This window comes from Streptosporangium sp. NPDC049046, assembly GCF_040649155.1.
GTDB lineage: Bacteria > Actinomycetota > Actinomycetes > Streptosporangiales > Streptosporangiaceae > Streptosporangium.
In genome coordinates this window covers 170748-228418 of record NZ_JBEZEZ010000007.1, presented here as the reverse complement: position 1 = coordinate 228418, position 57671 = coordinate 170748, and the positions used below count along the sequence as shown (strand labels likewise).

General features: G+C 68.5%; 49 protein-coding genes, 1 tRNA gene and 1 pseudogene (2 of these 51 cut by a window edge). 27 read left to right on the top strand and 24 right to left on the bottom strand.

Going from position 1 to position 57671, the window contains the following annotated elements; translation table 11 throughout:
• Positions 1 to 761, top strand: the final stretch of a protein-coding gene (locus AB0B96_RS12345) for a chaplin family protein (protein ID WP_362898106.1). The gene continues 1501 nt to the left of window position 1, outside the view; only the last 761 of its 2262 coding nucleotides appear in the window; its start codon lies beyond the left edge, outside the window; the stop codon is at positions 759 to 761.
• Positions 762 to 979: 218 nt separating this feature from the next.
• Here AB0B96_RS12345 and AB0B96_RS12340 read toward each other — a convergent pair whose 3' ends face one another.
• A complete protein-coding gene (locus AB0B96_RS12340; protein WP_084195129.1) occupies positions 980 to 1165 on the bottom strand; it encodes a DUF5703 family protein in 186 nt (61 codons plus the stop codon).
• A gap of 157 nt (positions 1166 to 1322) precedes the next feature.
• Here AB0B96_RS12340 and topA point away from each other — a divergent pair, with 157 nt between their 5' ends.
• The 12 genes from topA (at position 1323) to AB0B96_RS12280 (ending at position 16899) form a co-directional block, all read left to right on the top strand.
• Entirely contained in the window at positions 1323 to 3977 is a 2655-nt protein-coding gene (topA, locus tag AB0B96_RS12335; RefSeq protein ID WP_362898104.1) for a type I DNA topoisomerase, read from the top strand.
• A 328-nt stretch (positions 3978 to 4305) separates the two neighbouring features.
• Positions 4306 to 5775 (top strand): metallophosphoesterase, encoded by a 1470-nt coding sequence (locus AB0B96_RS12330; RefSeq protein ID WP_362898102.1) that lies wholly within the window; start codon positions 4306 to 4308, stop codon positions 5773 to 5775.
• A gap of 248 nt (positions 5776 to 6023) precedes the next feature.
• Positions 6024 to 8084 (top strand): dTMP kinase, encoded by a 2061-nt coding sequence (tmk, locus tag AB0B96_RS12325; RefSeq protein WP_362898100.1) that lies wholly within the window; start codon positions 6024 to 6026, stop codon positions 8082 to 8084.
• 29 nt (positions 8085 to 8113) lie between these two features.
• Positions 8114 to 9295: a DNA polymerase III subunit delta' gene (locus AB0B96_RS12320; RefSeq protein ID WP_362898098.1), complete on the top strand. Its 1182-nt coding sequence runs from the start codon at positions 8114 to 8116 to the stop codon at positions 9293 to 9295.
• A 594-nt stretch (positions 9296 to 9889) separates the two neighbouring features.
• On the top strand, positions 9890 to 10660 hold the full coding sequence (locus tag AB0B96_RS12315; protein ID WP_362898096.1) for a hypothetical protein: 771 nt from the start codon (positions 9890 to 9892) through the stop codon (positions 10658 to 10660).
• Entirely contained in the window at positions 10657 to 11811 is a 1155-nt protein-coding gene (locus tag AB0B96_RS12310) for a glycosyltransferase family 4 protein (RefSeq protein WP_350941614.1), read from the top strand. Before AB0B96_RS12315 ends, AB0B96_RS12310 begins: the two co-directional genes overlap by 4 nt.
• A gap of 125 nt (positions 11812 to 11936) precedes the next feature.
• Positions 11937 to 12464, top strand: coding sequence for a SigE family RNA polymerase sigma factor (locus AB0B96_RS12305; RefSeq protein WP_362898093.1), 528 nt, complete (start codon positions 11937 to 11939; stop codon positions 12462 to 12464).
• Positions 12461 to 13129, top strand: a complete 669-nt coding sequence (locus AB0B96_RS12300; RefSeq protein WP_362898091.1) for a permease-like cell division protein FtsX — start codon at positions 12461 to 12463, stop codon at positions 13127 to 13129. Before AB0B96_RS12305 ends, AB0B96_RS12300 begins: the two co-directional genes overlap by 4 nt.
• Positions 13130 to 13321: 192 nt before the next feature.
• Positions 13322 to 14173 carry a regulatory iron-sulfur-containing complex subunit RicT gene (ricT, locus tag AB0B96_RS12295; RefSeq protein ID WP_362898299.1) on the top strand — a complete coding sequence of 284 codons (852 nt, stop codon included), beginning with the start codon at positions 13322 to 13324 and terminating at the stop codon, positions 14171 to 14173.
• Between the two features lie 300 nt (positions 14174 to 14473).
• Positions 14474 to 15976, top strand: coding sequence for an alpha/beta hydrolase (locus tag AB0B96_RS12290; RefSeq protein ID WP_362898089.1), 1503 nt, complete (start codon positions 14474 to 14476; stop codon positions 15974 to 15976).
• A 63-nt stretch (positions 15977 to 16039) separates the two neighbouring features.
• Positions 16040 to 16113: transfer RNA gene (locus tag AB0B96_RS12285), tRNA-Thr, on the top strand.
• A gap of 144 nt (positions 16114 to 16257) precedes the next feature.
• Positions 16258 to 16899, top strand: a complete 642-nt coding sequence (locus AB0B96_RS12280) for a hypothetical protein (RefSeq protein ID WP_362898087.1) — start codon at positions 16258 to 16260, stop codon at positions 16897 to 16899.
• Between the two features lie 59 nt (positions 16900 to 16958).
• On the opposite strand, the gene AB0B96_RS12275 is transcribed toward AB0B96_RS12280, so the two are convergent.
• The 4 genes from AB0B96_RS12275 to AB0B96_RS12260 all read right to left on the bottom strand — a co-directional run bounded on the left by AB0B96_RS12275 (position 16959) and on the right by AB0B96_RS12260 (position 20935).
• Entirely contained in the window at positions 16959 to 17555 is a 597-nt protein-coding gene (locus AB0B96_RS12275; RefSeq protein ID WP_362898085.1) for a hypothetical protein, read from the bottom strand.
• 184 nt (positions 17556 to 17739) lie between these two features.
• Positions 17740 to 17994 carry a hypothetical protein gene (locus tag AB0B96_RS12270; RefSeq protein ID WP_362898083.1) on the bottom strand — a complete coding sequence of 85 codons (255 nt, stop codon included), beginning with the start codon at positions 17992 to 17994 and terminating at the stop codon, positions 17740 to 17742.
• 292 nt (positions 17995 to 18286) lie between these two features.
• Entirely contained in the window at positions 18287 to 19549 is a 1263-nt protein-coding gene (locus AB0B96_RS12265) for a hypothetical protein (protein ID WP_362898081.1), read from the bottom strand.
• Positions 19550 to 19708: 159 nt separating this feature from the next.
• Positions 19709 to 20935, bottom strand: coding sequence for a hypothetical protein (locus AB0B96_RS12260; RefSeq protein WP_362898079.1), 1227 nt, complete (start codon positions 20933 to 20935; stop codon positions 19709 to 19711).
• Positions 20936 to 21656: 721 nt separating this feature from the next.
• On the opposite strand from AB0B96_RS12260, the pseudogene AB0B96_RS12255 reads away from it, so the two are divergent.
• Positions 21657 to 21803: pseudogene (locus AB0B96_RS12255) on the top strand (IS5/IS1182 family transposase); the annotation flags it as partial.
• A gap of 402 nt (positions 21804 to 22205) precedes the next feature.
• Here the strand turns inward: AB0B96_RS12255 and fmdA are convergent.
• Both fmdA and AB0B96_RS12245 read right to left on the bottom strand, forming a co-directional pair.
• Positions 22206 to 23462: a formamidase gene (fmdA, locus tag AB0B96_RS12250; protein WP_362898077.1), complete on the bottom strand. Its 1257-nt coding sequence runs from the start codon at positions 23460 to 23462 to the stop codon at positions 22206 to 22208.
• A gap of 37 nt (positions 23463 to 23499) precedes the next feature.
• Positions 23500 to 23781, bottom strand: coding sequence for a zinc ribbon domain-containing protein (locus tag AB0B96_RS12245; protein ID WP_362898075.1), 282 nt, complete (start codon positions 23779 to 23781; stop codon positions 23500 to 23502).
• Between the two features lie 1057 nt (positions 23782 to 24838).
• On the opposite strand from AB0B96_RS12245, the gene AB0B96_RS12240 reads away from it, so the two are divergent.
• Positions 24839 to 25051, top strand: a complete 213-nt coding sequence (locus tag AB0B96_RS12240; RefSeq protein WP_350941601.1) for a hypothetical protein — start codon at positions 24839 to 24841, stop codon at positions 25049 to 25051.
• A 189-nt stretch (positions 25052 to 25240) separates the two neighbouring features.
• Here the strand turns inward: AB0B96_RS12240 and AB0B96_RS12235 are convergent, their stop codons facing one another.
• The gene (locus AB0B96_RS12235; protein WP_362898072.1) at positions 25241 to 28633 is read right to left on the bottom strand and encodes a BTAD domain-containing putative transcriptional regulator; all 3393 of its coding nucleotides are present in this window, start codon (positions 28631 to 28633) and stop codon (positions 25241 to 25243) included.
• Between the two features lie 316 nt (positions 28634 to 28949).
• On the opposite strand from AB0B96_RS12235, the gene AB0B96_RS12230 reads away from it, so the two are divergent.
• Positions 28950 to 31142 (top strand): transglycosylase domain-containing protein, encoded by a 2193-nt coding sequence (locus AB0B96_RS12230; RefSeq protein WP_362898070.1) that lies wholly within the window; start codon positions 28950 to 28952, stop codon positions 31140 to 31142.
• A gap of 143 nt (positions 31143 to 31285) precedes the next feature.
• Here the strand turns inward: AB0B96_RS12230 and AB0B96_RS12225 are convergent, their stop codons facing one another.
• A complete protein-coding gene (locus AB0B96_RS12225; RefSeq protein WP_362898068.1) occupies positions 31286 to 32911 on the bottom strand; it encodes a helix-turn-helix domain-containing protein in 1626 nt (541 codons plus the stop codon).
• A 167-nt stretch (positions 32912 to 33078) separates the two neighbouring features.
• On the opposite strand from AB0B96_RS12225, the gene AB0B96_RS12220 reads away from it, so the two are divergent.
• From AB0B96_RS12220 to AB0B96_RS12195, 6 genes are all read left to right on the top strand, one after another.
• On the top strand, positions 33079 to 33945 hold the full coding sequence (locus AB0B96_RS12220) for a transporter substrate-binding domain-containing protein (RefSeq protein ID WP_362898066.1): 867 nt from the start codon (positions 33079 to 33081) through the stop codon (positions 33943 to 33945).
• Entirely contained in the window at positions 33942 to 34871 is a 930-nt protein-coding gene (locus AB0B96_RS12215) for an amino acid ABC transporter permease (protein ID WP_362898064.1), read from the top strand. Before AB0B96_RS12220 ends, AB0B96_RS12215 begins: the two co-directional genes overlap by 4 nt.
• A gap of 6 nt (positions 34872 to 34877) precedes the next feature.
• Positions 34878 to 35660 carry an amino acid ABC transporter ATP-binding protein gene (locus tag AB0B96_RS12210; RefSeq protein WP_350941593.1) on the top strand — a complete coding sequence of 261 codons (783 nt, stop codon included), beginning with the start codon at positions 34878 to 34880 and terminating at the stop codon, positions 35658 to 35660.
• Between the two features lie 126 nt (positions 35661 to 35786).
• Entirely contained in the window at positions 35787 to 37298 is a 1512-nt protein-coding gene (locus AB0B96_RS12205; RefSeq protein ID WP_362898062.1) for an NAD(P)/FAD-dependent oxidoreductase, read from the top strand.
• 368 nt (positions 37299 to 37666) lie between these two features.
• Positions 37667 to 38239, top strand: coding sequence for an RNA polymerase sigma factor (locus AB0B96_RS12200; RefSeq protein WP_362898060.1), 573 nt, complete (start codon positions 37667 to 37669; stop codon positions 38237 to 38239).
• Between the two features lie 2 nt (positions 38240 to 38241).
• Positions 38242 to 38859 carry a hypothetical protein gene (locus tag AB0B96_RS12195; RefSeq protein ID WP_362898058.1) on the top strand — a complete coding sequence of 206 codons (618 nt, stop codon included), beginning with the start codon at positions 38242 to 38244 and terminating at the stop codon, positions 38857 to 38859.
• On the opposite strand, the gene AB0B96_RS12190 is transcribed toward AB0B96_RS12195, so the two are convergent.
• A complete protein-coding gene (locus AB0B96_RS12190) occupies positions 38843 to 39313 on the bottom strand; it encodes a Rid family hydrolase (RefSeq protein WP_362898056.1) in 471 nt (156 codons plus the stop codon). The genes AB0B96_RS12195 and AB0B96_RS12190 overlap by 17 nt on opposite strands.
• Before the next feature lie 67 nt (positions 39314 to 39380).
• On the opposite strand from AB0B96_RS12190, the gene AB0B96_RS12185 reads away from it, so the two are divergent.
• Positions 39381 to 39881, top strand: a complete 501-nt coding sequence (locus tag AB0B96_RS12185) for a MarR family transcriptional regulator (protein WP_362898054.1) — start codon at positions 39381 to 39383, stop codon at positions 39879 to 39881.
• Positions 39882 to 40158: 277 nt separating this feature from the next.
• Here the strand turns inward: AB0B96_RS12185 and AB0B96_RS12180 are convergent, their stop codons facing one another.
• The 4 genes from AB0B96_RS12180 to AB0B96_RS12165 all read right to left on the bottom strand — a co-directional run bounded on the left by AB0B96_RS12180 (position 40159) and on the right by AB0B96_RS12165 (position 42224).
• The gene (locus AB0B96_RS12180) at positions 40159 to 40485 is read right to left on the bottom strand and encodes a HigA family addiction module antitoxin (RefSeq protein ID WP_362898052.1); all 327 of its coding nucleotides are present in this window, start codon (positions 40483 to 40485) and stop codon (positions 40159 to 40161) included.
• A gap of 243 nt (positions 40486 to 40728) precedes the next feature.
• The gene (locus AB0B96_RS12175) at positions 40729 to 40929 is read right to left on the bottom strand and encodes a DUF397 domain-containing protein (protein ID WP_362898050.1); all 201 of its coding nucleotides are present in this window, start codon (positions 40927 to 40929) and stop codon (positions 40729 to 40731) included.
• Positions 40930 to 40940: 11 nt separating this feature from the next.
• Positions 40941 to 41783: a helix-turn-helix transcriptional regulator gene (locus AB0B96_RS12170; protein ID WP_362898048.1), complete on the bottom strand. Its 843-nt coding sequence runs from the start codon at positions 41781 to 41783 to the stop codon at positions 40941 to 40943.
• Positions 41784 to 41969: 186 nt separating this feature from the next.
• The gene (locus tag AB0B96_RS12165; protein WP_362898046.1) at positions 41970 to 42224 is read right to left on the bottom strand and encodes a winged helix-turn-helix domain-containing protein; all 255 of its coding nucleotides are present in this window, start codon (positions 42222 to 42224) and stop codon (positions 41970 to 41972) included.
• A 905-nt stretch (positions 42225 to 43129) separates the two neighbouring features.
• On the opposite strand from AB0B96_RS12165, the gene AB0B96_RS12160 reads away from it, so the two are divergent.
• Together AB0B96_RS12160 and AB0B96_RS12155 are read left to right on the top strand one after the other, a co-directional pair.
• Positions 43130 to 43417, top strand: coding sequence for a hypothetical protein (locus AB0B96_RS12160; RefSeq protein WP_362898044.1), 288 nt, complete (start codon positions 43130 to 43132; stop codon positions 43415 to 43417).
• Positions 43414 to 43731 (top strand): hypothetical protein, encoded by a 318-nt coding sequence (locus AB0B96_RS12155; protein ID WP_362898042.1) that lies wholly within the window; start codon positions 43414 to 43416, stop codon positions 43729 to 43731. Before AB0B96_RS12160 ends, AB0B96_RS12155 begins: the two co-directional genes overlap by 4 nt.
• Before the next feature lie 124 nt (positions 43732 to 43855).
• Here the strand turns inward: AB0B96_RS12155 and AB0B96_RS12150 are convergent, their stop codons facing one another.
• Positions 43856 to 44236: a helix-turn-helix domain-containing protein gene (locus AB0B96_RS12150; RefSeq protein ID WP_350941585.1), complete on the bottom strand. Its 381-nt coding sequence runs from the start codon at positions 44234 to 44236 to the stop codon at positions 43856 to 43858.
• Between the two features lie 142 nt (positions 44237 to 44378).
• On the opposite strand from AB0B96_RS12150, the gene AB0B96_RS12145 reads away from it, so the two are divergent.
• Positions 44379 to 44786 (top strand): RidA family protein, encoded by a 408-nt coding sequence (locus AB0B96_RS12145; RefSeq protein WP_350941584.1) that lies wholly within the window; start codon positions 44379 to 44381, stop codon positions 44784 to 44786.
• Between the two features lie 90 nt (positions 44787 to 44876).
• On the opposite strand, the gene AB0B96_RS12140 is transcribed toward AB0B96_RS12145, so the two are convergent.
• The 9 genes from AB0B96_RS12140 to AB0B96_RS12100 form a co-directional block, all read right to left on the bottom strand.
• Positions 44877 to 45776, bottom strand: coding sequence for a methyltransferase domain-containing protein (locus AB0B96_RS12140; RefSeq protein ID WP_362898039.1), 900 nt, complete (start codon positions 45774 to 45776; stop codon positions 44877 to 44879).
• Positions 45777 to 45899: 123 nt separating this feature from the next.
• The gene (locus AB0B96_RS12135) at positions 45900 to 46487 is read right to left on the bottom strand and encodes an XRE family transcriptional regulator (RefSeq protein ID WP_362898297.1); all 588 of its coding nucleotides are present in this window, start codon (positions 46485 to 46487) and stop codon (positions 45900 to 45902) included.
• 324 nt (positions 46488 to 46811) lie between these two features.
• A complete protein-coding gene (locus AB0B96_RS12130; protein WP_362898037.1) occupies positions 46812 to 50144 on the bottom strand; it encodes a tetratricopeptide repeat protein in 3333 nt (1110 codons plus the stop codon).
• Positions 50145 to 50701: 557 nt separating this feature from the next.
• On the bottom strand, positions 50702 to 51139 hold the full coding sequence (locus AB0B96_RS12125) for a transcriptional regulator (RefSeq protein ID WP_362898035.1): 438 nt from the start codon (positions 51137 to 51139) through the stop codon (positions 50702 to 50704).
• A 13-nt stretch (positions 51140 to 51152) separates the two neighbouring features.
• Positions 51153 to 51953 (bottom strand): alpha/beta hydrolase, encoded by an 801-nt coding sequence (locus AB0B96_RS12120; protein WP_362898033.1) that lies wholly within the window; start codon positions 51951 to 51953, stop codon positions 51153 to 51155.
• A gap of 87 nt (positions 51954 to 52040) precedes the next feature.
• Positions 52041 to 52811 (bottom strand): GNAT family N-acetyltransferase, encoded by a 771-nt coding sequence (locus AB0B96_RS12115; protein ID WP_350941576.1) that lies wholly within the window; start codon positions 52809 to 52811, stop codon positions 52041 to 52043.
• A 152-nt stretch (positions 52812 to 52963) separates the two neighbouring features.
• Positions 52964 to 54790, bottom strand: coding sequence for an ABC transporter ATP-binding protein (locus AB0B96_RS12110; protein WP_362898031.1), 1827 nt, complete (start codon positions 54788 to 54790; stop codon positions 52964 to 52966).
• A complete protein-coding gene (locus tag AB0B96_RS12105) occupies positions 54790 to 56625 on the bottom strand; it encodes an ABC transporter ATP-binding protein (protein WP_362898029.1) in 1836 nt (611 codons plus the stop codon). Before AB0B96_RS12105 ends, AB0B96_RS12110 begins: the two co-directional genes overlap by 1 nt.
• Positions 56626 to 56770: 145 nt before the next feature.
• Positions 56771 to 57232, bottom strand: a complete 462-nt coding sequence (locus AB0B96_RS12100) for a MarR family transcriptional regulator (protein ID WP_362898027.1) — start codon at positions 57230 to 57232, stop codon at positions 56771 to 56773.
• A gap of 83 nt (positions 57233 to 57315) precedes the next feature.
• On the opposite strand from AB0B96_RS12100, the gene AB0B96_RS12095 reads away from it, so the two are divergent.
• On the top strand, positions 57316 to 57671 hold the 5' portion of the coding sequence (locus AB0B96_RS12095) for a MarR family transcriptional regulator (protein ID WP_362898025.1). It continues 94 nt past the right edge of the window; only the first 356 of its 450 coding nucleotides appear in the window; its start codon is at positions 57316 to 57318; its stop codon lies beyond the right edge, outside the window.

The following is a 57671-nucleotide window of genomic DNA, read 5'->3' as shown; positions in this document are numbered from 1 at the left end:
TCTCGGGCGGTGCGGGCGCGGGTACGGGCGCGGGCGGCAATGTCACGTCCGGCCGGGGTTCGGTGCTGGGCGGTAACCAGGTGGTGGCGCCGATCACCGCGCCGATCAACATCTGCGGCAACGCCGTGGCGGTCCTGGGCGACGCCGCCGCCGGCTGCCTCGGAGGCTCCCGCGCCGGTGGCCCGTCCGGGCGTCCGGGCGGCGGCCAGTGGGGTGGCCCCGGCGGTGGTCACTGGGGCGGCCCCGGTGGCCCCGGTGGCCCTGGTGGCCCTGGTGGGCACGGTGGGCACGGCGGTTACGGCAAGGGTCACGGTGACTGGGACTCCAAGCCCGGCAAGCACAGGACGAGCGGTCTGCTGTCCGCCTTCCCGGCCGTCCCGGCTCTCGGCGGCGCCGCGGGACAGGCGTCCGCCTCCGGCATGTCGTCGACGACCGCGGACCGGTCGCGCTTCCCTGCCGCCGAGAGGCTGCCCGAGTTCCCCGCCGCCCCCGCCGTTCCCGCGGCGCCCGCGAGCGAGGTGGGCGACCGGGCCGCGAAGGCCGGAAAGGGCTCGCTGTCGGCTCCCGTCGCCGACCTGACCTCCTCGGCCCCGGCCGGAGCCCTGCCGGTCGGTGACCTGGGCCTGATGAGCGCGGCCCAGCCCGTCGGCGTGACCGGGATGAACGTCGGTTCTCTGGTCACCCTCCTGGTCGGTGCGCTGGCCGCGGGTGCCGCGACGGTCTTCGGCACCACCCGCCGGATCCGTTTCGGCAAGAAGTAGCGGAACGGGAAGCAAGGCGAGAAGTAAGACATTAGTAACCCATTGGACATGCTTTCCCAGAGCCGCTGAGGAAGGCGCCTAAACGCCTCGAAGGCGGCGAGACAGGACGACCGCGCCCTCGTGGCGCGGTGTCCGCTCGGCCTGCGAGGCACCGAAGCTTTGCCCGTTCCGGGGGCGCGGCCCGGAGCGGGCAAAGCCATGTCCGGAGTCACCCGGAGTCACATCGTCCTGGTCACACGTATTATCTTTCGGCGCAGTCGAACGTCTCGGCGGCCGTCGGGATACAGTCGCAGGCGGTCGAGCTCCCAGTCGCCGTATTCTGCATGTTCGGTCAGTATCCGCCGGGCTGCGTCCCGGGATGTGCCACGCGGAAGGTGGAGGACCAAGTAGGAGTAGTCGAGCACAGCGATTAGTCTCCGAGGGTGAGCTGGGGGACGTCGACACTCATAGGGCTTTATTCTGCGTCCTTGCGGCTTCCCTTGGGAGTGTTCCCGGTCGAGACCGGGTAACCCGAGGGGAAGAAAACGGGGAACGAATGCGAACAGCGAGGTAGGAAGCAGCGTGCCAGCCAAGAACGGCAACGCCGGTGGAACCCGCCTGGTGATCGTCGAGTCGCCTTCCAAGGCGAAGACCATCGCCGGGTACCTCGGCCGCGGCTACGTCGTGGAGTCCAGCATCGGACATATTCGCGATCTCCCTGAGAAGGCCGACGACATCCCCGAGAAGTACAAGGGGGAGTCCTGGGCACGCCTCGGTGTCAACGTGGATCACGAGTTCGAGCCGCTCTATGTCGTCAACCACGACAAGAAGGCGCAGGTGAGCAAGCTCAAGCAGCTGCTCAAGGACGCCGACGAACTCTATCTCGCCACCGACGAGGACCGCGAGGGCGAGGCGATCGCCTGGCACCTTCGTGAGGTGCTCAATCCCAAGGTGCCGGTCCACCGCATGGTGTTCCATGAGATCACTCCCCGGGCGATCCAGGAGGCGGTGGCCAACCCCCGCGCCCTGAACCTGAGGCTGGTCGACGCCCAGGAGACCCGGCGCATCCTCGACCGCCTCTACGGCTACGAGGTCAGCCCGGTCCTGTGGAAGAAGGTCAAGCCCCGCCTGTCCGCCGGGCGGGTGCAGTCCGTGGCGACCAGGCTCGTCGTGGAGCGCGAGCGCGAGCGCCTCGCGTTCACCAGCGCGAGTTACTGGGACCTGCAGGCGCTGCTCGACACCGGCCGCGACGAGATCCCGCACGAGTTCACCGCCATGCTGACCGGCGTGGACGGCAAGCGCGTCGCCCAGGGCCGTGACTTCGCGAGCAACGGCACCCTCAAGAACGCCGACGTGCTCCACCTGGACGAGCAGGCGGCCCGTGCCCTGGCCGGGCGCCTCGCCGGCGTCTCGTACAAGGTCAAGTCCGTCGAGCGCAAGCCGTACACCCGCAAGCCGTATGCGCCGTTCAGGACGACCACGCTGCAGCAGGAGGCGAGCCGCAAGCTGGGCTTCTCCGCGAAGTCGACCATGCAGGTCGCCCAGCGCCTGTACGAGAACGGCTTCATCACCTACATGCGAACCGACAGCATCACGCTGTCGGAGACCGCCGTCGCGGCGGCCCGCAGCCAGGCGATCAAGCTGTACGGCGCGGCGTACGTGCCCGACAAGCCGCGCGTGTACGCGAGCAAGGTCAAGAACGCGCAGGAGGCGCACGAGGCGATCCGTCCCTCGGGCGAGGAGTTCCGCACGCCGGGCGAGACCGGGCTGAGCGGTGACATGTTCCGCCTGTACGAGCTGATCTGGCAGCGGACCGTGGCCTCCCAGATGAAGGACGCGGTCGGCGAGTCGGTCACCGTCAAGGTGAACGGCACGTCGAGCTCGGGCGAGCTGGTCGAGTTCACCGCCTCCGGCCGGACGATCACCTTCCACGGCTTCCTGAAGGCCTACGTCGAGGGCGCCGACGACCCGTCCACCGACCGGGACGACTCCGAGAAGCGCCTGCCGAACCTCACCGAGAACGACCCGCTCACCGCGTCCGCGCTCAACGTGCTGGCGCACGCGACCAAGCCGCCCGCGCGATACACCGAGGCGTCGCTGATCAAGGAGCTGGAGGACCGGGAGATCGGCCGCCCGTCGACGTACGCGTCGATCATCGGGACGATCCTGGACCGCGGCTACGTCTTCAAGAAGGGCACGGCCCTGGTGCCGTCCTTCCTGGCGTTCGCGGTGGTGAACCTGCTGGAGCGGCACTTCGGAAACCTCGTCGACTACGACTTCACCGCCGACATGGAGAAGGTCCTCGACGACATCGCGAATGACCGGGCGGAGCGGGTGCCCGAGCTGCGCCGGTTCTACTTCGGCGCGGAGGGCGACGAGGGCCTGAAGGAGCTGGTCACCGACCTCGGCGAGATCGACGCCAAGGAGATCAGCTCGTTCCCCATCAGGGGCACCGACATCATGATCCGGGTGGGTCGCTACGGCCCGTACCTGGACCGCGACGGCGCCCGGGTGAACGTGCCGGAGGACCTCGCGCCCGACGAGCTCACCGCCGAGATGGCCGAGGAGCTGTTCTCCCGCCCGACGGGCGACAGGGAGCTGGGCAAGGACCCGGTGACCGGGCACGTGATCGTGGCCAAGGACGGTCGTTACGGCCCGTACGTCACCGAGATCCTTCCCGAGGAGGCGCCGCCGGCCGAGGGCGCCAAGAAGAAGACCAAGAAGGCCGACGCCGTCAAGCCGCGCACCGGCTCGCTGCTCAAGTCGATGTCCCTGGACACCGTCACCCTGGAAGACGCCCTGAAGCTCCTCTCGCTGCCCCGCGTGCTCGGGGTCATCGACGACCAGGAGGTCACCGCCCAGAACGGCAGATTCGGCCCGTACGTCAAGAAGGGCACCGACTCGCGCTCGCTGGCGTCCGAGGAGGAGATGTTCACGATCACCCTTGAGCGGGCCAAGGAGTTGTTCGCCCAGCCCAAGGCGAGGGGAAGGCAGGCCGCAGCGGCGCCCCCGCTGCGCGAGCTGGGCGAGGATCCGGTCTCCAAGAAGCCGATCGTGGTGAAGGAGGGGCGGTTCGGGCCGTACGTCACCGACGGTGAGACCAACGCCTCCCTGCGCAAGGGTGACGAGGTCGAGCAGATCACGACCGAGCGCGCCGCCGAGCTCCTCGCCGACCGTCGCGCCCGCGGCCCGGCGCCCAAGCGTCCCCGCACCACCAGGGCCAAGGCGAAGGCATGACGTCCCGTTTCCAGGGTTTCGGGAGCTTCCAGGCACCTGGAAGCTTCGGGTCGTTGGAGCCCTCAGGCACCTGAGCTTCCGGGTTCTCGGGAGCTTCGGGGCTCCTGAGCCTCGGGAGAATCCGGACTTCTGGATTCCCGGGCTTTTGGGAGCCTGCGGGCTCCCGGGTTTCGGGGGCTCGCGGGCTTTCAGGGGCTTCCTGGCTTTTGAGCTTCCGGGCACCGGAACCCTTCCGGGTTTCTGAACTTCCGGCTTCCGGGAACGCATTCGTCGGCCCGGGCGTTCTTCGGAGCGCACCGGGAACGTCCGGTGGGCGCGGGAGGGGCGAGTGACGGTTGTGGGTTTCGTGTCGCTGGTCATCTGCGCGATCACGCTGGTCCACTTCTACCTGTGGCGTCGCCTGATCGGCTCGACCACGAGGCCCGGCCGGACCCGCCGGGTGCTGACGTGGGCTCTCGTCGCCCTGGCCGTGCTCGCCCCGGTGACGTTGGTCGCCTCCCGCAGCGAGTGGGGCCATTTCCTGGCCTGGCCGGGGTTCTTCTGGATCGCGGTGATGTTCTACCTCTTCGTGTTCCTGGTGATCCTGGAGATTCCCAGGGGCGTGGCCCTGCTGGTCCTGAGATGGACGGAGCGGCGCGCGGAGGGCCGCCCGGTTTCGCCTGACGCGGCCGACGCTCGGGGGAAGCGGACCGCGTTCATGGCCGCCCAGCCGGTGCCCGCCGCCCGGTCGGTGCCCGCCGACCGGTCCGATGTCGACGGTCGGTCCGATGTCGACGGTCGGTCCGATGTCGACGGTCGGTCCGATGTCGACGGTCGGTCCGGGTTCGAGGCGGGGGCCGGGAGGAGGGCCGAGGCGAGTTCGAAGCCGGGGACCGAGATCGGTGGCGTGATCGTCGTCCCGGGTGCCGGGGACGCGCGGCGCGACGGAGGGTTCCCAGGAGGACCGTACGGCCCGGCAGGGATGAGCAGGAGGCTGTTCATCGCCCGTACGGCGGCGGTCGCCGCCGGGGCGGGGGCGCTGGGCACGGTCGGGTTCGGGGTGAGGACGGCTCTCGGCGACCCGGTGATTGAACCGGTCAAGGTCGTCCTGCCCAGACTGGATCCGCGCCTGAGCGGCCTGCGGTTCGCGGTGGTGAGCGACATCCACCTGGGCCCGCTCACCGGCACGGAACACGCCCGTCGCCTCGTCCGCATGATCAACTCACTGGAGGCCGACGTGGTCGCCGTCGTCGGTGACCTGGTCGACGGTACGGTGGCCGAACTCGGCTCGCTGGCCGTGCCGCTGAAGGACCTCGAATCCCGCTACGGCGCCTACTTCGTCACCGGCAACCACGAGTACTACACCGCCAACGGTCCGCAGGAGTGGATCGAGGAGTTGCGCGGGCTCGGCATCCGCCCTCTCGGCAACGAGCGCGTCGAGATCGCCCACCGGGGAGCCGTTCTCGACCTCGCCGGGGTCAACGATCTCGGCGGTGTCGTCTCGGGTGACGGCCCCGACTTCGAGCGGGCGCTGGGCGGTCGTGACCGTTCCCGGTCCACCGTCCTGCTCGCCCACCAGCCGGTCCAGGCCGTCCAGGCGGCGACGTACGGCGTGGACCTCCAGCTGTCCGGGCACACGCACGGAGGCCAGATGGTCCCGTTCAACCTGGTCATCCCGATGCAGCAACCGGTCGTCTCCGGCCTCGGCGAGGTGGACGGCACCCAGGTCTACGTGACGCGGGGCGCGGGCTTCTGGGGGCCGCCGGTCCGGGTGGGCGCACCGCCCGAGATCACTCTTCTGGAAGTCCGGAACGAGTGACCCCGGACACCCGGTCTTGGGCACACCTTCCCGGAGTCCGTGGCGAGCACCTCTGGAAATTCCACCGGAGGCACTTTTGGGGCCCCAACGGCAGCACCTCTGGAAACAGTCGTACCGAGCGCCTCTTTTCGCGGGTGTGACCTGCGGGGGGCGGTGCCGGCGTATTACCCTCGTGCGACGGGCAGCCGGGTATCTCCGCCTGGCTCGTGTTTTCCCAAGCCCAGCGAGCATCTGGATACGCTGACACTATGACCACCCCTGGCCGGAGCACCGCGCGACGCAAGACCCCCCACGTGCTGGCCAACGCCCCGTTCCGCAAGCTGTGGACGGCGATGTCGGTATGCAGCCTGGGAGACTGGCTCAACCTCCTCGCGCTGACCGCCCTGGCGGGCAATCTCACCGCGGCGTCGGGCTACCAGGTTCAGAGCCTGGCCATCGGCGGCGTCTTCGTGGCGAAGATGCTTCCGGCCATCCTGCTGGGGCCGCTCGCGGGGGCGTTCGCCGACCGGTTCGACCGGCGGCTGACGATGTTCTTCTGCGATCTCCTGCGCTTCGCGCTGGTGCTGTCGATCCCGCTGGTCGGCAGCTACCAGTGGGTGATCATCGCTACGTTCCTGGTCGAGTGCGTCAACCTCTTCTGGGTTCCGGCCAAGGACGCCACGGTGCCCAACCTGGTGCCCAAGGAGCGGCTGGAGGAGGCCAACCAGCTCAACCTCCTGGTCACGTACGGCACAGCGCCCGTCGCCGCGCTGCTGTTCGCGCTGCTTTCCGTCGCCGACGACGTCCTGGGCAGGCTGGTGCCGTTCCTCGCCCAGCGCGAGACCTACCTGGCGCTGTTCATCAACGCGCTCGCCTACCTGGTCTCCGCCGTCATCATCTTCTCGCTCAAGGACATCCCGAAGAGCGGAGCGCGGGCCACCTCCACGCCGTCGGTGCTGCGGCAGATCTTCGAGGGCTGGCGGTTCGTCGGCGGCAACCGGCTGATCCGCGGTCTGATCATCGGCATGCTGGGCGCGTTCGCCGCCGGTGGCGCGGTGGTCGGGGTGGCCAAGATCTACGTGGAGGCGCTGGGCGGCGGTGACGCGGCGTACGGTGTGGTCTTCGGCGCGGTCTTCGTCGGTATGGCCTCCGGTATGTTCTTCGGGCCCAGGCTGCTGAGGGAGCTGTCGCGGCGGAGGCTGTTCGGCCTGTCGATCGTGGTGGCGGGGCTCGTCCTCGTCGCGGTCGCCCTCGTCCACAACCTGGTGATCGTCGTCCTGCTGACCGTGCTGCTCGGCGCGTGCGCGGGAATCGCCTGGATCATCGGCTACACCATGATCGGGCTGGAGGTGGACGACAGCCTGCGGGGCCGCACGTTCTCTTTCCTGCAGTCGCTGGCCCGGGTGACCCTGCTGCTGGTCGTCGCGGTCGCGCCGACCCTGGCGGGCCTGTTCGGCGAGCGCCAGATCAGGGTCGGCCTGGAGCCGGTCTACCGGTTCGACGGCTCGAACCTGGTCCTGCTGGTCGGCGGGCTGCTCGCGGTGATCGTCGGGATCGTCGCGCTGCGGCAGATGGACGACCGCAGGGGCGTCTCGATCGTCGCCGACCTGTTCGCCGCGGTGCGCGGGGAGCGCTTCGCCCCCGAGAGCGCAGAGCAGGGGCGCGGGATGTTCATCGCGTTCGAGGGGGGTGAGGGGTCGGGGAAGACCACCCAGTCCAGGTTGCTCGCGATCTGGCTGCGCGACCAGGGCTTCGACGTCGTGCAGACCCGTGAGCCCGGCTCGACCAAGGTGGGGATGCGGCTGCGGGCGATCCTGCTCGACGCCGTGCACCAGGGACTGTCGGCGAGGTCCGAGGCGCTGCTGTACGCGGCGGACCGGGCCGAGCACGTGGAGAAGGTCATCCGCCCGGCGCTGTACCGGGGTTCGATGGTGATCTCCGATCGCTACGTCGACTCGTCGCTCGCCTACCAGGGCGCGGGCCGTGCCCTGGACACCGAGGACGTCACGATGATCAACAATTGGGCCACCGGGGGGCTTGTTCCCGATCTCACCGTGCTCATCGACACCCCGCCTTCGGTGGGACTGGCCCGGCTGGGCGGGGCCGCCGACCGCATCGAGTCGGAGCCTCTGGAGTTTCACGAGCGCGTCCGTCGTGAGTTCCGGGCACTGGCCGCCGCCGAGCCCGACCGCTACCTGGTCGTCGACGGGACCCTGCCACAGAACCAGATCTCCTCGATCGTCCACGACCGGATCCGCGAGATCCTGCCCGACCCGGTGCCGCAGGAGTCGGAGGACGTCACCGGGACGATGCCCGCGATCCGCGACTGAGCCCGCGTCCCCGGCGGTAGGTTGGGGGCGTGGGAGTCTTTGACGATCTTGTGGGGCAGGAGCGGGCCGCCGCGACGCTCCGCCGGGCGGCGGCGGCCGGGGCCGATCTGCTGGCCGGGGGGCGCGGCGCCGGGATGACCCACGCGTGGTTGTTCACCGGGCCGCCCGGATCCGGTCGTGAGGAGGCCGCGCGGGCGTTCACCGCCGCGCTGTTCTGCCCGGACCAGGGGTGCGGCCACTGCGACATGTGCCACCAGGTGGCGGTCGGCTCCCACCCCGACCTGGAGATCGTCCGCCCGCAGGGGCTCTCGTACGGCATCAAGGACACCCGGCGGCTCATCCTGCGCGCGGCCGGGGCGCCGACGCTGGGCCGCTGGCGGGTCGTGCTGTTCGAGGACGCCGACCGGGCGACCGAGGGGGCGTCCAACGCGCTGCTCAAGGCCATCGAGGAGCCGCCGCCGAGGACGGTGTGGTTGCTCTGCGCGCCCTCCCCGGACGACATGATGATCACCATCAGGTCCCGATGCCGGATCGTCACGCTCGTCACCCCGCCCGCCGCAGCGGTCGCCCACGTGCTGGCCACCCGAGAGAACGTGCCGCCGGCGATGGCGGAGTTCGCGGCCAGGGCCGCCCAGGGGCATATCGACCGTGCCCGCAGGCTCGCCCTGGACGGGGACGCGCGTGCGCGCCGCGAGGCGGTGCTGTCCATCCCCCGGTCGCTGACCGGTGTCGGGGAGTGCGTGATGGCCGCCGAGCGGCTGGTGAAGACCGCCGAGGACGAGGCCGCCGCGGTCACCGCGGTGCTGAACGAGTCGGAGATCACCGAGCTGCGCCAGGCCTACGGCGAGGGCTCCACGGGCAAGGGGCTCAACAGGGGCCTGATCCGCGGCGGCGCCGGGGCGCTCAAGGATCTTGAGGACCGCCAGAAGTCCCGGGCGACCCGCACCAAGCGCGACGTCATCGACGCCTCCCTGCTCGACCTGGTGGCGTTCTACCGCGATGTGCTGGCGGTGCAGTTCGGCGCGCACGTGGAGCTGGCGAGTGAGGACCGCCGCGCCGACCTGGACGAACTGGCCCGTGCCTCCACACCGGAAGACACCCTGCGCAGGATCGACGCGATCATGCGCTGCCGGAGGCGACTGGCGTCCAACGTCAGTCCGCAGATGGCGGTCGAGTCGATGACCATCTCGCTGCACAGGCCTGTGCTTTGAGCCGCGGCCGTCCCCGGATCGGACTGGGCGGGGTTCGCCGACCTTGAATGGGCTTAAACCGTCCTGAACCCGATTAAACCAGCCTGAACCAGCTGTGAACCGGCCCTGGCCGCCTTACCAGGCCGATTCCGGACCGGTCTTATCCGGTCGTACGGGGCCGCCGGACTCGGCTGTGAGATCACGCGGGGCTCGGGGTGCCGCTTTCAGGGAGTGCCGTCCAGGGGGCCGGTTCCACGCCGCGAGGGCCCGATTACCGCCCGCCGTCCCCGGGGCGCGGATCGACGGCGCGATGCCCGCTCGTTCGTCGCGACACCCGGGCCGGGGCCGTTCGGGGAAGGCTCTGGCCGACATCGGACATTTTCCAGTTTTCCTGGTCGGTGGCTGAATATCTGCTGGTGGGAGGGTAGTTGGTAACCCTCATCAAGTAGTCGCTATCCGTCTGTTTCCGATTAGGTGGAACCATTCATCGCTAAGTCACCTCAAAGTACGAGTACGGGTCGTTAAGATTAAACGGCAAAATAGGTTATTTCGTTATAAATCGGTGGACAGTGTCCTGCTCTATGGGGATGAGCAGCGAGGACCGGGGGACTCTTGGTGAGCATTGGGGCACGTTACGGAGGGATTCCGCCCGCGAAGGAGCGGGCCGTCACGAGCCGTGTGGGCGACGACGACACGCTGAGAATCGAGTGGCCGCAGCCGGTCCACGGGGGCGACGGGAACGATCCCGGGATCGTTCTGCGGCACGTGGAGACCGGCGAGGAGTGCGAGGCCGCGAACCTGAAGGCACTCTCCGCCGGCATCTGGACGGCGTCGCGAGGCGGTGAGCCCATCGCCACCGACGACCCGGGATTCTCGCTCGACGGCCTGTGGGCCTACGCGGAGACCCCCAGAAACCGAGAGATCAGGGCGTTTCGCACCTCTGTCGGGACGCTGGGCCTGCGGGTCCGCGAGGTCGAGCCGTACGTCGAGGTGATCCGGGTGACCGCGGAGGACGGGGTGATCGAGGTCGAGGGCGCCGTCGCGTACGGTGAACCGATCCGGGGGGCGGCGAAACTCGTGGCGGTGGCCCGCCGGGGACCCGAGCCCGTGAGCGGGCCCGCGAACTTCCAGGGGCGGTGGTTCGACGGCGGGATCGAGATCGCGCCGATGGCCGAGGCGCAGGTACGGCGCCGGGTCTTCTGGGATCTCTACGCGGAGTTCTCCGGAACCCGTCTGCCGCTCGCGACTCGCCTTGATGACATAACGGATAAGAAGACCAAAATTCGGTTCCCGGCCCAGCGCGTGGGACAGGTGAGGGTCCGGCCGTACTACACCGATACCGACAGCCTCGCCGTCGCGCTCAGCGTCGAGGAGGAGAGCACGTGAAGATCTCCTTTCTCATCCTCAACGCCTACGGCATGGGCGGAACCATCCGCGCCACCTTCGACCTGGCCACGGCGATGTCCGAGCGGCACGAGGTCGAGATCGTCAGCGTCTTCCAGCACGCCGACGTCCCCTTCCTGCCGTTGGGCTCCCAGGTTCGCCTGCGGTCACTGGTGGACCTGCGGGAGGGGGCCAGGGTCCGCTGGCCGTACACGAAGAAGGCCGAGCGGCTGAGCGCGCGGGAGAGCGCGCTGATCCACCCCGAGGAGCGCGCGTACGCCTCCTTCAGCGCCTGGAGCGACGAGGTTCTCGTTCGCGAGCTGCGCAGGCTCCGCAGCGACGTGCTGATCACCACCCGCGCGGGGCTCAACATCATGGCCGCGAGGTACGCGCGCAAACGGGTCATCACGATCGCCCAGGAGCACCTGCACTTCGAGGCACACCAGCCCGGGATCTTCGAGGAGATCCGGACGTGGTATCCGAAGCTCGACGCCGTGGTGACCCTCACCGAGGCCGACGAGCACGACTACCGGAAGATGCTCGACGGGGCGCCCACCCAGGTGTTCACCATCGGCAACGGGCTGCCCGGCGGCCCGCGTCCGCGCTCCCGGCAGGAGAACCGGATCGTGCTGGCCGCGGGCAGGCTGGTGCCGGTCAAGGGGTACGACCGCCTGCTGAAGGCGTTCGCCCGGGTGGCCAGGGAGCGCCCGGACTGGAAGCTGCGCATCTACGGCGAGGGCCGGGTCGGCGACAAGCTGATCAAGCAGTCCGTCAAGCTGCGCCTGCACAACAACGTCACGTTCATGGGGCCCACGGGAGACATCGAGGGCGAGCTCGCCAAGGCCTCGATCCACGTGGTCAGCTCTCGTTTCGAGGGCTTCGGCATGACCATCATCGAGGCGTTCGCCTCCGGGGTGCCGGTGGTCAGTTTCGACTGCCCCCGTGGACCTCGCGAGATCATCACGCCCGGGATCGACGGGCTGCTCGTTCCCGCGGACGACGTGGACGCCCTGGCCGCCGGACTGATCCAGATGATCGACGACGAGGAGGGGCGCCGCCGGATGGCCGAGAACGCCCTCCAGACGGCCAGGAGCTACGACATCTCCATGATCGCCGACCGCTGGGAGAAGTCCTTCGCCGAACTCGGCCGCTGAGCCGAGCCCGCGCGCCGGGCGGGACACGTGGGCCGGAAGGGGGCCGCAGGCGGGGAGAGCGCGGACGGGGCGGAACCCGTGGGCCGGGCGAAGCAGCAGAAGGCCCGGCATGGCGTCTCTGTGATGTGGAAGTCGAACTGCTCTCCCACGGAGAGCCCCTCGCCAGGGACCGCGTCGACATCGCGACGCTGTTCGCCGAACATCACCTCGGGCTGGTACGGCTGGCGCTGCTCATGGTGGGCGACCAGGCCACCGCCGAGGACGTCGTACAGGAGGCGTTCACCCGTACCCACGCGGGACGGCGCCGTCTGCGCGACCCGGACAGGGCGCTGACCTACATCCGTTCGGCGGTACTCAACGGGTCGCGGTCGGTGCTGCGCCGCCGTGCGGTCGTCTTCCGACGGGCCGTGCCGTACGAGCCGCCGGTCTGGTCCGCCGAGCACGCGGCGCTGCTCGGCGAGGAACGCCGCGAGGTGCTCGTGGCCCTGCGTGCGCTGCCCGGGCGGCAGCGGGAGGCGCTGACCCTCCGTTACTACCTGGACCTGTCCGACCAGGAGATCGCCGAGACCATGGGCATCGCCGCCGGCACTGCCCGTTCCACCCTCGCGCGCGGGCTCGCCGCCCTCGCCCGGATGCTCAAGGAGGAGTCATGACCGACATCGAGAACCGCCTCCGCGACGCCCTCTCCACCGCCGCCGCGACCGCCGAGAACGTCCGCCCGCTCACCGTCCCTGTCCGCCGCCGCTCCAGGACTCCCTTCAGGGTCGCCGCCGTGGCCCTCGCCGTCGCGGTGACGGCCTTCGGAGTCGTACGGCTTAAAGAGGTCTCCTCGCTGTCGAGGGAGAACATCGTCGCCATGGCGATGAGCGGCGTCGAGCAGCCCGGCGACGCCGATGTGGCGGTCTTCCTCTGCAAACAGGACGACGCCTTCCCCACGTGCGACCATGCGATAACCGAGGACGAGAAGGCGGAGATCCGACGGACACTGGAGGCCCGGCCCGAGGTGGAAAGGGTCCTTTTCGAGGATCGCCGGCAGGCGTTGGAGAAATTCCGGAGCTACAACGCGGACAACTCCACGTTGCTGAAGGCGATAGCCGTCGAGGACATGCCGGAGTCCTTCCGAGCCTGGCTCAGGCCGGAGGCGGACTCCAAGGCTGTCGCCCGCGCGATGGGCGAACTGCCGGGGGTGTCCAACGCGATCGATACGCCCTGCATGCTGAGAAACGCGTCGCTGTGGTCGCTCGTCGAGTACGTCCTTCCGTGGTCGGAGCCGGAGCAGTGCTCGTTCCCGGCGTTCGAGGTGCCGGAGCCGGGCTGAGCCGACGACGGGGGCACGGATGGGTCACGACCCACGACCGGGGCCGGACGAGCCTGGTGTGCGGCACCGTCAGGCTCGTCCGGCATTGTCGGATGGCTTGTCCATGATCGCCCTCGGATGGCACCCCACATCCGAGGGCATGACGCATAAGGTGAGCACGAGCCGTACCCCCAGGTTTGGAGCCATATGGGCATGATCATGGCGGTGAGTTTCACCCGCTACGGCAGGTTGTACTACCTCGATCCCGGTGAGCACACTCCCAAGGTCGGAGACAAGGTGCTGGTTCCCACCGACGCGGGCCCCGAGGTGGCCGAGTGCGTCTGGGCGCCACAGTGGACGAGCGAGGAGGTCGGCGGGCTGCCGGTGTGCGAGGGCATCGCGACCGAGGAGCACCTCACCCGTGACGAGGGCAACAAGCGACGCCGCGCCGAGGCCCGCAGCGTCTCCAAGCGTCTGATCAAGCGGCACACGCTGCCCATGAAGGTCGTCGGCGTCGACTACACCGACGCCGAGAACGTCTACACGGTCTATTTCTCCGCCCCACAGCGGGTCGACTTCCGCGCCCTCGTCCGCGACCTGGCCCGTAACCTGCGCGCCCGGGTGGAGCTGCGCCAGATCGGCCCCCGCGACGAGGCCCGCCTCCAGGGCGGCATCGGCCCCTGCGGCCGCGACCTGTGCTGCGCCACCTTCCTCAAGGACTTCGAGCCGGTCTCCGTCCGGATGGCCAAGGACCAGGACCTGCCGGTGAACCCGCTGCGCATCGCGGGGGCGTGTGGACGGCTGATGTGCTGCCTGAAGTACGAGCACCCCCTCTACCTCGACGCGCACAGCAGGATGCCCCGCCTCGGGCTGAAGGTCGACACCCCCGAAGGGGCGGGAACCGTCGTGGGTCGCAACGTACCCTCCGACTCCGTCGTGGTCCGCCTTGAGGAGGGCGGCCGCCGCTGCGCGTGCCCGTCCGCGTCGGTGTGCTCCCCGCGCAAGCAGCACGACGCGGCGTACGGGGACGCGGTGAAGGTCGCCGACGGCGGCCCTGAGGGGTGACCGGAGGCCGCGCGGGCGCCCGGGTTTCAGCGGCCGCCCGAGCCCGCGCGGTCGCCGACCGCTTGAGCCCGCGCGAGGGCTCGGTTTCAACGCCCGCTGAGCCTGTGTGGTCGACGGCTGCTTGAGCCCGCGCGAGGGTTCGCGTTTCGATGACCGCTGAGCTCGTGTGGCGCTCGGGTTCGACGGCCGACTGAGCCCGCGCGGGCGTAGGATGCGAGCGGTCAGCCTCTCCGCGCGCGTCGGCTCCCCCCGCCGGACCCGCGTGCGATCCCGACCCACGGACTACGGAGCGGACAAGGCGTGAGATCCCATGTGGCCGCCGTACTGGCGGCGGTGGCCCTGCTGGCGAGCGCGTGCACCGGAACCGGCGCCAACGCCGGCAGCGGCGATGGGGGCAGCGGTACGGGCGGTGGCGAGGTAGGGGGGTCGTCGCTCGCCTGGAAAGACTGCGGGGACGGATTCGAGTGCGCGAAACTCCCCGTTCCCCTCGACCACAGCAAGCCGGACGGCGAGAAGATCGAGATCAGCGTGATCCGGCTTCCCGCCTCCGGTGACCGGATCGGCTCGATCCTCATCAACCCCGGCGGCCCCGGCGCCTCCGGGGTCCAGTACGCCCGAAGTGCCCGCACGGCGGTGAGCAAGGCCGTACGAGACCGCTTCGACGTCGTGGGCTTCGACCCGCGCGGGGTCGGCGACTCCTCGCCCGTCCGGTGCCTGTCGTCGAGCGAGCTGGACACCTACGTCGGCCTCGACAGCTCGCCCGACTCGCCGGGCGAGGTCACCATGCTGGAGGAGGGCTCGCGGCGGTTCGCCTCCGGCTGCCAGGCCCGCTCGGGCAAACTCCTGCCGTACGTCGGCACGGCCAACGCCGCCAGGGACATGGACCTGCTCCGCGCCGCCGTCGGCGACGACCGCCTCACCTACCTCGGCAAGTCGTACGGCACCCAACTGGGTGCGGCCTACGCGGACCTCTTCCCCGACCGCGTCCGCGCCCTCGTCCTGGACGGCGCCGTGGACCCCTCGCTCGGCCCGCTGGAGATGAACACCGCGCAGGCACGCGGTTTCGAGGTCGCCCTCGACGCGTTCCTCGAAGACTGCCTCGCGGCCACCGACTGCCCCTTCCGCGGCTCCGTCGCCTCCGCCCGCGAGGAGATCGCCGCCCTGCTCCGCCGCGCGGACACGACCCCCCTGAGCAACGGGACGGGCGACGGCCGTACGGTGACCGAGGCCTGGACCACCCTCGGCCTGATCACCCCGCTCTACGACCGGCAGGCCTGGCCGGTGCTCAGGCAGGCGCTCGACCGGGCGCTGAAGGGCGACGGCACCACCCTGCTCCGCATGGCCGACCTGTTGATCGACCGCGAGGCGAGCGGCGAGTACACCAACCAGACCGAGTCCAACCTCGCCGTCAACTGCGTCGACGCCCCCTACCCCGCCGACTCGGCCGCCTACGCCGCGGCGGCCCGCGAGGCGGCCAAGGAGGCCCCTCTCTTCGGCGCGTACGTGATGTGGAGCTCGCTGCCCTGCGCGTACTGGCCGGTCAAGGGAGGCCCACGGGAGAAGATCGACGCCTCCGGAGCCCCGCCCATCATGGTCGTCGGCACCCTACGCGACCCGGCCACCCCCTATCAGTGGTCCGAGGCCCTCGCCTCCCAGCTCTCCTCCGGTGTCCTCGTCGGTTTCGACGGCGACGGGCACACCGCGTACCTGACCGGTTCGACGTGCGTGGACCGCCTGGTGGACGACTACCTGATCGATCTGGCCGTCCCCAAGAACGGGACCCGCTGCCCCAAGATCGGGTGATTCCAAGGCGCGAGAAGGCTCTGGGAGCCTGTAGACTGCCGTAGGCCGTGGTGAACACGGCACGCCGCCTTAGCTCAGTCGGCCAGAGCACTTCACTCGTAATGAAGGGGTCTGGGGTTCGATTCCCCAAGGCGGCTCCCAAGTCAGAGGCCCTTCCGGTTCGTCCGGGAGGGCCTCTGTCGTGTCGCGTCCCGATTGTGCGCGTGGGAAATATCGGCAACCTGCGCCGCCTCATGGCGCTCATTGATCGTTTGGGTCGAGAAACTCTAGGATGCCGTTCCATGCCCCCCGCGATCTTAGGCGGCCTCGCCGCCGCTCTTCTGCTGGCTTCCACCGCTCCCGCCATGGCCGCAGCCCCCGTCAAGCCTCTGACTTCGGCCCAGTTGCGCGCCGCCCTCATCACTCCTGAGGACCTGGGCGATGATTACACCCCCAACTCGAAGCGCAACCGCGAGGCGCTGGACTCCAAAACGGCCCGCACAAAAAAGTGCGTGAAGGTTATCAAGGCGCTGAAACCCCTCCTCGGAAGTAAGGCGGCGGTCTTCATCGACGAGGAGGGCAAGCCGTCGGGCGTCAAGCAGTTCGCCATAAGCGGCACTCCCGCCCAGATGGCTCGTTGGCAGACGGTGGGCAAGGTCATGGTTCGTGACTGCACCAGGGGCAACACGAGTGCCGATGGTGTCAGGGAGAGGATCACTAAGCTCTCCATCGGCAAACTCGGGGACTGGGTGTATGGGATCAGGTACAGCGAGACGGTCCCCGAGGCGAAAATCAGTCCGGTCCACGCGATGGACGTTGTGCTCATCAGAGTCAAGAACACCGTCACGCTGCTGGTGAGCGACGGTTTTTTTGCGACGTTCGATCCCGGCCTCAGCAAGCGGGCCGCGAGGGTGGCAGTACCAAAGCTGCGGGACGCCCAGTAAACGGTCTCGAAGTCAACGTTGAATCGACTTACGCAAACTTTCCAGGTGAAAGCCCGAGGCTAGGTTGGGGTCGTCGTGGGGAGAAGGAGGGTGGGGGAGGCTTCGGTGAATCGCAGGGGGACGGGGCCGTAGCGTTCGGGGAGTTCGGCGGTTGCCTTTTGGAGGTCGGTGGTGCCTATCTCTACGGCGGCGCCGTCGAAGCGGGCGGCCACCGTGGTGATGGGGACCCCCTTGCGGGTCCAGTAGTCGATGTCGTTGGTGATGCGCTGAGCCAGGGCCTCCAGGCGGCGAGCGGAGTGGGCAGCGTCACGAAGTTCGACGGGGGCGGCGGGGAACCTGCTACGCAGAGCGCTGTCCAGGGTGGAGGACGGGACGCGGTAGACGATCAGCTTGGAGCCGTCGACGGTTATCCCGGCGTACTGGTCGGGGTAGGTCTGGCGTAGGTACTCGCTGACGCGGTCGGCCAGGAAGGGCGCCTCGGCCTGGCCCGTGGGTGTGGAACTCGCGGCGGTGGGGTGGGGAACGGAGGGCGTGGGGCCTTCGGGGGGCGCGGCCGTGTCGCCGCCGGGAGCCGCGCATGCCGCCGTGGTGGTGGCCAGGCAGAGGGCCGCGCCCAGGACGGTGGCCGTGGTGCGGATGTGATTCCTCGCATTCATGAGGACGCCTCCGATCATATTGTCCGACAAACAGTTAGAACGAAAAGTGGACGGGATGCGTTCGAACCGGGATTGAAAAGATGACCCGCCGTTCCGGGGAACGGTCGGCTCATGGCGCGAAAAACGGGTCGGCGCTGAGCGCCGACCCCTTTCGGTCATCGCATGTCACACCCAATCTCGCCGATCATCCGGTGACGATGGTCATTCCAGGGAAGGCCGCGATCACGTTGCTCCACGGGGAGTGATACATGCGCCAGGCGCAGGTACGGCCGGCGTTCACATGACCGGTGCACGGTACGGAGGTGCCGTTGTCGTGGGCGGAGGCCACACCGGCGGCGTACACCTGGGTGTTGCCGCTGGGGTTCACGACCTCGACCGGACCGCCACTTTCGCCCTCGCTGATCGCGCTGGTGAACGCCCGCTGCTCGGCCCGGACCATGCCGAGGAGAAATCCTCCAGGGACGCTCGGAATATTGAGGGTCACACCCACCGTGATGACCCGGATGTTGCAGTTGGTCTCGGAATAGGCGCTGGAGGGGGCAGACGAGAAGGCCGACGTGGAAATTCTGAGTACCGGTCATCGGGTTGCTGTATTCGGTGAATATGTTGCGGCCGGATTGAGGTCCTCCCTGCGGGAGTCGATGAAACGAAAGCGTTCGGGGGAAACGACAAAGGGGACCGGAGCCTTGGCCCCGGTCCCGATCACTCGACTCAGAAAGGTGTCGGGTCGGTCATCCGGGGATGATGGCGATGCCGGGGAACGCCGTGGTCGCGTTGCTCCACGGGGAGTAGTAGATGCGCCAGGTGCAGACGCGGCCGGTGGGCCGGTAGCCGGTGCAGGGGACCTGGGTGCCGTAGTCGGTGGCGGCGATGGTGCCGGCGGCGTAAACCTGGTTGGTGTTGGCCGGGTTGGTGACCTCGACCGGGCCGCCGCTGTCACCGCCGCCGGCCGCGTTGGTGAACGCCTGCTGCTCGGCGCGGACGGTGCCCTGGATCAGCCAGCCCACGTTGATCGTGACGTTGACCGCAATGATCTTGATGGTGCAGTTGGTACCGGAGAAGCCGCCGGAGGTGCAGACGAACTGGCCGACGAGCGAACTGGTGGTGCCGACCACGCTGCTGCTGAACTCCGTGGCGACGCTGCCGACGGGGTTGTTGAAGACTCGACCCCCGGCGTTGGTGTCGACAAGGAGCACGTCACGGGAGGAGTTGCTGTGCGTGACGGTGCCGATGACCTGGCCGGTGGGGTCCACCGCGGTCTGGCCGACCGACGCGCAGTGCGCCGAGGTCAGCATCTTGGGGACGCCCTGGTAGGTCACCGCGAAACCGGTCGTGCAGGCGGGTGACGGAGTGCCCCACACCGAACCACCCCACCAAGGCGGGCTGTCGTTCCAGCGGCTGGCGACCTTGGGTTGCACACCGTGCTCAAGGGTGACCGGCACCGCCGCGTCGGAGATCGCCGTGCGGGTCGCGCCGACCGAGGCAGTGGTGGCCTTCAGGCCCGAGCCGTCCTGAAGGGGCTCGATGGAGGTGATCAGATCGCGGTTTGCCCGGATGAGGCGATTCGCCTCGCCCTCCAGCTCACGTGCCGAGTACCGCGCCGGCAGGACGCTGATCGCCACGTCGCGCCGCAACCGGCCCACGAGGTCGTTGATCGCCTTGGCAGGTTTGCCCTTCCAGTACACGCGCAGTTCGCGGTTCTCCGGCGCCGCGATGACGCCCGCGTAGCCGTCGCCGTCGTCCGCCAGCGCGGCGGTGATCTGGTCGGCGGCCTTGACCATCTTCTGCTGATCGAGCAGCAGGTCCTTCCACGAGGCGTAGCCACCCGGCACCGGTCCGGTGTGCTCCACGGATCCCGTGGTCCGGGGCTTGGCCGGGTCCGGTGCGCCGGCGGCCTGGGCGGTGCCCATCCCGGCGGCGGCGATCATGACGACGACCGCCGTGGCCAGGTAACGGAATCGAGTTGACCTGCGGGTTCTCAGGGGGGTGCGCACTTTGGATTCTCCTAAGCGACGACCTCGGCACTTCCGGCAAGCGACGGCCGATCAGTACTTCGTCCACGTCGGCCGGGGTCTGGCCGGCCGCGTGCGGGCGACGATCAGGGACCGGCGCCCGCGCGCCGGTCCCTGATCGCTCGAATCAGATCTCGTCGATCATCCGAGGGTGATGGCGATGCCGGGGAACGCGGCGGTCGCGTTGCTCCACGGCGAGTAGTACATCCGCCAGGCGCAGATGCGGCCGGTGGTCACGTAGCCGGTGCAGGGCACCGCGGTGCCGCCGTCGATCGCGGTGTTGACGCCCGCCGCGTACACCTGGCTGGTGTTGGCCGAATTGACGACCTCCACCGGGCCGCCGCTGTCGCCCTGGCCGACCGCGTTGAGGCGCGCCGACTGCTCGGCCCGCACCGTGCCCGTGATCAGGTAGCCCACATTGATCGTGACACCGACCTGCTGCACCTGAATGGTGCAGTTGGTGCCCGAGTACGCGCCGGAGGTGCACACCCACAGACCCACGTAGGAACTGGTGGTGCCGATGACCGAGGTGCTGAATTCCGGCGAGGTGGAGCCGACATTGTTGTTGAAGACCCGGCCCGCGGAGGTGCCGTTGATCAGCAGCACGTCAAGGCCGTTGTTGTCCGGTGAGATCGAGCCGATCACCTGGCCGGTCGGGTCGGTGGCCGTCTGACCGGCATCGCCGCAGTGGCCCGCGGACAGCATCCTGCTCGTCCCGCCGTAGGTGACGGCGAAGCCCGTCGAGCAGCCACCGCCGGTACTGGCGTTACGCCAGGCCGCGCCGCCCCACCAGGGCGGGGAGTCGTCCCAGCGGGTGGCCAGCGTCGGCTTGACACCGGCTTCCACGGTGACCGGAACCGCCGAGTCGGCGACCTTCGAGCGGGTGAGGCCGAAGTCGGCGCCCGATACCGTGAGGCCCGAGCCGTCGACGTTCGGCGCGATCGCCGTGATCACGTCGCCGGACGTGCGGATCAGGCGGTTCATTTCCCGCTCCAGCTCGCGGGCCGAGTAGGCGGCGGACAGGACGCTGACGGGCACCTCTTGGCGCACCTGGCCCAACAGGTCGCGGACGGACCTGGGAGTGTTCCCCTTCCAGTAAACGCGCAGCTCATGGTTCTCCGGCGCGGCCACGATGCCGGCGAACCCGGCGCCGCCCTGAGCCTTGACCGCGGCGGTGACGCGGTCGGCGGCCTTGACCAGTTTCTCCTGGGTGGCCAGCAGGTCCTTCCAGGAGGCGAAACCGCCCGGGACCGCGCCGGCCGGCTCGATGGGCCGGGTGGTGGTGTCCTTGACGGGGGCGGGGGCGGGGGCCGCGACGGCCTGCCCGACGCTCATCCCGACAAGGACGAGGGTGGTGCCAAGCGCCACTGCCAGACGACGGAAGGATCGTGGGGGTCTTGCGGCAGTTGGGGGGATTTCCACCGGAATACTCCTCTATGGGAGGCTTGATCGGATGCATCCGGTATTCCATGAATTAAGTAGTTAATCAATGACTTGACTCTTGTTATTTGGACTGGTAAAGCGTCGCCCGCATGCCGGTTTTCCGGCTTTGTGTCCACGGGGAAGTGATAACGCTAACAGTGACTTGACCTGCGGATATATATTTACAGGCTGTCATAATTCCAGCCAATAGCACATGTCATTAGTTGTCCGCTTTTGGACATGGCGGAAAAGTGGCGATCATCGGTTGAGGGCGCCCCTGGGAAGCCCGGCGCATAAGAAAGTTGTTACCGGCAGGTAGACCCGGCACACTGGCCTCGATGTTTCGTAGGGGTTTTGGGTCGCGTGCCGAGCGCTTTTCAGCCTGCATCATGGATCTGCGGGACGTGAATTACTTGATCGGCCGGCCTGCTCTTTGGGGCGGCAGCGTGACTTCCGTAGTATCCGCCGGCTCTTCAGCCGCGCATTGAACGATTTTCATCCCCCTGCGACGATCTGCTGATCGCGGAGTGGCCGCGGACTCGGTGTTCGCCTGACGAATGTGGAAAGCTCCTGGTAGACGGGTTGATCACCACAACCAGGCCGTCGGAACCAGGAGCTTCGAGTGCTTTTCCAGCGCGCCGCCGTGGGTTGTCGCGTTCAACGCTGAATTACGTGGGCTGGGCTGATACGCCGGCGGCGCAAAGCGATCGGGTCGCCCTGGCGCCGGCTCAACACCGGACAGCGGGCCATGCCGGTCCTGGTCCACTCGCGCAAAGGGGAGACGTTCGCCGAGGTCGCAGCCGGATTCGGCGTCATGGCGGCCTGGTCAGCGAAGGTCATCGTCGCTGTCTCGATCGTCCCGTCTCGCCCTGCTCCACATTAAAAGGAGTTATATGTCCGCGTATCGCAGAAGTCTGACAGAGGGCTGGAATAAGGGGGAGGTCCAGCCACGGCAGTGGTCTATCGCCCACCAGATCGTCGAGCCCAGAAACTTGCAGGTCACGACAGCGAACTACGGCACCACCGCCAGCCACAAAAACCCACAACAGACCACCTTTGAGCCAGATGGGAGAAAAGCCGTAAATCACTGTCGCACCCACACCAGATGTCACTATGGGTACCGGCTTCCCCGGACGTTTCATTCCCTGTGCTTTCCGCTGCTCGCAGGAACAGCACAAAACACCCTACTTATCAGCCAAATGCTCTCAGAGAGAGGTCAGCCGAAGGCGGCGTGTGGTGTGCTGGTGCCCTGGGGTACGCGGAATGGGCCGGACGCGCCGGGACGGATGTCGAAGTCGAAGATCGCGGTTGGCAGGTAGACGGTGGCGCAGGAGTTGGGAATGTCCACCACCCCCGACAGCCGGCCCTCGATCGGCGCGGCGCCGAGCAACAGGTATGCCTGTTCGGGGCTGTAGCCGAACGCCGTCAGGTAGTCGATCGCGTGCAGGCAGGCCCGCTGGTAGGCCAGCTGCGAGTCGAGATAGCGCTGCTCGCCGTCCAGGGTGACGGACACCCCGGAGAAGGCGAGCCACTCGCTGTACTGGGGGGCGGTGCGGCCCGGCATGAAGATGGCGTTCTCGTCGACACGGTACGTCCGCATGCCCTCCTTGATGACGTCGACCCGCAGATCGATGAAGCCGCCCATCTCGATGGCACCGCAAAAGGTGATCTCGCCGTCGCCCTGCGAGAAGTGCAGGTCGCCGACCGACAGGTTCGCGCCGGATACGTACACCGGATAGAACACGCGGGAGCCCTGGGTGAGGTTTTTGATGTCCTGGTTGCCGCCGTTTTCTCGCGGTGGCGCGGTGCGGGCCGCCTCGGCTGCGATTCGGTCGAATTCGGAGGAGGAGACGGAGCCGAGGACGGCGTCCCGAGGCTCGGGAGGCAGGGCCAGCGGCGGCACTCTCTCCGGGTCTGTGGCTCTCAGCGCCGACTCTCGCGCGTTCCACTTCGACAGCAGCGCCGCTGACGGCGCGGTGCCCATGAGTCCGGGGTGGGTGATGCCGGTGAACGACACTGCTGGGATATGGCGTGATGTGGCGATCTGACCGGAGAAGTCCCAGATCGCCTTGTAGGCGTCGGGGAACTGCTCGGTGAGGAACCCGCCGCCGTTCTTGGTGGGGAAGATCCCGGTGTAACCCCAGCCTTGACCGGCCAGCGGGCCGCTGTCCTCCTGGGGGATGGGCCCCAGGTCGAGGATGTCCACGACCAGCAGGTCGCCCGGCTCGGCCCCCTCGACCGCGAACGGGCCACTGAGCGCATGCACCGTCGTCAACGGGGCGTCGCGGATGTCCTCGGCGGAGTCGTCGTTGTGGATCGCACCGTCGAACCACTCCCGACAGTGGACCCGGAAGCTGTCGCCGGGCTTTACCCATGCCACGGGCGGGATCTCGGGGTGCCAGCGGTTGTGACCGATCTTGGCCTGGTCGGTGAACCTTCTGGATGAGTCGAGCGGGAAAATCAGCTCCGGCACGGTTCGGATTCCTTTCGGCGCTGTGAGACAGAGACGGTCACGGCCGCGGCAGGCGGCTGGTAGCGGGATGGGCGGTCACCGCGCGTCCGGTGCGGCGCCGCGGCAGGGACGTGACGACTTCGGGCTCGTGGGCGCTGCGCTCCGCGTGCTGCAACAGGGTGGACACGGCGTCCGGGGAGCGCGCCAGCATCGGCGCCGAGAACATCCGAGCCGAGACCGCGCCGCAGTCTGGACACCGCACCGCGGCGGATGCGGTTCCGATCGGAAAAGCGACCTCGATTTCGGAGCAGTGAGGGCACCGATAGGCATATATCGTCATAACGCGCGCCCTTCGAGCGACTTCGAACCTGTCCTCTTCGGTCGTGCATCCCGCTCTGTCGCCGTCACCTGGGAAAACAGCCTCAGAGTCGGATGTATCCGCAACTTAACGCGTGAATGGAACGCAATCCATCTCGCTTCCGTCAACTTGCCCGCACAGTAAGGTAGATACCTTGGTTTCCGGGCAAAAGTGCGAGGATATGTTCCCTTACGATAAACGCATAAATATATTTCTGTTTGCCGGCCGCCCCTCCTGGAGCGGGTGCCTCGCCGACTACCTGCGAGGTTCCCCGGGTGGTCCGGCACCGGCGCTGACCCCGGCCGCCCGACACCCGCCGTGCCGACCTTGAGTCAAGCGACAGTCGGCCCGATGTGCTCCAAGCCGCGCGCCGAACCGCCCGATCGGCTCTCGCCACACGGAGAGAAGTCCCTGGTCCCGCCGGAACGACGGGACCAGGGGCTTCTTCAAGAGTCCGAGCCGTCCATTTCTTTGTCCGCTCAGCCGATCCACCGCTTTCCCGTTCGAACCCGAAGGTACGCGGTGGATCGCAGCTGGTTCGCGGCCCCGTTGCAAACCAGACTGTCTCTCCGATGCCGGCCCGGGTCCTGCGGGAGATCCGAGCCGGCACGACGGTGGCCGGTCCGGGTCCCGCAGTGGAACCGGACCGGCACCAGGACGCCGGTCCGAGTCCTGCGGGAGATCCGAGCCGACGCCGTGGTGCTGTGAAGGATTCTGCGGTGACCCGGTATAGCGGCGGTATAACAGCCGTGCATCGCGCGTCCCCGTCGTGGACCCGCAGGTCGGAGCCGTTCTCGCCGGACTGTTTCCGGCTCCGGGTTCCGGCTTCGAGGTCCCGGCCGGAAAACGGGACCGGGGCGCCGTCGGGAAAGCCGGGTTTGTCGGGAAAAACGGGTGTGGGGAGGTCGCGCCAAGGTTCCGCTACCCAGAAAACCCTCGCTGAGCAGGTGATATACCGCCGATATACACATGCTCCGTACTCTGGCGCAGCGTTTCGCTGGCGGGGCCTGGCGGCGCGTCGAGCAAGGAGACACTCATCATGTTGCGTAAGCGCTGGGCGACGCTCGCGATGCTGACCGTATTGACCACGTCGCTGTCCACCGCGGTTGTCGGTTTGTCCGCTCACAGCGCGGTCGCCGAGATTCCTCCCCTCGAGTATCCCGACCCGTACGACTGGTTCAGGCCCGTCATCGCCGAGAACCGGTCCGGTCCGGTCTTCGACGACTGCTACCTCTACGGCATCTGTCCCTGATCCGAACCAGTGGAGAGCCTGCCGTCCTCCGGGGAAGGGCGTCGGCTGCGCGGTTTCGCCGCGTTCGCCGACGTCGAGGACGCGCACTCTCCGCTCCAGGGTGCGGAAACGGCCCAGGGCACGGGAAAGGCCCAGGGTACGGAGACGGTCCGGAGTACGGGAAAAGCCCGAGGCGCGGGAACGCCGGGATCAGCCGGTCAGCTCCCGCGAGAAGGGGGCCCCGATCTCCGCGTACAACTCCGTGGCGAGGCGTTCCTGGGTTTCCGCGGTGGGCGTGTCGCCGTTGTCACGCGAGATCGCGGAGAGTACGACCCAGGTCTGGGCCTCGCCCATCCGGTGCCCGGTCGCCCGGTGGTTGTCGAGGGCGCGACGGCCGTACTTCTCGGCTTCCGTCAGGAGTCCTCGCCGGTGGCAGGCGTAGGCGAGTACGGTGAGCGCCCGTCCTTCGACGACGCGGAAATGGGGTTCGCCGACGAGTTCCAGCGCCTGTTCGGCGAGGTCGGCGGCGGCGGTGTGGTCGCCCGCGCGGTGGTGGGTGATGCCCAGCGCGAGAAGCGCCTCGCCCACGAGGTGGCGGGCGTTGATCTCCCTGGCGATGCCCAGCGCGGTCCGGTGGAGACGCAGGGCCTCCTCGGGGTTCCCGGAGTGGTCACGGATGGAGGCGAGCGTGTTCATCGCCTGGACCTCGGTGAATCGGTCGCCGATGTCCACCGCTATCCCCAGCGCGGCCTCGGCGGTGTCGTGGGCCTGCTCCAGCCGGCCGGAGTCGCGGCGTACCAGGGCGAGCCACGCCAGCGTGTCGGCCTCCAGATATCGGTCACCGAGTTCCCGGTGACGGACCAGGGCGGCGGTGAGGTGGTCGGCGGAGGCGGCGAGGTGGCCGAGCTGGTGGTGGAGTTCGCCGATGGTGGTCATCGCGACCGCTTCGGCTCTCGGTGCCGAGGTCTCGCGGATCAGCGTCAACGCCTGGACGGCGTGGTCGAGCCCTTCGCGGAGCCGGCCGGACTCTCTGCAGGCGTTCGCGAGATTGTTCAGGATCTTGGCGCGTATCTGCTCGGAGCCGAGACGGCCGTGGAGTTCGAGCGCCCTGGACAGGGGGCGGGTGGCCTCGTCGGGGAGCCCGACGAACATGAAGGTGGTGCTCAGATTGCTCAGGGCGCTCGCCTCGCCCTGCGTCCATCCCGTCTCGTGGCTGAGGGCGATCGCCCTGTTCAGGTAGGTGATCGAACGGTTGTAGCGGGCGAGGCAGTGGTAGGCGTGGGCGAGGTTCAGGAACGCGGACGCCATCGCCCGCCGGTCCCGTTCCGCGTGGGCCGCGGCGAGTGCGGCGCGACCGGTGGCGAGCCAGTCGACCATGCGTCTGGAGAAGTTGTGATAGCCGCGGAGCCGGTCGGCCAGGAGCCAGGCCATGGGTCTGGGACCGTACCGGACCGCGTGACCGATCGCCGCGACCACGTTGTGGTGTTCGGCGCTCAACCACGCCATGGCGGCGGCGGTGTTGTCGATGACCGGCGTTCGCGCGGCGGCGGTGGTGTCGACGGTCGCCGTTCGTGGGGCGGCCGGGTCGTCGATGGCCGCCTGTGCCGCGGCCGGGTCGTCGACGGTCACGGTTCGCGTGGTGGCGGGGGTGCCGATGGTCGCGGTCCGTGCCACGATCTCGTCGGGCGCGGGCAGTTGGAGCATGTCCGGGTAGAGCACCTTCGCGGCGTCGCCGGCCATTGACAGGTACCACTCGAACAGCCTGCCCGTCGCCTTCGCCCGTTCCTCCGCGCCGTCCTCGGCGGACGAGAGGTCGTCGGCGTACCGGCGGAGCAGGTCGTGCACGGTGAAGCGGTCGGGGCCGTGCTGGTCGACCAGGTGGACGCCGGTGAGCCGCTCCAGTGCCGCCGCCGCCTCCTGCTCGGAGACGTCCGCGAGGGCCGCCGCCGCGGCCGGGGTGAAGTCGGGGACCGCGACCGGCCCGAGCCGCCGGAAGATCCGCCGTACGTGCTCGGGCAGGAGCCGGTACGACAGGTCGAAGGTGGCGCGGACGGCGGTCTCCTCGTCGCCCTCGATCGTGAGCGCGTTCACCGGGCTGCCGGTGCTCAGCTCGGTGACGTAGTCCCCGATCGGGAAGTTCGGGCGGTCCAGCAGGCGCGCCGCCGCTATGCGCAGCGCGAGGGGCAGGTGGGCGCACACCTCTCCCAGCCTGGCGACGGCCTCGGGCTCGGCCCGTACGCGGTCCGCGCCGAGAAGGTGGCCGAACAGGGCTTCGGTCTCGGCGGGCACGAGTGTGTCGAGGGTGATGCGCTGGGCGCCCTCGCGGACGACCAGCCCGGTGAGCCGGTCGCGGCTGGTGACGAGCACCGCGCAGCCGGCGTTGCCCGGCACCAGGGGCCGGACCTGTTCCGCCGAGCTCGCGTTGTCCAGCAGAATGAGGATCCGCCGTCCCGCCATGAGCGAGCGGTAGCGCGCGGCGGCCTCCGTCGCCTCGACGGGCACCTGTCCCGGCGAGACGCCCAGCGCCCGGAGGAAACCGGCGAGCGCGTCCGCGGGGTGTACCGGCGCTCCGGGCGAATACCCCCGCAGGTTGAGGTAGAGCTGCCCGTCGGGGAACCTGTCGGCCACCCGGTGTGCCCACCGCACCGCGAGTGCGGTCTTGCCGACGCCTCCCATCCCGGTGATGGCGGAGATGGTGATCGGGTCGGTGGCTCCGCCGGGCAGCATCCTGTCCAGGGCCTCGAACGCGTCCTGACGCCCGATGAAGCCGGGAATGTTCGTGGGCAGCTCTCTGGGCACCGGCGGTGTCGTACGGGCGGCGTCCGACGCCGTGACCGTCGTCGCGGGCGCGGCGCGCTCGGGTGCGGGGGGCCGGTCGTCGCCGCGGAGGATGTCCTGGTGCAGCCGCTGGAGCGCGGGGCCCGGTTCCACCCCGAGCTGCTCGTGGAGCAGGGCGCGCGTCTGCTGGAAGACCTCCAGTGCCTCGGCCTGGCGACCGCTGCGGTTCAGCGCGACCATGAGGTGGGCGCGCAACCCTTCGTGGTACGGGTGCGCGAGCGCGAGCCTGGTCAGTTCGCCGATCAGTTCGCCGTGCCTGCCCAGGGCGAGCTCCGCCTCCGCCCACCGTTCGTGGGTGACGAGCCGGAGTTGTTCCAGCTGCGCCGCCTCCTCGGCGATCGGCTCGCAGTCGCCGAACTCGGCGAACGCCGGACCTCGCCACAGGTCGATGGCGTCGCGCAGGATGCGGCCGGCCCGCGCGGGGTCGCCGTCGAGCGTCCGGCTCCCCTCCGCGGCGAGTTCACGGAAGCGGGTGGAGTCCAGTCCGTCGCCGGTGACGATCGTGTATCCGCCCGGCTGCCGGACGATGCGGTCGTTGCCGAGCACGCTCCGCAGCCGGTGCACGTACAGCTGGATGTTGCGTCGCGCGGAGGCCGGGGGGTCGTCGTTCCAGACGGTGGTGACGAGCTGGTCGACCGAGACCGTCCGCCCGGCTCCGCGGGCGAGGAGGACGGCGAGCACGAGCCGGGGCTTGTACGCGGCACCGACGAAGACCTCCTGACCGTCGCGGGTCACCTGAAGCGGTCCCAGCACCTGGAACTCCATCAACGGCCACCCCGCTTCCTGGCTTCACCTGGTGGCCGGTCTTCAGGTTCGACAGCCCCGCTCGTCTCTCGGAGGGCGTCGGTGTCCATGAGGCGTGATCATGGCATTTACCACCATCCGTGTACAGCTCATCCTGATGTGCGAAACAGCACCTCGCGCACCTCGGCACTGCGGTCGTGGTGCGAACCCGGCGGAAAACCGTGCCGTGGCGGGCGGGTATATCCCGCCACGGTGACCGGGAATCACTCCCGCGAGAGTGGTCGGATATCGCGGATCACGGCGAGGAGCACCTGGAAAATCCCATAATCTATGGCTTATGTCTGAACGGGGTGAAGGACAGTCAGGGGTCGCGTCCAGTGTCGGGCGTCTCGCCGCCATCGCGGCGGCGGCGGGTCTGCTGGTCGCGGGGATCGCACTACCGGCGGTGGGAGGCGCGGGCCTCGGCATCGTCTCGGCGACCAACGAGCTGAACCTCAGGCCCGAGGATCTCAAGGAACCTCCGCCGGCGGAGGTCTCGATCGTGCAGGACGCCAAGGGCAACGAGATCGCACGGTTCTACGAGGAGTATCGCGAGGTCGTCAAGCTCGACCAGGTCGCCGAGATCATGAAGACCGCGATCATCTCGATCGAGGACTACCGCTTCTACCAGCACGGGGCGATCGACCTTGAGGGCACGATCCGCGCGTTCGCCAAGAACCTGCACGCGGGCGGGGTGAGCCAGGGCGGCTCCAGCATCACCCAGCAGTACGTCAAGCAGGTCCTGCTCAACTCCGCGGCCACCGACGAGGAGAAGAACAAGGCGCTGGAGGCCAGCTACGCGCGCAAGCTCAACGAGCTGCGCTACGCGATGGCGGTGGAGGAGAAGTACTCCAAGGACGAGATCCTGGAGAAGTATCTGAACATCGCCTACTTCGGCGCGAGCGCCTACGGCGTGGAGGCGGCGGCGAAGCGGTTCTTCGGCGTCAAGGCCGAGAAGCTCACCCTGCCGCAGGCGGCGACGCTGGCCGGCGCCGTGCAGGATCCCAACGCCACCGACCCCAACCGGGGCAAGCAGTATCGCGAGCGGTTGCTGCACCGGCGCAACGTCGTGCTCGACCGGATGGCCGAGCTGGGCAAGATCACCCCGGAAGAGGCGCAGAAGGCGAAGAAGGCGAAGCTCGGCTACAAGGGGACGAAGCTTCCCGGCGGCTGCGAGTCCAGCGACTACCCGTACTTCTGCATCTACGCGCGCAACGAGGTCCTGAACAATCCCGACTTCGGCAAGACGGCCAAGGCCAGGGGGCAGTTCCTCAACCGCGGCGGCCTGACGATCAGGACCACGCTCGACCCGTCCATGCAGGCGGCGGCGGACAAGGCGATCAGGAAGTTGGTCTTCCCCTCCGACAACCCGGTGGCGGCCGAGGCGCTGGTCCAGCCGGGCACCGGGGCGATCAAGGCCATGGCGGCCAGCAGGAAGTACGGCCGGAGCAAGGCCAAGAACGAGATGTCCTACAACCTCGTCGCGGACGCCGCGCACGGCGGCGGCGTCGGCTTCCAGGCTGGCTCGACCTTCAAGACGTTCACGCTGCTCACCGCGCTGAAGCAGGGCATGAAGGTGAACGACGGCTTCAGCGCGGGTGCAGGTTTCCGCGCCTCCGGCTACTCGGCGTTCAAGAACTGCAAGGGCGAGAACATCGGCGACCCGAGCCACACCGTCACCAACGACGAGGGCGCCCCCGGCTGGAAGACCCTGCAGACCGGCACCTGGGGCTCGGTGAACACGTTCTTCATGGAGTTGGAGCAGCGCGTCGGGCTCTGCGAGACGATCAAGACCGCGAAGTCGCTGGGCATCCACCGCTCCGACGGCCTCAAGCTCCTTGAGTACTCGACGTTCACGCTCGGCACCAACGAGATGGACCCGGTGACCGTGGCCAACGCGTACGCCGCGATCGGCGCGCGCGGCAAGTACTGCGCGCCGATGGCGATCACCCGGATCACCGACAGGAACGGCAAGGTCACCGACTACAAGCCCAAGTGCCGCCAGGCCCTCGACCCCGAGGTCGCCGACGCGGCGGCCCACGTGCTGTCCGGCGTGTTCACCAAGGGCACGATGCGGGGCGTCGGCGGCATCGGCCGCGATGCGGCGGGCAAGACCGGCACCACCGACAGTTACGCCACCGCGTGGTTCGCCGGGTTCACCCCCGACCTGGCCGGCGCGGTCAGCATCGGTGACCCGCGCGGCTCGCAGAAGTACAAGCTGAACGGCGTCACGATCGGTGGCCGCTACTACGGCTCGGTCGTCGGCGCCAGCATCTCGGGCCCGATCTGGAAGGAGACGATGCTGGCGGCGCTGAAGAACGTCGAGCCGACGTCCTTCACCCCGCTCAACACGGAGCGGTTCGGCGGATGTGGCCAGAGCTGCCAGCCCGCGCCGCCCCCGTCGAACAACGACGGCCCCGACAACAACGCCGACGGTCCCGACGGTGGCGGCGGCGATGAGGCGCAGGTTCCCATCGGCCAGGGCGAGTAACGGCCGACGGCCGAGCGGGGTCGGGGCGGCCGTCCCGACCCCGCTCGGAGCGCGTCGATCAGACGGTGCCGGGCTCCTCGTCCCGGCCCCGCTCGAGCGTAGTGCCGGGCCCTTCGTCCCAGACCCGCCCGGGAGCGCGTCGATCAGGCGGTGCCGGACCCTTCACGGCGCCACAGACGCAGTTGCAGGTCGAGCACCACCCTGTCGTCGGGGTCGTCGAGGCGGTAGCCGCCCACCTGCTCCAGTCGTGCCACGCGATAGCGAACGGTGTTGGGGTGCACGAGCAGTGAACGCGCCGTGGCGCCCACGTCGCCGAGCGCGCCGAGGTAGGCGGCGACGGTGTCGATGAGACTGCTGCCGTGGCTCCGGTCGTATTTGACCAGGCGAAGGAACCGGTCGTCGGCCAGCAGATCCGTCTCCCCCAGTGTCGTGAGCGCCTCCGACAGCAACACCGCCGTGCGCTGGCCGTCGAGACTGATCACCGGCCGGTCGGGTGTGTGGGCGACGGTCTCGCACACGCGGTCGGCCTCCGCGCGGGCCGCGGCCACGGTCGGCACCGACAGGGACGAGGCGATCGCCGCACGGAAGGTGGCTCCCCGGTGCCGCTCGAACGCCACCAGAGTGCGGCGGGCCCACTTCAGGTAGCGGTCCACCTCGACCTGGCCGGGGAGGACGGCGTACAGGCGGAGTCCGACCGGGGCGACCATCGACTCGTCACGGACGGAGTGGGCGTGCACCGTCAGCATCGTCACCGCCTCGGTGGAGGACAGCCACTGGCGCGCGTCGGCGTCACCGACCGCCTCGAAGGCGACCACGGCGAACTCCCGGGGGGCGTCGAGGCTCAACTGCCGCACGAATCCGGTCTCGTCGCGTTGGGAGCCGGGGGCGAGCATGCGCTGGACGAACTCGGTGCCCATGGTGTGGATGAGACGGCTCTGGCCGACGAGTCGCGCGGCGAAGATCGAGGCCGCGACGAGGTGCTCCTCGGTCTGTTGGGAGAAGGGCCGGTTCGTCTCCTGCATCCAGATGGTGCCGAGGTACTCGCCGGACCGCGGATCGTGCATGCCGACCCCGAGCCTGCGCCGGAACCCGTCCTTCTCGTCCAGCGCCACCGTGGCACGAGGACGCCGTAGCCGGTCGTAGACCCGCATGGCCTGCAGTTCCGCCATGTGTTCCGCCGGGGGTTCGCGCCCGAGGATGGTGAGACGCCGGATGTCGTCGGCCTGGTCGCTGTAGGGGGAGAAGGCGAGCACCCGTCCCTGCACGTCCTCGATGGAGATCAGCGTGCCGGTCATCATGCCGAGCGCCTTGGCCAGTCCGAAGAGGTCGTTGTGCTCGCCGAGCGCGGGACCGGTCCTCCGCGCCAGTCGCTCGTATCCATCGGATTCCCGGACGAAGCGTTCGACCACGGTGACCAGGCGCCACCACGGCGTCCGGTCGGTGATCCCGATGATCGAGACCGGGAGTTCGCGCAGCGACCGCGGGTCGGCGTCCTTGAGCTTCACGACGAGCGCGGCGGGCCGGTGGCGGGCGAGATCGACGGCGGCCTCGACCGCGTCACGGCCGCGGACGCCGAGGAGCAGGACGACGGCACCGTCCATCTCGTGGTCGTCGGGCGGGGTCGTGCCGTCGGACACGTCGAGGGTGACGCAGCCGCCGATGGGGACGTCCAGGCCGCCGGGGGCGTGGACCACCGACACGAAGGGGTCGCGTACGACGTCGAGGAGCTCGGCCAGGGTGGATGACCAGCGCGGATACGCAGATTTCACAGGACCCCGCACTCTGTGACATGGGTGTTATCTACTTGGCCAACTATCTATCAAACAGGACAAAAATATATACATCCCCACAAAGCTTGTGAACAGTTCGGCGTTTTAGGGTGACAGCACCCCCAACGGTCGACCAACCGAAACCCCCAGAAACCAGGAGGACCAACATGGCGTTGGTTCGCATCCGACGCGCCCTCGGCGTTGTCGCCGTAGGCGTGCTCGGCACCACCGTCCTCTCGGCGTGCGGCGGTTCCTCGACGGAATCCGTGTCCGCCTCCGCCCCTGCCTCCGGTGCCGCCGAGTCGCAGGTCTACGTCATCCCTCAGCAGGTCGGTGTCCCGCCGTACAGCTTCCTCGACGACGGCGGCAAACTCGCCGGGCTGCTGCCCGACCTGTCCACCGCGCTCGGCGAGGAGATGGGGGTGACCGTCAAGAACGAGCAGGCGTCGTTCGAGAACTCGCTCCTGGGCCTGCAGCGCGGCGCCTACGCCTGGGTGCCCGGCGCCGACGTCACGGCCGAGCGGCTGAAGAAGTTCGACTTCGCCACCACCCTCGTCGAGAGCTACGGCTTCCGTGTCAAGGCCGACGGCATCACCATCGGCGACTCACTCGACGACCTGTGCGGCGTCTCCGTCGCGGTGACCGCGGGTTCGAGCCCGGTGTCGACACTCGAAGACCAGTCCAAGAAGTGCGAGGCCGCCGGGAAGAAGCCCGTCGACGTGCAGACCTTCGCCGACCAGGCGACCGCCGACCTCGCCGTGAAGAGCGGCAGGACCGACGCCTCCACGGCGACCTCCAGCGGCCTGGGCTACCAGACCCGCACCGAGCCCGGCGTGTGGAAGATCACCGGACCGATCTACCAGGCGATCGACATCGGGTTCGCCTCGATGAAGGGCGACGGCATGGCGGCCAAGCTGCAGCAGGCCACCGAAGCGCTGATCAAGAACGGTACCTACGCCAAGATCCTCGCCAAGTACGGTACCGAGAACATGTCGATCAAGGCTTCCGTGATCAACCCAGAGCCGCACGCATGAGTGAGGTCAGCACGGCCGGGTCCCCCTCGGAACAGGCGGGAAAGGACGGGACGCCGGAGGACTGGCGCCGGCGGATGGAATCGATCTCACGGCTTCCCCACGGACGTCCGCTCCACCTCGGTCGGCTGACCTTCGCGGTACTGATGGTGGCCGCCGTCGCCGGCCTCGCGATCAGCGTCGCCCGTAACCCCGCCTTCGAGTGGGGCACGGTGGCCGACTACTTCTTCTCCGAGCAGGTCATGAACGGCCTGGTCAACACCATCACGCTGACCGCCCTGTCGATGGGGCTCGCCCTCGTGGTGTCGGTGGTCATCGCGAACATGCGGCTCTCGGCGAACCCCGTCCTGCGCGCCGTCAGCGGGACGTACGTCTGGTTCTTCCGGTCCATCCCGCTGCTGGTCCTGCTCATCCTGTGGTTCAACGTCTCGTTGATCTATCCGACGTTCAGCCTCCCCAACCCCTTCGGCGGCGACCTGTTCGCGCTGGACACGCGCAACCTCATGACCGCCTACTGGTCGGCCGTGCTGGCCTTCGGCCTTCAGCAGGCCGCCTACACCTCGGAGATCATCCGATCGTCACTGCTCGCGGTTCCCCAGGGGCAGCGCGAGGCGGCGCTCGCCCTGGGCATGACGCCGCTGGACACGTTCCGTCGCATCGTCTTCCCCCAGGCGATGAAGATCGCGGTGCCGCCGGTGAGCAACGACCTCATCAACCTGCTGAAGGCCACCTCCCTCGTCGCCTTCATCTCGGTCTCGGACCTGCTCTACAGCGTCCAGCAGATCTACAACCGTACGTTCGAGGTCGTCCCGCTGCTCATGGTGGCGACCATCTGGTACATGATCCTCGTCAGCCTGCTGTCGGTCGCCCAGTACCACCTGGAGCGCACGCTCGGCCGCAGCACCGCCACGACGCGCCGCACCGGGTGAACCGGGATGAGTGAGAGCCAGGTCATGACGACACCGCTGATCAGCGCACTGAACGTCCGCAAGTCCTTCGGCCGGCACACGGTCCTGCACGACGTGTCGCTGGACGTCCACCAGGGGGAGACGGTCTGCCTGCTCGGCCGCTCCGGCAGCGGCAAGAGCACCTTTCTGCGCTGTCTCAACCTGCTCGAACGCACCGACTCGGGGGTGATCATGCTCGACGGTGAGCTGCTCGGCTACGAGGAACGCGGCGGCAAGATCCACCGGCTGTCGGCGCGACGGGAGGCGAGGCAGCGCCGACGCCTCGGCATGGTGTTCCAGCAGTTCAACCTGTTCTCGCACAAGACCGTGTTGGAGAACGTCATCGAAGCGCCCACCCGGGTGCTACGACGCCCGGGTGCGGACGCGCGCCGCCAGGCGCGCGAACTGCTCGCCAGGGTCGGCCTGGCCGAGAAGGCCGACGCCTATCCGGCCCAGCTCTCCGGTGGCCAGCAGCAACGCGTCGCGATCGCCCGTGCCCTCGCGATGAAGCCGCAGGTGCTGCTCTTCGACGAGCCGACCTCGGCGCTCGATCCAGAGATGGTCAACGAGGTGCTGCAGGTCATCCGCGAACTCGTGCTCGACGGGATGACCACCATCATCGTCACCCACGAGATCGGGTTCGCCCGCGAGGTCTGCGACCGGTTCGTGTTCATGGAGGACGGCCGCATCGTCGAGGAAGGCCCGTCCAGCCGGCTGTCCGGCGAGGCCGAGCATCCGAGCACCCGCGACTTCCTCAGCAAGGTCCTCTAGCCCCGGCGCCCGTGGGCGCCGCACATCGTCGTGCGCAGGCACGAGCTCGACAGCATCATCGTGCCCCGGCACGAGCCCGACAGACATCATCGTGCCCAGGCACGAGCTCGACAGAGAGAGGCAGTCATGCCATCGACGGGCGGAGCCATGCCCTCTGTGGCCGTGATCGGTGGCGGGTTCGCCGGACTCGCGGCGGCCCACCAACTGAAGCGGAACGGGTACTCGTTCACCGTGTTCGAGACCGAGGACGGGCCGGGCGGCACCTGGCGCGTCAATCGTTTCCCCGGTGCCGAGGTCGACACTCCGGCCCCGATGTACTCGTTCTCGTTCGCCCCGTACGACTGGTCACGCTCCTACCCCGGCCAGACGGAACTGCAGTCCTACCTTGAGCACGTGGCCGACCGGTTCGGGCTCAGGGCCCACTTCCGGTTCGGCACCACCGTCCGGCGGCTGGTCTGGGAGGAGGACGGCCAGCGGTGGGCCGTGCACCTCGACACCGGTGAGGTGCTGCGTTTCACGGCCGTGGTGACCGCCGTCGGGCTCCTGAACGTCCCGAACGAGCCCGCCTGGCCGGGCCGCGAGCTGTTCACCGGCGACATCTTCCACACGGCGCGGTGGCGCTCCGACGTGACGCTCGACGGACGCCGGGTGGGAGTCGTCGGCACCGGTTCGACGTCCGCCCAGATCGTCGCGGAGCTCGGCGGCCGAGCCAAGCATCTGACGGTGTTCCAGCGTCAGCCCGCATGGGTGGACCCGAAGGTCTCGCTCCCGTTCACCGAGAAGGAACGCGCTCGACGGCGTCACCCGGTGACGCGGCGACTCATCCGGTGGCGGTTGTTCCTGCAGCTGGAACGCAAGTGGCTCGGCGGCAGGATCATCCGGCCCGGCGGGACCGTCGACACCCGGGCGGTCAAGATCTGCCAGGACTATCTCGCAGAGGTCTTCGCCGACCACCCCGACCTCAGGGCGGCTCTGACACCGACCTCGGCCTACCTGGGCAAACGGGCGATCCACAGCTCCACCTTCTATCCGACCCTGCTGCGTGACGACGTCACCCTCGTTCCGCACGCCGTGGAACGAGTGACCGAGACCGGCGTGGTCGACGCCACCGGCCGGGAGCACGAACTCGACGTCGTGATCACCGCGACGGGATTCCGCGCGGCCGAGTTCCTCTGCGGCCTGGAGGTCCACGGGCGCGCGGGCCGCGACCTGAAGGAGAAGTGGGGCGACGACCCCATGGCGTTCCTCGGCATCATGGTGGACGAGATGCCGAACCTCTTCATGATGTACGGCCCCAACACCAACTACTACGCCCCGGTGTTCAACTTCGAGCAGCAGGCGAAGTTCGTGGTGCGCTCCCTGCGGGAGATGCGCCGCCGCGGTGCCAGCGCGGTCGAGGTCAGGCCGGAGGCGGTCAGACGGCTGAACCGCTGGCTGAAGCGTCGTCTGGACGCCAGCTCGTTCGCCCAGGCACCGAACTACTTCCGCTCGGCGAGCGGCCGGGTGGTCACCCAGTGGCCGGACGGCGCCTCGGTCTACTGGCTGCTCACCCGGACCCTGCACGCCCGCTCCGCGCGGTTCTTCCGCGCCCCCAGCGCGTCGGCGTCACCGGACAACCGGCACCTCTCCGTGCCGTGAGGGCCTGTCCCGGATCCTGGGAGGGCGACGTCCCGGCCGTGAGAAGAACCGAACGGCCCCCGCGGCCCATCGGGCCGTCGCGATACGCACACACGGCCCGGACGACGTTCCCCGCACACTCGTCGGGGACACTGTCCGAGCCCGTTGACCGGTTCCCCGCCCGGTTACGTCGCGAGGAACGTTTCGCCAGGTGAAGTGCTGTTTTCTGACGGGAGGGCCGCTGTGCGCGGGTCACGGATCGCCCACGCGCCCAAAAGTCTCGGATGTGGGAGAGGCGCGTGCCCGGGGCGTGGAGAGCGCCCGATGAAGGTTTCAGGCCCGGCGCGGTAAGTACAGGTGACCGCATACGCCAGGAAAGGCCAATATGTATGACAACCTTCCGCGAAGACGTCGAGGTCGATGACGCGGCCCTCATCGAGAGGTCGCTGAACGAGCCCGACGTCTTCGCCATCCTGTTCGACCGGCACGCACCACTCCTGCACCGCTATGTGACCAGGCGGCTGGGCCCCAGCGAGGCGGAAGACGTCGTGGCGGACACCTTTCTCGCCGCCTTCCAGCGCCGGAGCGATTACGACAGGGGCCGCTCCGACGCCCGCCCGTGGCTGTACGGCATCGCCTCCAATGTGATCGGCAAACGGCGACGCACCGAGAAGAACCTCTACCGCGCCTACATCCGCAGCGGCGTACATCCGGCGGAGATCCCCGGTGTCCAGGTAGAGGACGGGATCAACACCCTGGCCGTCAACCGGCCGTTGGCACAGGCCCTGCTGAAACTCAAACGGGCCGATCGCGACGTGCTGCTGCTCGTCGCCTGGGCCGAACTGAACTACCGGGAGGTCGCCGACGCGCTCGCCATCCCGGTGGGAACCGTGGCCTCGCGACTCAACCGAGCCCGCCTGCAGATCCGTCAGGCCCTGAACCAGGAAGAACGAGGAGAATGACGATGGACGCACTGAAGACCATGTGGGAGACCGTTCCCGCGGCCACCGAGAGCGAACTCGCCGGAGCGCGGCGGCGACTGCTCAGCGGTATTCACTCCCGGCGGCGCCTTGTCACCACCCCCCGGCTGCTGGTCACGGCCGGTGCCGCGGCGACGGCCGTCGCGACGGCACTGGTCCTCGGGAGCGGCGCCCCCGCCTACGCGGTGGCCGAGAGCCCGGACGGCACGTTGACGGTGACCGTCAACGAACTCCACGACCCCGACGGGCTGGAGGCGAAGCTGGCCGCTGCCGGCGTCAAGGCGGATGTGACGTTCCTGACGCCTGGCATGCTGTGCGCGCCTCCCCGGTTCACCGGTGTGGACACGACCTACGGCGGACCGCCCGCCGACGGACCGGGGGAACTGCGTTCGGCCACGAAGGCGGCGCGTTCGCCCCAGGCCGCCACGGTGACCTCCGTACGGACGATCCGGATCGCCCCTGAGCACATCAGACCGGGCGAGACGCTCGTCATGGAGTTCCGCGACAACCTGAACGCACAGGTGCCCTGGCACCTCGGCATGTGGCTCGCCAAGGCGGGCAGCCCCGTGAAACCGTGCGCGCCCATCAAGGAGATTCGCTGACCTCCTGCCGACGACCGGAGTCGACGACGGCGGTGACGCGGATCTCGACGCGCATCCCCGGGGCGCCGAGAGCCGGAACCCCGATCTCGGTCCAGATGGGGGCGCGATCCCCCATGCGCTCGCGGAACTGCTCCACCATGACGCGGTTGTGGGTCTCCCCGATGAAGCCGGGGGATTCGGGGACGTGGTACGAGTTCACGGCGATGACATCACGCCAGGTGGCGCCCGCCTGGGCGAGGGTTCGCTCGACGTTCTCGAAGGCCAGCACGATTTCGTCCTCGAGGGCCTCGGGGAAGTTCCAGTCGTCGTCCAGCCCTCCCTGACCCGAGGTCTCGACGCGGTCGCCGATGCGTACCGCCTGGTTGTAGTGCATGTTGGCCAGTTGCTTCGTGCCGTACCCCGGAGGGGCGAAAAACTCCGGCGTGCTCATGGCGATCCTCTCGATTGACTTCACGCGTGAAGTCAACGTATCAGAATTTTACTTCACGCGTGAAGTCATGGCCGCCCGGTAGGGTGTCTCCATGGCCACCACCACGACCCCGGACCCCGGCGAGGACACCGCTGACGAGCGGCTGTGGCTCACCGCGGACGAGAAGGACGGCTGGACCGGGCTGGTCTCGCTGGTGCTGCTGCTCCCGGGACGGCTGGAGTCACCGCTGCAGCGCGAGGCCGGTCTGACCCTCTTCGAATACCTGACTCTCAGCCACATCTCGGAGGCCCCGGAGCGCCGCCTGCGGATGAGCGAGCTGGCCTACCTGGCCAACGGCTCCCTCTCACGCCTGTCCAACGTCATCAAGCGGTTCGAGCAGCGGGGCTGGGTGGAGCGTTCGCCCGATCCCGATGACGGCAGATACACCCTCGCCGCTCTCACCGACGTCGGCTACGAAGTGGTCGTCGCCGCCGCGCCCATCCACGTTCGTTCGGTGCGGAAGTACGTGCTCGACCCGCTCACCGCCGCCGACCAGCGGGCGCTCGCCCGCATCGCCGCAAAGCTACGGGTACGGCCCGTCGACCTGGCCTGAGCCCGCCCTGCGGATCTCACGGTTCGGTGGCGTCGTCTTCACCGGACTCGTCAGACGTTCTGCCCTGCTGGACGGAAAGCGTCCAGGAGTGTGACTTAAAAATCGCTCGCCAACTCGACTTTCCGCTTGAGGCCGTTTCCCTGCCTGGCAGGCCAGATGCCGTCATGTTGTAGACGGCCGACAGCAATTCCCGGGGACACGCCTATGTCACCGGCGAATGCGCGAACCGAACCCAGGGACTTCAAAGAGCGAAGCTTTGTAAGATGCTTCTTTGGAATCAGTAGGTCACAGGAAAACTGATCGGCCTCCTCTTCCTTATCTCGTGCTCCATGCGCAGGCGTTGTTGGGCGGACTGGTAGTCGGCCTCCAGACGATTCCAGAGCTTCGCGGGCATGCCGGTGACCAGTTCCAGGCGTTGCGCGATCTCGTGACTTAACGGCACAAGCCCTTGAACCAACCTATTAACATGCTTCGCGCTGAGGCCCAGTCTGGTGGCGAGTTCACGCTGAGTCATCCCAAGCTCGTCGAGATACTCACGGATGGTCTCCCCGGGCGGCACGGCGTAGTCAGGGACGCCGAAAGGATGGAATTCAGGTGTCGGCATCGGCTTCTACGCTTCTTTCGTGCTTCATGGTCATCCGTGATAGCCGACGATCTCTATGACCAGTGCGGCCCTCGAAGAGGTCGCCGTCAAGGTAGTCGGCCACTACGGCGGCGCGGTCCTTCAGGTTTACGACCTGTAGGGGAAACTGCCCCAAACACGTCCAACCAAATCCATGAAAGTGCGGACTGCCGCACAGCCGGGTGGCTTTTGGCTGGTTTCGGCCGTACGGCGTTCCTGGACAGGTCAGATGTCTCCGCCGCGGATGCCCGCCAGGAAGTCGTTCCAGGCTGTCGGGGAGAAGGTGAGCATCGGACCGGACGGGTCCTTGCTGTCGCGTACGGCGACGAGGCCCGGCAGGTTGGTGGCTACCTCTACACAGTCGTCTCCATTGGGGCCGCTGTAGCTACTCTTGATCCAGGTGAGGTTGGGGCGGGTGGATTCCATGATGCTCGCCTCTACTTGAGTTGATCAATAAGTTTGGTCAGGTGTGCGGCGGAAACTTCCGCGCTGAGTGCTGACGCGCGCGCATGGTCGAATATGAGCGTATAACTATGCAACTCTTCTGTGGTCTCCAAGTACAGGTCACTTATGGCGGTCTCCACGTAGACGATCGAGCCGTCCCCCTTTTTGAAGTCGAGGATCATGAATGAGCCCTCCATGGCTGCATGTGCACCAGCAGCATCAGGGAGAACCTGGACAGTAATGCGATCTCGCGCTGACAGCTCGATCACATGCTCCAACTGCCGCACCATGATCTCTGGGCTGCCGACCACCTTGCGCAACGCCGCCTCATCGATGATGACCCACAGGTTGGGCGGATTGTCCTGGCGAAGGATCTCTTGTCGGGCAAGGCGTGCCTCGACGCGCCGGGTAATGAGCGTCTCGTCCACGACCCGGCCTCCCCGGAAGATGGCGGTCATGTAGTCGGGCACCTGCAAGAGTCCGGGGATGAACAGGGCCTGGTAGGCGCGAATGTCGGTGGCAGCCGCCTCGAATCCCGCGAGTGAACCCCTGAACACATCGCTGTACTTCGACCACCAGCCCTTTTCTCGGGCCTGGCGGGCAAGGGTGAGCACAGCATCGCGCATGGCTTTGTCAGCAACGCCATAAAGATCCAGCAAAGCACGAATGTTCGCCAGATCAGGCCTTACCCATCTATTTCCCTCCATGTAGGTCAATTTGCCTGGTGACCAGGCCAAGTGCCGAACGACCTCTTCGGCGGTGAGGCCAGCCGCTTTGCGTAGTTTGATGAGTTCGGCGCTGAGTTGTCGTCGGCGCACCGTAGGACTGCCCTTCACGCCACCCTCCCTCAATCAGGACCCCAGAGAGAAAATAGTTTGAGGTAATAAACTTTGTGGCTTGAAAGTTGGGCGGGTCAAGGTTCAATATGGACCCACCGCAACGTGACTCAGAGTGAGGACACCATGACAGGTAGAGGTCGACTCTCGCAACGGCTACGCCTGTTCGATGTGGTCGTGGTGGGCTCAGTCCTTCTTGTCAGCGGGCGTCCTTGCCGGGCTGACGAACGAGCCGATCTGCGGGACGGTGTAGACCACTCCTTGTTCGCGGAGGTAGGCGACCACTTTCCTGGCCGTGCCCCGGGCGATGCCGAACTCCTGCACCATCTGTACCTCGGAAGGGATCAGGTGGCGCGGCGGGTACTGGCCGCTCTCGATTCTCTCGGTGAGGGTCTCCGCGACCTGGATCCATATCGGCCGATCGCGTTCGAACTCGATCATGAGGAGACGATAGACGGGCATGGTCGTGGCCACTCATGTGTGTACGAGCATGAACGAGCACGATTGGAGAAAAGCCGTAGAAGTTCAGCATCCATACCAAGGCCGATAAAGCGGACTCGCCCGGAGTCGGAACACCATGACGGGTCCTCGAACAGGAAGGGACTCCCAACCCGTGAGCACCCCTAATGCCACGGTTCTCGACCGAACCACAGTGAACGACTGTGGCTGTTTCGCCGAGGTGCCGCCGATGCCGATGGGGGTGTGCCACCTGCGGGCACGCTCCCTACGCGCACGGTTGTCCAGGTCAGGTCGCCGAGCACGAGTACGCCCAGCCGTCCGCCGCGCTGATGGATGTTCGCCTGTGGGTCCGCCGCACCGGAGACCGTTCCCCGTCCTGCTTCGAGTCGCCTGTGCGCGTGGTTCCTGTCGAGGCGGTCACGGTCGTGCCCGCCCAGAGGTCTGGCGAGCGGTCCCAGGTCTCGGCGATTACGCCGGTGCCTGCTCGGCCGTCAGATGCGCGAGCCTTGGTCGAGGGGGCGGCGCCGCTCCCTGGCGAGCGGTCCCCGGTCGAAGTGGCTCCGCCGATACCGGATCGGCGTCGCCCTGAGCAAGATCCGGCCGCCCTGCCTTTCTTGCCGGCATCGTCACCGTGTCGTCTTCGCCCGGAGCTCCCGTCCAGGTTCATCCATCTTGGACCGCCCCGGTCCGCCGCCGTACGTCGCCTCGCGGCTCGTTCCCGGAGATCAGCCGCCTGTGCCCCACGCCGGGTAGCGGTCATCCCGTCTCCGTACCGGCCACCCGGCCCGTACGGCACACCCCTCCGCGTCTTCGCCCACCGTACGAAGCGGGCCCGTCCACCGCTACCAACGAACAGACGGGCCCTTGACCGGATCGAGGTCCAATCAATGAACGATGATAAATCCACCACTCCCGAGCCGAGGCGGGAATCGACCATTCCCGGTTGGCGGCTCATCCTCAGTGACGCCGGACGGTTGTGGGCCAGCCGCGAGCAGCCCTTCTCCCCGGCCGCGTTCCACGCCGGAGCCGAGCGCACCGTCGACGCCGACAGTCTGGAGGCCCTGCGGGCCGAGACCGACCGGCAGGAGATCATCGCCCAGGAGGCCGACACCCAGACCGACCCCGGCACGGAGACCCCGGTCGCGGAGAGCGCCGTCGGGCAGGTGATCTCATGATCCGGCGACGGCCCATCCGCTCTCGCGGACGCCACCGCGACGGCCAGGCCGCCCTGCCCGTGGCCCACCACACCTGGGACCACGAGGCGCGTGCCGAGGCCGCGATGCTGGAGATCACCCGGCCCGGCTGGTCCGTCCTGTACGGCACGGGCAGCCGCCTCTTCCACGCCATCGCCACCTGGCCCACCCCCGAACCGCTGATCATCTGTGACCGTACGGTCGAAGGACTGAAGGCGCAGATGCGCGAGGCCGAGACGACCGTGTTGCATCGCTGGGCGCTGACCTCCACCTCGGTCACCATCGGTCACTTCTGACGAACGACCTCGTCTTCCCCGTCCCTTCCCAGGGCCGGGGAAGACGGGGTCGTCGTGCCGGTGAAGACGTACCGCGTGCGGTGAAGCGCGGTGCGTGGCGGGGTGGGGTCGTGTCCGGTTCGGGCTACGCGTCGAAGCGGCGGCGGGAGTCCTCGATGTGGCCGAGATATCGGCTGGTCCAGTCGCACATGCCGTCAACCGTCTTGCGTAGCGCCTGGCCCGACTCCATGAGGGTGTACTCGACCCGTGGCGGCACGGTGGGGTGCACCTCCCGCTCGACCAGGCCGTTGCGCTCCAGCATGCGCAGGTTCTGGGTGAGCATCTTGTGGCTGATGCCGTCGATCTCGTTCCGCAACTCGCCGAAGCGCAGGGTGCGGTCCCCCAGGGTCTCGATGATCAGGAGTGCCCACTTGTTGGCGATGTCCGAGAAGATCTCCCGCGCCAGGGAGTCCGCGCGGGTCAGGTCCGCGTCCTGGGCCGAGCCGCTGAACTGCTTGGTCACCATAAGGTTCCCCAGTCACTGAAAAGTGCGTTCTTCCATGTCAGTGCACACTCTCCTATGGTTCCCAAGTAACCACAAGAGACCGAGAGTGTTCGGGGTCGCCGGAAGCGGGCCCGAGGACTCTCCTGAGGAGGGAGTGGGCAGCATGGCCATCACCCTGGTGAACCCCGCCGGACTGCCGGAGATCGATGTCTACCGGCAGGTGTCGATCGCGACCGGGACGAAGCTGGTCTTCGTCGCCGGACAGGTCGCCTGGGACGCCGGTGGGGTCACGGTCGGCGAAGACGACCTCGCGGCTCAGGTCGAGCGGTGTTATCTCAACATCGGCACGGCCCTGGCCGAGGTCGGCGCCTCCTTCGAGGACGTGGCGAAACTGACCGCCTACGTCGTCGACTGGACCCCCGACAAGATGCCGCTGTTCCTGGAGGGGGTCGCTCGGGCGGCCGCGAAGCTGGGGGTCACCCCGGTCGCTCCGGCCACGCTGCTGGGTGTCGCGGCGCTGGCCGTACCCGACCTTCTGGTCGAGGTCGAGGCCACCGCGATCATCGACTGAGTCCGGCGCGACAGGGTCCGGATCGCCGTGTCATCGCCCGCGGACCACATCCCCTCCCCCGCTCGGCGGGCGATCCGGGTGGGGTGAGGGTCAGGTGCGGCGTGCGGCCCAGACGGTGCGTTCGGTACGTACCGAGAGGTCGTCGCGGCGCAGGATGCTGTCGGGACCGCTCGTGTCGAGCAGCCGGTCGAGTGCGGCGAGGTCTTCGGCGGAGAGCGTGTCCGCGACGGCGCCGCGGACGCGCCGAAGGGTGCTCAGCGCGTAACGGCCGACGGCTTCGTTGTGGGTGCCGTCGATGTTCACGATGACGGTGCGCTCGCCGTCGAGGGTGAACCCGGCGGCGGTGAGCATCGGTCCCCAGTCGGCGCCCCGATGAGGCATGTGTTCGGCGTGGAAGCGGTCGGTCGCGGCGTGGCAGCGGTCCTCCAGGCCGGGCCGCTCTTCGGGGGCGTCTTCCGGCAGGAACCGGGGAAAGCCGGCCAGCTCGACGACGGCGAACAGACCGCCGGACGGGAGCATGTCGTGGACGTTGCGCAGGGCATGGCCGGGGTCGGCCATGTGATGCATCGAGGCCGAGGCCCAGACCAGGTCCGGCGTACCGAGGTCGGGCCAGTCGGCGGCGTCGAGGTCGGCCTGCACGGTGCGTACGCGGTCGTCCATGTCCCGGGCACATGCCTTCTTGCGCAGGCGCTGCAGGTGTTCGGGTGAGGCGTCGACGGCGATGACGTGCGCTTCGGGGAAACGGTCGAGGAGGGCGAAGGTGCCCGTTCCCGTGCCGCAGCCCAGGTCCACGATGTGGCGCGGGCCGGTCTTCAGCGGCAGCCATGCGGTGATGGACGCGATGTGCTCGGCGAGGACTTCCGCGTCCAGGTCGAGGATCTCCGCCTGGTCGGCGTCGTCCTGCCGGTGACGGTCGTCTTGCGTGTGGTGGTCGTGTCGGTGGTGGTCGTGCTGCGCACCGTGGGAGGCGTGCGAGTGTGCTTGGGTCATGCCGTCACCGTAAGACGGATTTGCTGCAAAAGCATGATGGCTCCCGGAACGCGCAAGTTATCGATGCGAGACGGTGCCCCATGCGCAAGGCGCATCCCCGTACACGGAGGGGGCGCGTCGCCGTCATCGGCGGAGTTCGGGGGAGTCGCCGTCGTTGTCGCGCTGGTGTCCTCGGCGGGCGTCGCGGTCGAAGATGCCCAGAAGTTCACACGGCCCGCCTTCAGCACCGATGGCGTGCGGCAACATCGTCGGGAACTCGGCGGCCTGGTTGGTCTCAAGGCGGAAGCGCCGGTGGCCCAGCATGAGGATCGCGGTGCCGGAGAGGACGACCAGCCATTCCCGGCCGGGGTGGGCGCGCATGCGCGAGGGGTTGTCGGGCGGTGGCTCGGTCATGCGCTGGCGTATGACGCTCATGTCGGGGTCGCTCTTCACCGGCCAGCGCAGCCGGCCGTGGGCGCCGTCGACGATCGGGCTGATCACGACGTCGTCGGTCGCGTTCTCGACGAGCTGGTCGAGGGTGGTGTCCAAGGCGCGGGCGAGGGTGACGAGCTGGTCCAGGGCGAGGCGTCGCTGCCCGTTCTCGATGCGGCTCAGTGAGGACTGGCTGAGGTTGGCACGGCCGGCCAGCTCTTCCAGGGACCAGCCCTGTGCGACGCGCAGGGCGCGGATGCGTTTGCGGACAAGGCTGTCCAGATCTCCGATTTCTTGCATCACGGGCAAAATGGTATGCCCATGATGCAAGGCAGGGTTAACGTCGTGCGCGGAAGACCGGCGCCGAGTTCGTCGAGAGCCGGGCAGGCAGCCACTTCATCTGCTTCGCCGACGACTACCCCGCCGTCGCCGACCGGATCCGCGACTTCCTGACCTCGAAACCGCCGCGTCACGGCTGAACCGGTCAACGCCGCCACGGCGGTCTCGCCGGGCCCGTCGCTGAGACCAACTGAGAAGCCGGGCCCGTCACTGAGACCAACTGAGAAGTGGTGTCCGGAGCACGTTTCTCAGTCGGCGCTCAATGACGGTGTTCTCTCCAGGGGGTCACGTCCTGCCGGGGGTGATCCCGTACCTCCGGAGCCGTTCGGCCTCGCCGACGCGGCCCAGCCGTCTCAGCAGGTCGATCGCCGCGCGCAGGGCGCCGGGCAGGCCCAGTTCGGCGGCGCGCAGGTGGGCGAGGACCGCTCTCTCCGGCCGGCCGGTCTCGCGCAGCAGGACGGCGATCCAGGTCAGCGCACCGGCGTCACCCGCCTCGACGCGGGCGTTCAGCCAGGTGAGCGCCTCCTCGGCCCGGCCCGACTCGTACATCAGGTCGACCGCGTGGTCCAGAGCGCGAGGGTCGCCGTCCTCGGCGCGGGTCCTGAGCCAGGCGATCGCCTCCTTGGAACGGTTCATCTGGTACAGCAGGGCGGTGAACCGACCGAGGGCGTCGGTGTCGCCGTGCTCGGCGCGGGATCGCAGCCAGGTGATCGCCTCCTCGGCCCGGCCCGCCTCCTGGAGCAGTTCGACCGCCTTCCACAGGGCGTCGGTGTCGCCGTGCTCGGCGCGGGTCCGCAGCCAGGTGATCGCCTCCTCGGTACGGCCATTCTCCTGGAGCAACTCGACCAGCCGCCAGACGGCGTCGGGGTTCCCCGCCTCGGCGGCGTTCCGGTACGCGGCCAGTGCCTCCTCGGTACGGCCTGTCTCCTCAAGGAGTTCGACCATTCCCCAGCCGTCGCCGGGGTGCCCGGTCTCGGTGGCGCGCCGGTACGCGGCCAGCGCCTCCTCCAGGCGGCCCTCCCGGTGCAGCAGGACGGCCATCGGCCAGTGTGAACCGTCGTTTCCCGCCTCGACGGCGCGCCGATAGGCGGCGATCGCCTCCTCGGTCCTGCCCACCTTCTCCAGCAGGCGGGAGAGCGGGTCGAGCGCGAAACGGTCACCGGCCTGCGCGCGGGCGTTCAGCCAGGCGATCGCCTCCCCGGCCTGGTCGGACTCCCGCAGCAGGTCGACGGCCTCTTCGAGGGCGAGGGGGTCGCCGTGCTCGGCTTGGGTCCGCAGCCAGGCGATCGCCTCCTCGATCCGTCCCGTCCGCCGCAGGAGGCCGATCGATCGCCGGTAGGAGTAGGTGTCGCCGTTCTCGGCGCGGGCGTTCAGCCAGGTGAGGGCCTCCTCGACTCGGCCCGCCTCCTGGAGCAGATCGACCGTCTTGGAGATCGCGCGACGGTCGCCCGACTCCGCGCGGGCGTACAGCCAGGCGATCGCCTCCTCGGTCCGTCCCGACTCCCGCAGCAGTTCGACCGCCTCCCAGAGGGCGTCGGCGTCGCCGTCCTCTGCGCGGGTCCGCAACCAGGTGATCGCCTCCTCGGTCCGTCCCATCTCCCGCAGCAGGGCGACGGCCTGCCTGAGGGCGTGGCCGTCACCGGTTCGCACGGCGCGGCGGCAGGCGACGAGCGCCTGCTGTCCGTGGCCCGTCCTGTACAGCAGGGACGCCAGCCACTCCGGGGCGTCGGCGTTCCCCAGCTTCGCGGCGTACCGGTAGGCGATGAGAGCCTCCTCGTAATATCCCGCCCTGTCGAGGAGGGCAGCCGTCCAGACGGGGAGGCCGACGTCGCCGAACCAGCCGTGGGCTCGCGGCCAGGCGATCGCCTCCCCGGTCCTTCCCTCGTCCACGAGCAGGGTGATCGCCCTCCTCGGGGCATCGGGGTCTCCCGCTTCCGCGGCGCGCAGGTAGGCGGTGATCGCCCTCTCGCGGTGACCGGCCCCGTCGAGGACGGCGGCGCTCCGGCCGAGTGCCCACGCGTCGTCCTGCTCGCCGTGGAACCTCAGCCAGGTGAGCGCCTCCTCGGTGCGTCCCGTCTCTCCGAGCAGGGCGATCGCCTGTCGTGGGGCGTCGAGGTCCCCGGCCGCGGCGGCGGCACCGTACAGCAGGAGGGCGTGATGGTAGAGGCCGCGAGTCCGAGCCTGGGCCGCGAGGTGGGGCAGGTCCTCGGGGGCGGCGTGGAAGGCGAGCGCGTCCCACAGGGCGGCGGGGACGGGACGCGTACGGCGCTCGGCGCGACCGAGTTGTTCCAGGTGGTTCGCGAGCCGGTAGCGGCGGGAGGCGGACGGCTCGTCGTGGTGGGGGCCGACGCGGGTGAGGGGGCCGTGGACACCGCAGGCGTAGGCGAGGGCCCGTTCGAACCAGTCCCGGGGCAGGGCGCCGTACTCGTAGCCGGTCAGGCAGTCGAACGCGGCGGTCTTCAGGAGGGCGTGGGAGAGGGCGGGGCCGGCTCCCACCCGCCTGGCGTCCATCGCGGTCTCGATCACGGCTCTGGCCGGGGCGGGCGCGTTGCGGTAGCGCTCGACCATGCCGGGCACGCCCGTCAGGTACTGGGTGATCCGGCCGTCGCGGGCCCCGACGTACGCGCGCTCCAGACGCGGATCGCCGTGCGCCGCGCCGTGCACCGCCTCCAGGTGGGAGCCGGTGAAACGGTCGGGGACGTGGATGGCGGCGCCGGTCACCAGCGCCCGTGCCTGGGCACGGGGATCGGCGCCACCCGTGGTGGGGACCTCGGTGAGGGCGGCCCAGTATTCGGGCCACAGGGTGCCCAGGACCAGCACCGGGCCGCGCTCCGGGTCGTCCACCAGGGCACGCAGCGCGGCGGCGACGCGCTCGCCCAGGTCACCCGCCGGGGTGAGCAGGTAGGACTGCGACTCGTCGAGCCATACGACGGTCCGCGGCGGGAGGGAGGCCAGGGCCACGGCGATCGCCTCCGGATGGACGGGATCGGCCGGGTGCCACAGCCGCCACCCACCGGGCAGGAGCCGCACCGCCTCCAGGCAGGCCCGGGTTTTGCCGGTCGACGAGTCGCCGACCAGCATCGCGACCGCACTGCGCCCGGCCACCGCCTGTCGTACGACGGCGGCGAGGTGGTCGTCGTGGGGGCGCGGCACGTAGACGGGCAGGACGCCCATTCCCACGGCCTCCGCGCCCGCGTCGATCGCCCGGTGCACCCCCAGCGAGAACGGGTCGGCCGACGATCTTCGGTGACCCGGCGACCCGGCCGCCGAGGCCAGGCGGGCGCTCCTCCACAGCTCGCGGCCCCGATCGGCGGCGACGGCGGGGTCCCGCCCGGCCAGACGGGCCAGCACGGTGATGACGGCCGTCAGGCCTGCCTGGTCGGAGGGGATCTCCGCCGAGGCCAGTATCCGGCGGACGGTGTCGCGTTCGGGAGCACCCGGGCCGGGGAGTTCGTGGGAGATCTCCCCGGCGATGTCGTCGAGTGCGGGGGCCCCCGCTTCCATGTACAGCTCGTACAGCAGGTCTCTGAGATCACGCAGCGGTCCGGGAGGGACCTGTGAGCGGGTGATCGGGAGCGGTCGTCGTCGTACCCGGCCGTTGTTTCCATCGCCGTTCATCATCTTTCACCGCCACTCATCGCAACTTCATCGCTCGTCATACAGGTTGAGAAAGGCGGCAGTCATCACTAATAAGGTGACAAATATACTTCTGTCGTAAGAAGTAGCTCGATTTCGTGATGTGTGAATCCGCAGCGTGAGCGCGCATCGGCGGGGCTGGCGATCGGGAAAGGCTCCTTTCTGCTGTCTGAGCCAATAAAGAGTATTTAGTCGTTTTTAATGCAAGATCAGGTGATATTTATGGGTTTGGTGTGCTACTCCCGGTCTTTCCCGCGGTGAGGGCAGACGTCCGTCACCGGATTCCTCCCCGATGAGTGCGGGCGTCCGTGACCGGATCCGTCCCCGATGAGGGCGGACGTCCGTGACCGGATCCGTCCCCGATGAGTGCGGGCGTCCGCCGCCGGATCGGTCTCCGGCGAAAGGGATGTTCGTCGCCGGGCTGATCCTCGACGATGGGGACGTCCGTCGGCGAGTCCGAATCCAGATGTTCTTCGGTGACCCCCGGTCCAGGCCAGGGCGGACGTTCCGCGGTGAGCCGAGCACCCGATCCAGCGGTGCTACCGGCGATATCTGTCGAGCAGCTCGCTCCCGACGTCGACATAGCCGGAGAACAGCCCGATCACATCCCTGAGCCGATCCTGCGCGGGACCGGGACTCACCAGGGCCTCGCCGTCGCGCAGCGCGGCGATCAGGGTCCTGGCCCGCGAATGGCTCGCCTCCAGCAGCGACTCGATCCCTCCCGTGGCCTCGACCAGGAGCCTGCGGCTGCCGGGCTGCGGGATCACCTTCGCGAGCCCCCAGGAGTCCAGCTGCCGTACCGCGGTGCTCACCGCTCCCTTGCTCAGTTCGAGCTCGGCGGCGATCGCGTCGAGGGAGATCGCCTCCTCGGTCACCAGCAGTAGTCCGTAGACGCGGCCGGTCGCGTGCGAGAGGTTCCACGAGGCCAGCAGGTCACCCACCGAGGTGATGAACGCGCGACGCCTGGTCGCGCTCACCGCCGTGCCCGCCTCATACCGAGATCCTACGCAAGAACGCCTCGATCGCCACGTTCACCGCACGAGGGGCGTCCTGGTTGGCGATATGGCCCGCGCCGGGGATGACGACCTCCTCGACGCCCTCGGCCCTGGCCCACCTGGGCATCGCCGAGGCGATGTTGCCGGTACGGTCTCGTTCGCCGCGGATCAGGCACAGAGGTACGGGCGTGCGATAGCCGGGATCCGGGTCGAGGAGTTCGACGGTCGCCCGCCACACCTGGACGAACTCCTGCTTCGACAGCTGGGAGAACGCCCGCCGCGCGTCCGCCCGCGCCTCCTCCGTCGCCGCCGAGGCGTCGGCCATCATGCCGGGAAGGCGTTTGGCGGAGATCATCGAGAGACTCGGCGCGGCCACCTTCAGCAGCAGACGCTCATTCCACGACAGTGGCGCGGTGTTCCACGTCGAGCCGATGACGATCAACGCTCGGGCGAGGCCCGGATGCCGCCTGACGACGGCCTGGCCGAGGTTGCCGCCGAGGGACTGTCCCACGAGCACGGGACGGTCGAGCGCGAGGTGCTCGACGAGCGCGCACAGGTCCGCGATCGCCCGCTCGGCGGTGAACGGAGCCCCGGCCGGGCGAGAGCGGCCGTGGCCGCGCATGTCCCAGGTGATCACCCGGTATCCCCGGGCACGCAGGTGTTCGCGCTGGGCTTCGAACATCACATGATCGGCCCCCGCGCCGTGCGAGAACACCAGCGGCACACCGTCACCACCGCTGTCGGCATAGCGGAGAGCGCAACCGTGCAGTGAGAGCACCGAGGTTAGATTCACCATTTGCTAAATATAGTGAACATTCCTGGCGGGCGCGCACCGGCCCTCGCGCCCGCGAAGGTCACGGTGACGCCGGAGCGCCCGCGAAGGTCACGGTGACGCCGGAGCACTCGCCGACGGCTCCAACTGGACCTGGGTCTCGGAGTCGGTGAAGCCCACCGAGCGGTACACGCGGATCGCGACGTAGGCCGGGTCGGCCACCATGACGAGCGTGTGCGCGTTCAGATGTTCCAGGGCGTGTCGGCCCGCCGTGTACACGAGGGTTCCGGAAAGGCCGCGGTTCCGATGCGCGGGGTGGGTGTCGACGGCCTGGTAACGCGCGAGGCCCGAGCCGTCGGTGAACAGGCCGAGCCCGGAGACCATGCGGTCGTCCACGAAGGCTCCGAACCACGCGCCGCATCCGCGTTCCTGCAGTCGGCGCATCGCCGCCAGATTGCGCCGTGCGAACACCCGGTATCCCTCGACGTCGGTGCCCGGATTGGTGGCCTCCTGCAGTGCCAGCGCGGCGGCCCAGTCCTCGTCGCCGTCCAGGACGCGGAAGTGAGCCTCACGGTTCGGTCGCGGCGGCGGGTGCACCGCACCGGCCGTCATCACGGTGCTTCGCTCGGCATCGAGGTTCGCCGCGGCGAGCTCCTCCGGCTCGCCCGCGTCGCCGGTGACGCCGTCGACGCCGATGGCGACGTGGCCGGTGTCGGGAAACTCGCGGCGGAAGGTTTCCACCCACGAGAACACCGTTCCAGGGGCCGGCGGGGCGTCCAGCAGGATGAAGTTTCCCCAGTGATAGGTCGGATTGGCGGGCGTCCTGACAACCAGGTAACCCTCGCGCCGGTCGACGGTGCCGCCCTGCAGCCTGAGCAACATCAGATCGCTCCGAAACCCCAACGACCGCACCGTCATGAGTCAGAACATACTGGCACCCCCGCGCCCTCACCAGGCCGCCGGCCCGCGGTGGCCACTCTGGCGAGATGTGATCGAGGCCGCTCGAACCGGGATCCCGATCCGAGCGGCCTCGATCACGCGGAACCGGTGACGGAGACGAAGCCGGAACCCGGCCGGTAGTCGGGGGACTGGTGCCTGAAGTAGGTGTTGTAGACCTGGCAGTAGTGGCCGCCGCGGGCCAGCAGCGTGGTGTGGTCGCCCTCCTCGACGATCCGGCCGTGATCCAGCACGATGATGCGGTCGACGTGCTCGATCGTGGAGAGCCGGTGGGCGATGACGATGGAGGTGCGCTCGGCCAGCACCCGGTCCAGGCCCTCCTGGATCTGGGCCTCGGTCAGCGGGTCGACGCTGGCGGTGGCCTCGTCCAGAACCACGATCGCCGGATCCTGGATGAGCAGGCGAGCCAGCGCGACGAGCTGGCGCTGGCCCATGGACAGGGCGCGGCCGTGCTCGCCCACATCGGTCCGCAGGCCGTCCGGCAGGGCGTCGATCCAGTCGCCCCCGCCGACCGCCGTGGCGGCGGCGAGCACCTCCTCGTCGCTCGCCTCCGGCCTCGGATAGCGGATGTTGTCGGCGACGGTGCCGCTGAACAGGAACGGAACCTGTGGCACCGCGCCGATCTGCCGCCGGTATCCGGCCAGGTCGAGCGTGCGGACGTCGCGATCGTCGATCGTCAACAGGCCGTCCTGGAACTCGTAGAACCGGGTGATGAGCTTGCTGAGCGTCGACTTGCCCGCCCCGGTGTGGCCGACCAGCGCGACGCTCTCGCCCGCCTCGATCGTGAGGTTGAAGTCCCGAAGGACGGTGCTTTCCGCTTCGTAGCCGAACCTGACGTCTCGGAACTCGATGCGGCCCGCGAGCCTGCCGACCGGCTGGGGATCGGTCTGCACCACCCGGGGTGGCGCGTCGATCAGGGCGAACACCCGCTCCGAGGCGGACAGGCCCTGCTGGAACTGCGACCAGAACGCGGCGATGGAGGTGAGCGGGAACCAGAAGAGCGCGACGCCCTGGAGGAAGAGGAACCAGTCGCCGCCGGACAGAGCGCCGCCGAGGACGGCGGTGCCGCCCAGCTGGACGAGCGCGACCGTGGCGAGCCCGGCGACGACGAAGAGAACGGGGAAGATGCCGGAGAAGACGAAACCCTGTTTGAGCGTGACCTGGTAACTCTGCCGGTTGATGGGGCGGAACTCGTCGTAGACCCGCTGCTCCTGGCGGAAGTTCTTGGCGACGGTGATCCCGCCCATGGTCTCCTGCAGGGTGGCGTTCACCCGGCTCAGCGAGCGTTGCGCCTGGCGGGTGCTGCTACGGGCGACCCGCCGGAACAGCAGGGCGATGCCCATCACGATCGGCGCCACGAGAAGGGTCAGCAGGGCGAGCTCGACGCTGCGCAGGAAGAGCATGACCGTGACGAAGCCGACCATCAGCACCTGGCTGATCAGGTCCATCGTCAGGGTGGAGACGGTGGCGAAGTCGTCGGTGTCGGAGGTGACCCGACTGACGATCTTGCCTGACGGGGTCTCGTCGTAGAACGACAGGTCACGCTTGAGCACGGCGTCGAACGCGTCCTCGCGCAGGCGCAGGACGACGTCGCCGGTGACCTTCGCGCTGTGCCACTGGCGAACGAAGTTGAACAGCCAGCCGAGCACGCCGGCGATCAGCAGACCCGCGGTGAGCTGTGGGCCCACGTCGGCGATCGTGCCGTCCTCGATCCCGTCCACACCCCAGCTGACCAGCAACGGCATCGCCGCCTGGCTCAGCGAGAACAGTACGATCATGACCGCGACCAGGATCATCGATCCGAGCTTCGGCCGGAAATAGGACAGGATCCGGCGAAGGAGCTCACGATCGCTGTAGCTGCGGTCGTAGTCCTCGGCGTCGAGGCCGTCCATGAGGAAGCCCATCAGCCCTGCCCTCCCTGCTCGCCCGCGAGGACCACGGCCGGATCGATGGTGTCGCCGGTCACGTCGGCCTCGTCGTAGTGGGAGAAGATCCGCCGGTAGAGGCGGCTCCTGGAGAGCAGCTCGTCGTGCGTGCCGTAGTCGACCAGCTCGCCTCGGCGGAGCAGCAGGACCTTGTCCGCCCACCGGATCTGGGAGAGCCTGTGGGTGATCAGCAGGGTGGTGCGCCCGTCGAGAAGGCGGCCGATGGCCCGCTGGATCCTGTCTTCCGTGGCGGAGTCGATCGCACTGGTCGAGTCGTCGAGCACGAGGATCGCCGGATCCGTCAGCAGCGCCCGTGCGATGGCGAGGCGCTGGCGCTGGCCGCCGGAGAGGGTGATGCCGCGCTCACCGATGACGGTGTCGTAGCCGTCGTCGAGCTCGCCGATGAACTCGGCGGCCTGAGCCTCCTCCGCCGCCCGGACGACGGCGTCCCGCTCCACTCGCTGGCCCAGCCCGAAGGCGATGTTCTCGGCGACCGACCGGGAGAAGAGCACGATGTCCTGCTCGATGGTGGAGATCTGGGAGCGCAGCGAGTCGAGGTCCCACTCGCGTACGTCCACGCCGTCCACCAGGATCCGGCCCGCGGTGACGTCGTAGATCCGGGGGACCAGCTTGGTCAGGGTGCTCTTGCCGGAGCCGGTCTCGCCGACGATCGCCACGGTCTCGCCCGGCCTCACGGTGAACGTCACGTCGCGCAGCACGGGATCGTCGTCCCCGTAGCCGAACGTCACGTTCTCGAAGACGATCGATCCGCTGATCGGCGCGGTGTGGCCGTCGTCGGGTTGCCGGAGCTCGGTCTCGGTGTTCATGATGCTCAGGATCCGGCGGGAGGACACGATGCCGATCTGGACCAGCGAGAAGGTGAAGATCGACATATTGGTCGGGAAGCCCAGCATGGCCACCAGACCCATGAAGGCGACCAGGTCGCCGATCGTGATGGCGCCCGCCGTGTGCAGGTGGAGGCCGTGCCAGAGCGAGCCGGCCATCGCGAAGGCGAAGAGCAGGGTCGGCAGGTAGCGGGCCTGGACCAGGCCGTTGTGGACGAAGGAGTCGCGGTAACGCCGCGCGCGTGTCTGGAACCGCCGCCGCTCCTGGCCCTCCTGCGCGGTCACCTTGATGACCTCGATGCCTCTGACCGCCTCGTTCAGCCCGGCGTTGAGATCGCCGAACTGCTCTCGCATGCGGGTCGCCACGGGGTTGAGCCGTCTCATGTAGTGCCGGAGCGCGAAGACGAAGACGACCGCGAAGACGCCGGGCACCAGCAGCAGGCGAGGATCGATCGCGGCGATGAAGACCAGGGGCACGAGGCCGGTCAGACCGGAGTCGACGATCAGGTCGATGCCAGGACTGATCATGGTGGAGAGCTGCCGGATGTCGTTGGCCGCCCGTGCCATCAGGTCGCCGACCCGCTGCCTGTTGTGGAAGGTCTGGCTCTTGCCGAGCAGGCTGACGTAGAGCTCGTCCCTCGCGTCCCGCTCCAGTCGCTTGGCGAGGACCTCGCTGGCCAGGCGCGCGACGACGTCGAAGAGGCCGCGGGCGAGCACGATCGCCAGCAGCGCCAGCGAGATCATGCCCAGTGCCCGCGCCCCGCCGCCGTCCTCGCTCAGGACGGCGTCGAAGGCCTCGCCGGTGAACCCGGGGACCATGGCGTTGAGCACGACCATGATCAGTGATGCGCCGAGGAATCCGACCAGCTGGAGCGGGTGACGGCGAACATGGGACCAGAGCCAGCGCACCGGCCCCCGCCTGTCATGCGGGCGGCCGGAGACGGAGAACTCCGAACTACTGGTGGTCACAGCTCGCCCCCGAGCACGTTGAGGATGAAAGTCGAACTTGCTTTCTATCACCGGGCGCCGACACTTTCCCACGCATTTTCTCGCCCCCGCATGTCGCGGGTGGCGGCCCGCCGACCGGGTCCCGGCCGGGTCCTCTGGGGCCAGGTCAGGCGGGGCCTGAAGGTCGGTCGCGGGTCTCGCCGGGCTTGGTCAGGTTGGCCGACATCCGCGTCAGGACGTCGATCGTGGCCAGATACTCCTCGGCGCTGATTCCCTCGGTGAGGCGGGCGCGGTCGGTGTCCACCCGCCGTCGCAACTCCTCGTGCGCCCGGATCCCGGCGGCGGTGAGGGAGAGCCGCTCCGCTCCTTCCAGCCAGCCCCGCTCGCACAGATCGTCCACGAACGGGCGCAGGGAGGGGAACCGGTCGTCGAGGAAGGGGGCGAGGGCGGTGTCGAGACCGGCGAGGGTGGGGGAGTCGACGGCGACGACGTTCAGCACCTGCCAGTGGCGGCGGGTCAGCCCCTGGTCGGCGAGGAGGTCGTCGAGAGAACTCTCGACGAGGCCGTGGAGGTGCTTGATCCAGTAGCCGATGGGACGCCTCTGGCCGGTGATCCGGGAGGTGTTCACGGTGCCGCCTTCCCTGCTTATCGATCTTCGGTAAATACATGTTCTTTGACAATAATATGTATTAATGCATGTATCATCGAGAGATGGAAGACCCTCAGGTGGTCGCCGTCGAACGGGCGATGGTGGCGATCCGGCGCAGCCAGACCCGCCGAGCCCTCCAGCGCCTCGCGGGTGACGTCGAGCTCGACCCCGCGCTCTTCGGGGTGATCGACGTCGTGGAGGAGGAAACGGAGGCCGCGACGGTGACCTCCGTCGCGGGCCGGATGGGCGTCGACCAGCCCCGTGCCAGCCGCCTGGTGGCCAGGGCCGTCGAGGCGGGGCTGGTTCGCAGGGTGGCCGACCCGGCCGACGGCCGCCGCAGCACGTTGGAACTCACCGAACTGGGTGTCGGGCACGCCGAGCGGGTCCATCGCTTCCGCCGCGAGATCTTCGACGCGGC

What these genes read in the sequence shown, in the direction of transcription:
- AB0B96_RS12150 (WP_350941585.1), bottom strand. Translation starts at nt 44,236, where the DNA reads ATGGTGACCAAGCAGTTCAGCGGCTCGGCCCAGGACGCGGACCTGACC.
- AB0B96_RS12215 (WP_362898064.1), top strand. Translation starts at nt 33,942, where the DNA reads ATGAGTGAGGTCAGCACGGCCGGGTCCCCCTCGGAACAGGCGGGAAAG.
- AB0B96_RS12120 (WP_362898033.1), bottom strand. Translation starts at nt 51,953, where the DNA reads ATGGTGAATCTAACCTCGGTGCTCTCACTGCACGGTTGCGCTCTCCGC.
- AB0B96_RS12110 (WP_362898031.1), bottom strand. Translation starts at nt 54,790, where the DNA reads ATGGGCTTCCTCATGGACGGCCTCGACGCCGAGGACTACGACCGCAGC.
- tmk (WP_362898100.1), top strand. Translation starts at nt 6,024, where the DNA reads ATGACCACCCCTGGCCGGAGCACCGCGCGACGCAAGACCCCCCACGTG.
- AB0B96_RS12230 (WP_362898070.1), top strand. Translation starts at nt 28,950, where the DNA reads ATGTCTGAACGGGGTGAAGGACAGTCAGGGGTCGCGTCCAGTGTCGGG.
- AB0B96_RS12235 (WP_362898072.1), bottom strand. Translation starts at nt 28,633, where the DNA reads ATGGAGTTCCAGGTGCTGGGACCGCTTCAGGTGACCCGCGACGGTCAG.
- AB0B96_RS12300 (WP_362898091.1), top strand. Translation starts at nt 12,461, where the DNA reads ATGACCGACATCGAGAACCGCCTCCGCGACGCCCTCTCCACCGCCGCC.
- AB0B96_RS12165 (WP_362898046.1), bottom strand. Translation starts at nt 42,224, where the DNA reads ATGATCGAGTTCGAACGCGATCGGCCGATATGGATCCAGGTCGCGGAG.
- AB0B96_RS12130 (WP_362898037.1), bottom strand. Translation starts at nt 50,144, where the DNA reads ATGAACGGCGATGGAAACAACGGCCGGGTACGACGACGACCGCTCCCG.
- ricT (WP_362898299.1), top strand. Translation starts at nt 13,322, where the DNA reads ATGATCATGGCGGTGAGTTTCACCCGCTACGGCAGGTTGTACTACCTC.
- AB0B96_RS12160 (WP_362898044.1), top strand. Translation starts at nt 43,130, where the DNA reads ATGAACGATGATAAATCCACCACTCCCGAGCCGAGGCGGGAATCGACC.
- AB0B96_RS12205 (WP_362898062.1), top strand. Translation starts at nt 35,787, where the DNA reads ATGCCATCGACGGGCGGAGCCATGCCCTCTGTGGCCGTGATCGGTGGC.
- AB0B96_RS12210 (WP_350941593.1), top strand. Translation starts at nt 34,878, where the DNA reads ATGAGTGAGAGCCAGGTCATGACGACACCGCTGATCAGCGCACTGAAC.
- AB0B96_RS12180 (WP_362898052.1), bottom strand. Translation starts at nt 40,485, where the DNA reads ATGCCGACACCTGAATTCCATCCTTTCGGCGTCCCTGACTACGCCGTG.
- AB0B96_RS12155 (WP_362898042.1), top strand. Translation starts at nt 43,414, where the DNA reads ATGATCCGGCGACGGCCCATCCGCTCTCGCGGACGCCACCGCGACGGC.
- AB0B96_RS12245 (WP_362898075.1), bottom strand. Translation starts at nt 23,781, where the DNA reads ATGACGATATATGCCTATCGGTGCCCTCACTGCTCCGAAATCGAGGTC.
- AB0B96_RS12115 (WP_350941576.1), bottom strand. Translation starts at nt 52,811, where the DNA reads ATGTTGCTCAGGCTGCAGGGCGGCACCGTCGACCGGCGCGAGGGTTAC.
- AB0B96_RS12195 (WP_362898058.1), top strand. Translation starts at nt 38,242, where the DNA reads ATGGACGCACTGAAGACCATGTGGGAGACCGTTCCCGCGGCCACCGAG.
- AB0B96_RS12240 (WP_350941601.1), top strand. Translation starts at nt 24,839, where the DNA reads ATGTTGCGTAAGCGCTGGGCGACGCTCGCGATGCTGACCGTATTGACC.
- AB0B96_RS12270 (WP_362898083.1), bottom strand. Translation starts at nt 17,994, where the DNA reads ATGGTCCGGGCCGAGCAGCGGGCGTTCACCAGCGCGATCAGCGAGGGC.
- AB0B96_RS12175 (WP_362898050.1), bottom strand. Translation starts at nt 40,929, where the DNA reads ATGGAATCCACCCGCCCCAACCTCACCTGGATCAAGAGTAGCTACAGC.
- AB0B96_RS12275 (WP_362898085.1), bottom strand. Translation starts at nt 17,555, where the DNA reads ATGAATGCGAGGAATCACATCCGCACCACGGCCACCGTCCTGGGCGCG.
- AB0B96_RS12200 (WP_362898060.1), top strand. Translation starts at nt 37,667, where the DNA reads ATGACAACCTTCCGCGAAGACGTCGAGGTCGATGACGCGGCCCTCATC.
- AB0B96_RS12280 (WP_362898087.1), top strand. Translation starts at nt 16,258, where the DNA reads ATGCCCCCCGCGATCTTAGGCGGCCTCGCCGCCGCTCTTCTGCTGGCT.
- AB0B96_RS12140 (WP_362898039.1), bottom strand. Translation starts at nt 45,776, where the DNA reads ATGACCCAAGCACACTCGCACGCCTCCCACGGTGCGCAGCACGACCAC.
- AB0B96_RS12185 (WP_362898054.1), top strand. Translation starts at nt 39,381, where the DNA reads ATGGCCACCACCACGACCCCGGACCCCGGCGAGGACACCGCTGACGAG.
- AB0B96_RS12145 (WP_350941584.1), top strand. Translation starts at nt 44,379, where the DNA reads ATGGCCATCACCCTGGTGAACCCCGCCGGACTGCCGGAGATCGATGTC.
- AB0B96_RS12135 (WP_362898297.1), bottom strand. Translation starts at nt 46,487, where the DNA reads ATGCAAGAAATCGGAGATCTGGACAGCCTTGTCCGCAAACGCATCCGC.
- AB0B96_RS12220 (WP_362898066.1), top strand. Translation starts at nt 33,079, where the DNA reads ATGGCGTTGGTTCGCATCCGACGCGCCCTCGGCGTTGTCGCCGTAGGC.